The organism is Bacillus sp. MSP13 (genome assembly GCF_000815295.1).
In the GTDB taxonomy this organism is placed as follows: domain Bacteria; phylum Bacillota; class Bacilli; order Bacillales; family Bacillaceae; genus Bacillus; species Bacillus vallismortis.
Genome location: NZ_JXAQ01000011.1, coordinates 288,358 through 346,028, shown reverse-complemented (window position 1 = coordinate 346,028; position 57,671 = coordinate 288,358). Strand labels below are relative to the sequence as shown.

58 protein-coding genes, 2 pseudogenes and 2 riboswitches (2 of these 62 only partly in view) are annotated in these 57,671 nt (G+C 45.6%); of the genes and pseudogenes, 22 read left to right on the top strand and 38 right to left on the bottom strand.

The genetic code is table 11. The features are described from left to right. Together mdtR and mdtP are read left to right on the top strand one after the other, a co-directional pair. Positions 1–159, top strand: the 3' end of a protein-coding gene (gene mdtR / locus SC79_RS13910) for a MarR family transcriptional regulator MdtR (RefSeq protein WP_010330019.1). The gene continues 312 nt to the left of window position 1, outside the view; only the last 159 of its 471 coding nucleotides appear in the window; its start codon lies off the left edge, out of view; it ends in the stop codon at positions 157–159. Position 160: 1 nt separating this feature from the next. After that, a complete protein-coding gene (gene mdtP / locus SC79_RS13905; protein WP_039075559.1) occupies positions 161–1,777 on the top strand; it encodes a multidrug efflux MFS transporter MdtP in 1,617 nt (538 codons plus the stop codon). 36 nt (positions 1,778–1,813) lie between these two features. Here the strand turns inward: mdtP and SC79_RS13900 are convergent, their stop codons facing one another. Then, a complete protein-coding gene (locus tag SC79_RS13900) occupies positions 1,814–2,197 on the bottom strand; it encodes a tautomerase family protein (RefSeq protein WP_039075702.1) in 384 nt (127 codons plus the stop codon). Positions 2,198–2,215: 18 nt separating this feature from the next. Continuing rightward, positions 2,216–2,671 (bottom strand): annotated as a pseudogene (locus SC79_RS13895) (SDR family NAD(P)-dependent oxidoreductase); the annotation flags it as partial. A 54-nt stretch (positions 2,672–2,725) separates the two neighbouring features. Between SC79_RS13895 and SC79_RS13890 the strand changes: the two are divergent. Then, positions 2,726–3,613 (top strand): LysR family transcriptional regulator, encoded by an 888-nt coding sequence (locus SC79_RS13890; RefSeq protein ID WP_039075558.1) that lies wholly within the window; start codon positions 2,726–2,728, stop codon positions 3,611–3,613. A gap of 122 nt (positions 3,614–3,735) precedes the next feature. Here SC79_RS13890 and SC79_RS13885 read toward each other — a convergent pair whose 3' ends face one another. The 4 genes from SC79_RS13885 to SC79_RS13870 form a co-directional block, all read right to left on the bottom strand. After that, entirely contained in the window at positions 3,736–4,038 is a 303-nt protein-coding gene (locus SC79_RS13885) for a YusU family protein (RefSeq protein WP_082022709.1), read from the bottom strand. 29 nt (positions 4,039–4,067) lie between these two features. Further along, the gene (locus SC79_RS13880) at positions 4,068–4,895 is read right to left on the bottom strand and encodes an ABC transporter ATP-binding protein (RefSeq protein ID WP_082022707.1); all 828 of its coding nucleotides are present in this window, start codon (positions 4,893–4,895) and stop codon (positions 4,068–4,070) included. A 218-nt stretch (positions 4,896–5,113) separates the two neighbouring features. After that, entirely contained in the window at positions 5,114–5,551 is a 438-nt protein-coding gene (locus SC79_RS13875) for a YusW family protein (RefSeq protein ID WP_039075556.1), read from the bottom strand. A gap of 104 nt (positions 5,552–5,655) precedes the next feature. Then, positions 5,656–7,452, bottom strand: a complete 1,797-nt coding sequence (locus SC79_RS13870; RefSeq protein WP_039075555.1) for a M3 family oligoendopeptidase — start codon at positions 7,450–7,452, stop codon at positions 5,656–5,658. A gap of 131 nt (positions 7,453–7,583) precedes the next feature. Between SC79_RS13870 and SC79_RS13865 the strand changes: the two genes are divergently transcribed. After that, on the top strand, positions 7,584–8,426 hold the full coding sequence (locus SC79_RS13865; protein ID WP_039075554.1) for an oxidoreductase: 843 nt from the start codon (positions 7,584–7,586) through the stop codon (positions 8,424–8,426). 89 nt (positions 8,427–8,515) lie between these two features. Further along, positions 8,516–8,977 carry a metalloregulation DNA-binding stress protein MgrA gene (mrgA, locus tag SC79_RS13860; RefSeq protein WP_039075553.1) on the top strand — a complete coding sequence of 154 codons (462 nt, stop codon included), beginning with the start codon at positions 8,516–8,518 and terminating at the stop codon, positions 8,975–8,977. A gap of 42 nt (positions 8,978–9,019) precedes the next feature. Here the strand turns inward: mrgA and SC79_RS13855 are convergent, their stop codons facing one another. Then, positions 9,020–10,396, bottom strand: coding sequence for a S1C family serine protease (locus tag SC79_RS13855; protein ID WP_039075552.1), 1,377 nt, complete (start codon positions 10,394–10,396; stop codon positions 9,020–9,022). Positions 10,397–10,673: 277 nt separating this feature from the next. Here SC79_RS13855 and cssR point away from each other — a divergent pair, with 277 nt between their 5' ends. Continuing rightward, complete coding sequence (cssR, locus tag SC79_RS13850; protein ID WP_039075551.1) at positions 10,674–11,351, top strand: secretion stress-responsive two-component system response regulator CssR; 678 nt, start codon at positions 10,674–10,676, stop codon at positions 11,349–11,351. After that, positions 11,348–12,709, top strand: a complete 1,362-nt coding sequence (cssS, locus tag SC79_RS13845; RefSeq protein WP_039075550.1) for a secretion stress-responsive two-component system sensor histidine kinase CssS — start codon at positions 11,348–11,350, stop codon at positions 12,707–12,709. Before cssR ends, cssS begins: the two co-directional genes overlap by 4 nt. A 21-nt stretch (positions 12,710–12,730) precedes the next feature. Here cssS and spxO read toward each other — a convergent pair whose 3' ends face one another. Further along, entirely contained in the window at positions 12,731–12,895 is a 165-nt protein-coding gene (gene spxO, locus SC79_RS20130) for an anti-adapter protein SpxO (RefSeq protein WP_003221681.1), read from the bottom strand. Positions 12,896–13,063: 168 nt separating this feature from the next. On the opposite strand from spxO, the gene SC79_RS13840 reads away from it, so the two are divergent. Further along, entirely contained in the window at positions 13,064–13,939 is an 876-nt protein-coding gene (locus tag SC79_RS13840; protein WP_039075549.1) for a TetR/AcrR family transcriptional regulator, read from the top strand. Between the two features lie 40 nt (positions 13,940–13,979). Here SC79_RS13840 and fumC read toward each other — a convergent pair whose 3' ends face one another. After that, positions 13,980–15,368: a class II fumarate hydratase gene (gene fumC / locus SC79_RS13835; RefSeq protein WP_039075548.1), complete on the bottom strand. Its 1,389-nt coding sequence runs from the start codon at positions 15,366–15,368 to the stop codon at positions 13,980–13,982. Positions 15,369–15,435: 67 nt separating this feature from the next. Next, positions 15,436–15,621, bottom strand: coding sequence for a YvzF family protein (locus SC79_RS13830; RefSeq protein ID WP_010330035.1), 186 nt, complete (start codon positions 15,619–15,621; stop codon positions 15,436–15,438). 118 nt (positions 15,622–15,739) lie between these two features. Here SC79_RS13830 and SC79_RS13825 point away from each other — a divergent pair, with 118 nt between their 5' ends. Genes SC79_RS13825 through SC79_RS13815 form a run of 3 tightly spaced genes read left to right on the top strand, consistent with a single transcriptional unit; the run spans position 15,740 to position 19,372 of the window. Further along, a complete protein-coding gene (locus tag SC79_RS13825; RefSeq protein ID WP_039075547.1) occupies positions 15,740–17,188 on the top strand; it encodes a spore germination protein in 1,449 nt (482 codons plus the stop codon). After that, positions 17,157–18,254 (top strand): spore germination protein, encoded by a 1,098-nt coding sequence (locus tag SC79_RS13820; RefSeq protein ID WP_039075546.1) that lies wholly within the window; start codon positions 17,157–17,159, stop codon positions 18,252–18,254. Before SC79_RS13825 ends, SC79_RS13820 begins: the two co-directional genes overlap by 32 nt. Then, complete coding sequence (locus SC79_RS13815) at positions 18,251–19,372, top strand: Ger(x)C family spore germination protein (RefSeq protein WP_039075545.1); 1,122 nt, start codon at positions 18,251–18,253, stop codon at positions 19,370–19,372. The genes SC79_RS13820 and SC79_RS13815 overlap by 4 nt, the downstream gene beginning before the upstream one ends. A gap of 7 nt (positions 19,373–19,379) precedes the next feature. On the opposite strand, the gene liaR is transcribed toward SC79_RS13815, so the two are convergent. The 11 genes from liaR to SC79_RS13760 all read right to left on the bottom strand — a co-directional run bounded on the left by liaR (position 19,380) and on the right by SC79_RS13760 (position 29,651). Further along, positions 19,380–20,015: a two-component system response regulator LiaR gene (gene liaR / locus SC79_RS13810; protein ID WP_039075544.1), complete on the bottom strand. Its 636-nt coding sequence runs from the start codon at positions 20,013–20,015 to the stop codon at positions 19,380–19,382. Next, positions 19,993–21,075 carry a two-component system sensor histidine kinase LiaS gene (gene liaS / locus SC79_RS13805; protein WP_039075543.1) on the bottom strand — a complete coding sequence of 361 codons (1,083 nt, stop codon included), beginning with the start codon at positions 21,073–21,075 and terminating at the stop codon, positions 19,993–19,995. Before liaS ends, liaR begins: the two co-directional genes overlap by 23 nt. After that, complete coding sequence (liaF, locus tag SC79_RS13800) at positions 21,072–21,797, bottom strand: LiaRS two-component regulatory system accessory protein LiaF (RefSeq protein ID WP_039075542.1); 726 nt, start codon at positions 21,795–21,797, stop codon at positions 21,072–21,074. Before liaF ends, liaS begins: the two co-directional genes overlap by 4 nt. 32 nt (positions 21,798–21,829) lie before the next feature. After that, positions 21,830–22,702, bottom strand: a complete 873-nt coding sequence (gene liaG / locus SC79_RS13795) for a LiaG family protein (RefSeq protein ID WP_039075541.1) — start codon at positions 22,700–22,702, stop codon at positions 21,830–21,832. A gap of 100 nt (positions 22,703–22,802) precedes the next feature. Next, the gene (gene liaH, locus SC79_RS13790; RefSeq protein WP_039075540.1) at positions 22,803–23,483 is read right to left on the bottom strand and encodes a stress responsive protein LiaH; all 681 of its coding nucleotides are present in this window, start codon (positions 23,481–23,483) and stop codon (positions 22,803–22,805) included. Between the two features lie 26 nt (positions 23,484–23,509). Beyond that, entirely contained in the window at positions 23,510–23,890 is a 381-nt protein-coding gene (gene liaI, locus SC79_RS13785; protein ID WP_039075539.1) for a cell envelope stress-induced membrane anchor protein LiaI, read from the bottom strand. Between the two features lie 420 nt (positions 23,891–24,310). Further along, the gene (locus SC79_RS13780; protein ID WP_039075538.1) at positions 24,311–25,579 is read right to left on the bottom strand and encodes an MFS transporter; all 1,269 of its coding nucleotides are present in this window, start codon (positions 25,577–25,579) and stop codon (positions 24,311–24,313) included. A 169-nt stretch (positions 25,580–25,748) separates the two neighbouring features. Continuing rightward, a complete protein-coding gene (locus SC79_RS13775) occupies positions 25,749–26,330 on the bottom strand; it encodes a cob(I)yrinic acid a,c-diamide adenosyltransferase (protein ID WP_039075537.1) in 582 nt (193 codons plus the stop codon). Positions 26,331–26,351: 21 nt separating this feature from the next. Continuing rightward, positions 26,352–27,683: an ABC transporter ATP-binding protein gene (locus SC79_RS13770; RefSeq protein WP_082022735.1), complete on the bottom strand. Its 1,332-nt coding sequence runs from the start codon at positions 27,681–27,683 to the stop codon at positions 26,352–26,354. Continuing rightward, on the bottom strand, positions 27,683–28,744 hold the full coding sequence (locus tag SC79_RS13765) for a FecCD family ABC transporter permease (RefSeq protein WP_039075535.1): 1,062 nt from the start codon (positions 28,742–28,744) through the stop codon (positions 27,683–27,685). The genes SC79_RS13770 and SC79_RS13765 overlap by 1 nt, the downstream gene beginning before the upstream one ends. Continuing rightward, positions 28,707–29,651: an ABC transporter substrate-binding protein gene (locus tag SC79_RS13760; protein WP_039075534.1), complete on the bottom strand. Its 945-nt coding sequence runs from the start codon at positions 29,649–29,651 to the stop codon at positions 28,707–28,709. Before SC79_RS13760 ends, SC79_RS13765 begins: the two co-directional genes overlap by 38 nt. A 105-nt stretch (positions 29,652–29,756) precedes the next feature. Next, positions 29,757–29,895: riboswitch (cobalamin riboswitch) on the bottom strand. A 155-nt stretch (positions 29,896–30,050) separates the two neighbouring features. Here SC79_RS13760 and SC79_RS13755 point away from each other — a divergent pair. Further along, positions 30,051–30,842 carry an SDR family NAD(P)-dependent oxidoreductase gene (locus SC79_RS13755; RefSeq protein ID WP_039075533.1) on the top strand — a complete coding sequence of 264 codons (792 nt, stop codon included), beginning with the start codon at positions 30,051–30,053 and terminating at the stop codon, positions 30,840–30,842. Positions 30,843–31,082: 240 nt separating this feature from the next. Here the strand turns inward: SC79_RS13755 and SC79_RS13750 are convergent, their stop codons facing one another. From SC79_RS13750 to sigO, 5 genes are all read right to left on the bottom strand, one after another. Further along, on the bottom strand, positions 31,083–31,961 hold the full coding sequence (locus tag SC79_RS13750) for an SMP-30/gluconolactonase/LRE family protein (protein ID WP_039075532.1): 879 nt from the start codon (positions 31,959–31,961) through the stop codon (positions 31,083–31,085). Between the two features lie 68 nt (positions 31,962–32,029). Continuing rightward, positions 32,030–33,772: an ATP-binding response regulator gene (locus tag SC79_RS13745; protein ID WP_039075531.1), complete on the bottom strand. Its 1,743-nt coding sequence runs from the start codon at positions 33,770–33,772 to the stop codon at positions 32,030–32,032. Continuing rightward, positions 33,769–34,482, bottom strand: a complete 714-nt coding sequence (gene yvrH, locus SC79_RS13740) for a two-component system response regulator YvrH (RefSeq protein ID WP_082022705.1) — start codon at positions 34,480–34,482, stop codon at positions 33,769–33,771. The genes SC79_RS13745 and yvrH overlap by 4 nt, the downstream gene beginning before the upstream one ends. A 153-nt stretch (positions 34,483–34,635) precedes the next feature. Further along, a complete protein-coding gene (gene rsoA, locus SC79_RS13735; RefSeq protein WP_010330057.1) occupies positions 34,636–34,872 on the bottom strand; it encodes a sigma-O factor regulator RsoA in 237 nt (78 codons plus the stop codon). Continuing rightward, positions 34,869–35,405 (bottom strand): RNA polymerase sigma factor SigO, encoded by a 537-nt coding sequence (sigO, locus tag SC79_RS13730; RefSeq protein ID WP_082022734.1) that lies wholly within the window; start codon positions 35,403–35,405, stop codon positions 34,869–34,871. Before sigO ends, rsoA begins: the two co-directional genes overlap by 4 nt. A gap of 201 nt (positions 35,406–35,606) precedes the next feature. On the opposite strand from sigO, the gene SC79_RS20120 reads away from it, so the two are divergent. From SC79_RS20120 to SC79_RS13720, 3 genes are all read left to right on the top strand, one after another. Beyond that, positions 35,607–35,762 carry a YvrJ family protein gene (locus SC79_RS20120; protein WP_010330059.1) on the top strand — a complete coding sequence of 52 codons (156 nt, stop codon included), beginning with the start codon at positions 35,607–35,609 and terminating at the stop codon, positions 35,760–35,762. Positions 35,763–35,880: 118 nt separating this feature from the next. Then, positions 35,881–37,038 carry an oxalate decarboxylase gene (gene oxdC, locus SC79_RS13725; RefSeq protein WP_039075528.1) on the top strand — a complete coding sequence of 386 codons (1,158 nt, stop codon included), beginning with the start codon at positions 35,881–35,883 and terminating at the stop codon, positions 37,036–37,038. Positions 37,039–37,098: 60 nt separating this feature from the next. Next, positions 37,099–37,509 carry a regulatory YrvL family protein gene (locus SC79_RS13720; RefSeq protein ID WP_039075527.1) on the top strand — a complete coding sequence of 137 codons (411 nt, stop codon included), beginning with the start codon at positions 37,099–37,101 and terminating at the stop codon, positions 37,507–37,509. Positions 37,510–37,749: 240 nt separating this feature from the next. Here SC79_RS13720 and SC79_RS13715 read toward each other — a convergent pair whose 3' ends face one another. The 6 genes from SC79_RS13715 to SC79_RS13690 all read right to left on the bottom strand — a co-directional run bounded on the left by SC79_RS13715 (position 37,750) and on the right by SC79_RS13690 (position 43,887). Next, complete coding sequence (locus tag SC79_RS13715; protein WP_039075526.1) at positions 37,750–38,979, bottom strand: ABC transporter permease; 1,230 nt, start codon at positions 38,977–38,979, stop codon at positions 37,750–37,752. Then, the gene (locus SC79_RS13710; protein WP_039075525.1) at positions 38,972–39,661 is read right to left on the bottom strand and encodes an ABC transporter ATP-binding protein; all 690 of its coding nucleotides are present in this window, start codon (positions 39,659–39,661) and stop codon (positions 38,972–38,974) included. Before SC79_RS13710 ends, SC79_RS13715 begins: the two co-directional genes overlap by 8 nt. Beyond that, positions 39,645–40,835, bottom strand: a complete 1,191-nt coding sequence (locus tag SC79_RS13705) for an efflux RND transporter periplasmic adaptor subunit (protein ID WP_039075524.1) — start codon at positions 40,833–40,835, stop codon at positions 39,645–39,647. Before SC79_RS13705 ends, SC79_RS13710 begins: the two co-directional genes overlap by 17 nt. 170 nt (positions 40,836–41,005) lie before the next feature. After that, a complete protein-coding gene (locus tag SC79_RS13700; RefSeq protein WP_039075523.1) occupies positions 41,006–41,815 on the bottom strand; it encodes an ABC transporter ATP-binding protein in 810 nt (269 codons plus the stop codon). A gap of 15 nt (positions 41,816–41,830) precedes the next feature. Continuing rightward, entirely contained in the window at positions 41,831–42,841 is a 1,011-nt protein-coding gene (locus SC79_RS13695) for a FecCD family ABC transporter permease (protein ID WP_039075522.1), read from the bottom strand. Beyond that, on the bottom strand, positions 42,841–43,887 hold the full coding sequence (locus tag SC79_RS13690) for a FecCD family ABC transporter permease (protein WP_039075521.1): 1,047 nt from the start codon (positions 43,885–43,887) through the stop codon (positions 42,841–42,843). Before SC79_RS13690 ends, SC79_RS13695 begins: the two co-directional genes overlap by 1 nt. Positions 43,888–44,092: 205 nt before the next feature. On the opposite strand from SC79_RS13690, the gene SC79_RS13685 reads away from it, so the two are divergent. Both SC79_RS13685 and SC79_RS13680 read left to right on the top strand, forming a co-directional pair. Continuing rightward, positions 44,093–45,040: an iron-hydroxamate ABC transporter substrate-binding protein gene (locus SC79_RS13685; RefSeq protein ID WP_039075520.1), complete on the top strand. Its 948-nt coding sequence runs from the start codon at positions 44,093–44,095 to the stop codon at positions 45,038–45,040. Positions 45,041–45,095: 55 nt separating this feature from the next. After that, complete coding sequence (locus SC79_RS13680) at positions 45,096–45,365, top strand: hypothetical protein (protein ID WP_010330069.1); 270 nt, start codon at positions 45,096–45,098, stop codon at positions 45,363–45,365. A gap of 38 nt (positions 45,366–45,403) precedes the next feature. Here the strand turns inward: SC79_RS13680 and SC79_RS13675 are convergent, their stop codons facing one another. Both SC79_RS13675 and sspJ read right to left on the bottom strand, forming a co-directional pair. Continuing rightward, positions 45,404–46,804: an amino acid permease gene (locus SC79_RS13675; protein ID WP_039075519.1), complete on the bottom strand. Its 1,401-nt coding sequence runs from the start codon at positions 46,802–46,804 to the stop codon at positions 45,404–45,406. Between the two features lie 103 nt (positions 46,805–46,907). After that, positions 46,908–47,087, bottom strand: a riboswitch (Lysine riboswitch). A gap of 120 nt (positions 47,088–47,207) precedes the next feature. Continuing rightward, a complete protein-coding gene (gene sspJ / locus SC79_RS13670) occupies positions 47,208–47,348 on the bottom strand; it encodes a small acid-soluble spore protein SspJ (protein WP_010330072.1) in 141 nt (46 codons plus the stop codon). Positions 47,349–47,512: 164 nt separating this feature from the next. Here sspJ and SC79_RS13665 point away from each other — a divergent pair, with 164 nt between their 5' ends. Together SC79_RS13665 and SC79_RS13660 are read left to right on the top strand one after the other, a co-directional pair. Beyond that, positions 47,513–47,995: a metal-dependent hydrolase gene (locus tag SC79_RS13665; RefSeq protein ID WP_039075518.1), complete on the top strand. Its 483-nt coding sequence runs from the start codon at positions 47,513–47,515 to the stop codon at positions 47,993–47,995. A gap of 99 nt (positions 47,996–48,094) precedes the next feature. Beyond that, positions 48,095–49,948: an LTA synthase family protein gene (locus SC79_RS13660; protein WP_039075517.1), complete on the top strand. Its 1,854-nt coding sequence runs from the start codon at positions 48,095–48,097 to the stop codon at positions 49,946–49,948. A 229-nt stretch (positions 49,949–50,177) separates the two neighbouring features. Here SC79_RS13660 and SC79_RS13655 read toward each other — a convergent pair whose 3' ends face one another. Then, entirely contained in the window at positions 50,178–51,104 is a 927-nt protein-coding gene (locus tag SC79_RS13655) for a substrate-binding domain-containing protein (RefSeq protein WP_039075516.1), read from the bottom strand. A gap of 110 nt (positions 51,105–51,214) precedes the next feature. Between SC79_RS13655 and modA the strand changes: the two genes are divergently transcribed. Together modA and modB are read left to right on the top strand one after the other, a co-directional pair. Next, positions 51,215–51,997, top strand: a complete 783-nt coding sequence (gene modA, locus SC79_RS13650; RefSeq protein ID WP_039075515.1) for a molybdate ABC transporter substrate-binding protein — start codon at positions 51,215–51,217, stop codon at positions 51,995–51,997. Next, the gene (gene modB, locus SC79_RS13645) at positions 51,969–52,661 is read left to right on the top strand and encodes a molybdate ABC transporter permease subunit (RefSeq protein WP_156122674.1); all 693 of its coding nucleotides are present in this window, start codon (positions 51,969–51,971) and stop codon (positions 52,659–52,661) included. The genes modA and modB overlap by 29 nt, the downstream gene beginning before the upstream one ends. A gap of 29 nt (positions 52,662–52,690) precedes the next feature. On the opposite strand, the gene pgoN is transcribed toward modB, so the two are convergent. Then, a complete protein-coding gene (gene pgoN / locus SC79_RS13640) occupies positions 52,691–53,521 on the bottom strand; it encodes a glyoxal/methylglyoxal reductase (protein WP_039075513.1) in 831 nt (276 codons plus the stop codon). Between the two features lie 195 nt (positions 53,522–53,716). Between pgoN and yvgO the strand changes: the two are divergent. Next, positions 53,717–54,195: pseudogene (gene yvgO, locus SC79_RS20115) on the top strand (stress response protein YvgO). A 45-nt stretch (positions 54,196–54,240) separates the two neighbouring features. Here the strand turns inward: yvgO and SC79_RS13630 are convergent. Continuing rightward, entirely contained in the window at positions 54,241–56,256 is a 2,016-nt protein-coding gene (locus SC79_RS13630) for a Na+/H+ antiporter (RefSeq protein WP_039075511.1), read from the bottom strand. Positions 56,257–56,504: 248 nt separating this feature from the next. Further along, positions 56,505–57,671, bottom strand: the 3' portion of a protein-coding gene (cysI, locus tag SC79_RS13625; RefSeq protein ID WP_039075510.1) for an assimilatory sulfite reductase (NADPH) hemoprotein subunit. 549 nt of this gene lie beyond the right edge of the window; 1,167 of the gene's 1,716 nt are visible here — the last part of the coding sequence; its start codon lies beyond the right edge, outside the window; its stop codon occupies positions 56,505–56,507.

Here is a 57,671-nt window from a genome sequence, read left to right as displayed (position 1 = left end):
TTCGAGGAGATTTTGGCAGGCAGAAAAGCCATTATGGCCCGATACCTTTCCTTCTTAACGGAGGAGGAAATGCTTCAGGCGGCACGTATCACAGAAAAACTCGCACAGGCTGCGGCTGAAGCGGATGAAAAGCAAAACATGAAAAGAGGAAACGGATGACATGAGTAATGAAGGCAAACAATCAAAACGGACGTTATTAATCACAGGCTTAGTGATTGCCATGTTTTTTTCAGCTCTTGACGGTACCATTGTCGGAACGGCCATGCCGAAAATTGTCGGTGATCTGGGCGGTTTGAGCATGATGACCTGGCTGACAACGGCATACTTGCTAACCTCAACAACAGTCGTTCCGATTGCCGGTAAACTGGCCGATTTATTGGGACGGCGCATTGTCTATGTATCAGGTTTGATTATTTTTATGGCCGCTTCCGCTTTGTGCGGAATGGCCAACAATATGACAGAATTGATTATTTTCCGAGGGCTGCAGGGAATCGGCGGAGGCATTATGATGCCGATGGCGATGATTGTCATCGGTGACTTATTCACTGGAAAACAGCGTGCTAAATTCCAAGGGGTCTTTGGCGCGATTTACGGGCTGGCTTCAGTGATAGGGCCGCAAATCGGCGGCTGGATTGTAGACTCGCTCAACTGGAAATGGGTTTTCTATATTAACCTTCCAGTCGGAATTATTGCGGTTATTTTTATTGCCCGAGGATTGCAGGGCCGCCAGCAGACGGGTCCAATCAACTTCGATATCGCCGGGATTTTCACGATGATTGTCGGGGTTGTCAGCCTCCTGCTCGCCTTAAGCTTTGGCGGAAAAGATTATGCGTGGGGTTCGTGGCAGATTCTTGGCTTGTTTGCCCTCGCACTGATCGGCATTGTCAGCTTTATTATCGTGGAATCAAAAGCAAAAGAACCGATCCTGCCCATGTATCTCTTTAAAAACAGAACGTTTACATTTTTAAACTTGATCGGTTTCTTTATGAGTATCGGCATGTTTGGTGCGATTACGTTTGTCCCTTTCTTTATGCAGGGAATTGTCGGTGTAAGTGCGTCTGAATCAGGCACGATTATGACACCGATGATGATCTCTATGATTATCACAAGCATTATCGGCGGCCAGCTGGTTTATAAAATCGGCATTAAACCGCAAATCATAACAGGCATGCTGATTATGGCCGGGGGATTCCTGCTGTTAACGACTTTGGATCTTGATACAAGCAAGCTTATCGCTACATCGTATATGGCGATTATTGGTCTGGGAATGGGTCTGGTAATGCCGATTCTGACACTGGCTTTACAAGAAAGCTTTTCAAAGGAAGAGCTTGGGGTTGTCACCTCATCCAGCCAATTCTTCCGTTCTATCGGAGGAACATTCGGCATTACCATGCTGGGAGCTGTAATGAATGCGAGATCAGGAAACTTATTAACAGATAAACTTGTGCCGTATTTAGACTCACTTCCGGCACAGGCAAGCTCATTTGCCGACCAGCTAAAGAGTATGATTGATACTAATCCGCAAGGGCTGCTGCAATCACTGTTCAGTCCGGACGCATTGAAACAAATCCCTGCGGCTTTCTCATCACATATTATGCCGATTTTAAAAACATCCTTGATGGATTCGCTCCACAGCGTGTTTTATACAGGCTTGATCTTTATCGCAGTCGGAGCCGTTTTTACCTTGTTCTTGAAGCCAATCAAGCTATCGAACAAGAAAACAGATGAACAAGTAAAAGAAAAAGCGGCACAAGCCGTTGAATCACCTTCACATTAATAGAGCGCCCCGCGGGTACCCATCCGCGGGGTTTTCTTATTCGATCATCTGGGCCCTTCCATTTCCAAACGACCAATCCTCATCCTGGTTTCCGGCCAGCATGATAAACACATCTTCTTTTCTTATACCAAGCTTGGAATGAAGGCTGCTTGCGATTGAGCGGTAAAGCGCTTTTTTCTGTTCAGTGGTTCTTGAATCTTTCAACGTAAAATGAATGTATACCAGTTCATCAGTGCGCTCGACCCGCAGATAAGACGGATCATAAAAAAATTCGCTGTTATCATACTGCCTGATGACTTGAAAATAGTCATCTTCCGGCACATTGATTTCTTCGATCATCGATTGGTGGATGGTCCTGCTTAGGGTTTGAAGCCACGCTTCGCTTCTCCCCGCCCGCAAATGAATCTGTACAAATGGCATCTCCCGCATCTCACCTCTTTATAGCGTCTGTCCGCTGTCAACTGTGATGATTTGGCCTGTGAGTGATTCCTGTTCAACAAGCGAACAAATCAATTTGGCGACATCATCCGATTCAGCCATTCGCTGCAGCGGCAAAGTGCCGATCATGCTCTTCATTTTCTCTTCCCGGCCAGCCCACCATCTCGTTGCGACAGCCCCCGGTGCTACACCGTTCACTCTGATTTCAGGCGCCAAGGCGTGCGCCAAAGATTTCGTTAAACCGTGTACAGCCGATTTTGACACAGCGTAAGGTATAGATGAGCCCGACCCAGTTATCCCTGCGATGCTTCCGACATTTACGATTGCTCCAGCCTTGCTTTTTTTCATGAACGGGGCCACTGCCCGTGCGCAGAAAAACATCCCTTTCACATTGACAGCATACAGTTCATCCCAGACATCTTCTGTCGCAGCTTCAAGATCATCCATTGGAATATAAAGATACTTGTTATCATTCAAATTGATATCAACAAACGAACGGAGGCATTCAAAATGGAAAGCGGAGATTTACGTGTGTTTCAAATGGTAGCCCGTGAAGGTTCCATTACGAAAGCGGCCAAGCAGCTTGGCTATGTGCAATCGAATGTCACGGCCAGAGTTCAGCAATTGGAAGCTGAGCTTGGCACCATTCTGTTTTTGCGCCATAATCGGGGCATGACACTTTCTGCAAGCGGAAAACTGCTGCTGGACTATGCGAATAAAATTATCGGCCTGCTGGATGAAGCGTCAAAAGCACTCTCATCCTCTGTCGAACCAAGCGGGCCGCTTATGATCGGCTCCACACAGACAACCGCCGCGGTAAGGCTTCCGAAGCTTCTGGCTTCATATTATGAAGAATACCCTAACGTACAGCTGTCATTAACGACAGGGCATACACAATTTCTCCTCGATAAAGTTCTTCGTTACGAATTGGATGGCGCGTTTATCGGATGTGAATGCAATCATCCTGAGCTCGAATCCTATCCCGCATTTGAGGAAGAACCAGTGGTTGTTTCGGCGGCTTCCGTGTCTGATGCAGAAGAAGCCGCCACAAAGCCGATTCTCGTTTACAGCACAGGCTGTTCATATCGTGAGACACTTGAAAAATGGCTGCGTTCCGTCGGTGTCACACAGCCGGTCATGATGGAATTTGGCACGCTTGAAGCGATTATCGGCGGGGTTACAGCGGGTCTTGGCATCTCATTGCTGCCGAGAACGGTTGTGCAGAAACACGAGGCTGAAGGGGCGATTCGCTTGTACCCGTTGCCTAAAGCGCTTAGCCAGATGAAAACAGAATTTGTTGTCCGTAAAGATTCGTTTATCAGCAGTGCGCTGCGGACCTTTATGTATTCCTTTGCGCCAGATCAAACGGCAGCATTACAAAAAAGCAGTCTGCTGTAATGGGCAGACTGCTCAGCGTGTTGACAAACCCTCGCATTCGTTGTCAGGCCTGCGCGTCGGTGCTCACGAATATCTACATTCGCTGTGCTCCGATGCTCGCCCTTCCTAGACTTCAAAGGTTTTCAATCACGCTGAAAAGATTGTTTGTTTCGATGGGCTTCATTCAATTCCTTAATATGCTGAATGACATCTTTAATGCCCTGCTTCGCGTCAGGATATGTCGCATTCCAATGCTTAGCGAGCGGCGGCATGCTTTTGGCTATATGCGTGTACAAAATCCATTGCTTCACTTCTTCTTTTAGCTCATTGCTTGCTTCACCAAGCAGAAGCTCAGTATACTTCTCCAGCAATCCATCGAGCTGCTCCTGAAGTTTGTGATCCATTTTCCATCTTCCTTTCGAAAAAACAGCAAGGAGCTTTCTCAAATGAAAGCTCCTTTCGCTGGCATTATTGATTAACCATGTGATGTGAAAGCCGCTTCCTGGACAATGCATCTGCCCCTGCCGTGAGGAATGCAAAGAGGCGTACCGAACAGCGGGTCCTGTGTAACCTGGCAGTTCATAGAAAACACATTTTGCACAAGATCACAGGTGATAACCTCTTCCGGACGTCCTTCAGCATAAATCCGTTTATCTTTTATGGCTACAAGGTGATGCGCGTAGCGGCATGCCAAGTTTAAGTCATGAAGAACCATCACAATCGTCCGCTCTTCCTTTTCATTCAGCTCAAACAGCAAATCAAGAATTTCAATTTGGTGCGTCATGTCTAAATACGTCGTCGGCTCATCCAGAAGGATAATATCCGTATCCTGCGCAAGCGTCATCGCGATCCAAGCCCGCTGGCGCTGTCCTCCTGACAAAGAGTCGACGGCGCGGTCTGCCATGTCCTCAAGTTTGGTTGCTTTAAGCGCCCTCTCAACCGCTTCCTCATCCTCTTTTGACCACTGTTTCAGCCAATTTTGGTAAGGATACCTTCCTTGCTTCACCAGCTGATGCACCGTCAGCCCCTCTGGAGCCGAAGGGCCCTGCGGCAGGATTGCGAGCTCTTTTGCGACTTCCTTCGTCGGAAGCTTGGCAATCGCTCTTCCTTCCAGCAGAACTGAACCGCCTCTCGGTTTCATCAGACGCGCTAATGAACGTAAAAGTGTCGATTTTCCGCAGCCGTTGCTGCCAATAAATACGGTAATTTCACCTTTTGGAATGGTTAAATTCAACTCATCAATAATAACGGCATCCCCGTATCCTAAGCTCAGCGTTTCTGTAGAAATTGCACTCATACCCATAACCGCTCCTTTTTGCTGGCTTTTTAGCAGCACTATGTATTACACGTTTTCTATATATATGCGCGTGAAGTCAATTGTCATCAATGCAAGTGATTCAATATTCAGCCATTTTTATATGGCCATATATCCCTCATTGTAGCAGAAAACAGTGACTTTGAAAATCATTTTCAATTAGTATTTTGGACATATTTGGCGTTTATGGGTTTTTCATCACAAGATTATTTCTTAATTTCTCTGACTGAGCCGTCCTTCAGCTTTAGTTTTAAGTCGATATGATCATAATGGCTGTCCAGATTAAACGCTGCCAGCACACTGTGAATCACTTCAGATTCAGCCATTTGCTCTGTTACGGAAAGCTCGCTCAGAATCATTTTCATCTCATCTAAGGCTTCTTCCCCCTCCTGCTTGACACCGGAGAGCTTATCCTGGATTTCCGCTGTTTCCTGAGTCCCTTTTTTTGTATATATGCCTTCATACCGATTATGCTCACCATCTCCGTAGCTCACACGGAGCGAAAAATCGCTGTAAGGAACAGACTTCAGCTGGGTGACGGCTGTATTTTCTCCTTCTGCCTTTTGCTTGTCTTCGTTGAGACGGCAGCCAGCAATCAGAACCATTGCGAAGCAAATAGCCCCGGCTGCTCTGATCAAACGCATATGTCTCCCCCCTGTAGGATTCCATTTGTTTTAGGTATGTCCAGAGAATGGAATCCTCATTCAGAGATGGATTGAAAAAGCCGAGGCGTATAACGCCACGGCTTTTAAGATTCAGTCATTTCCAAAAAGGCTTCCACATCCCGCACGGCCAGCTTGATGGCATTCTCCCAGAAATCTCGCTTCGTAATGTCAGCGCCCAAATGCTTCATCGCCAAATCCTCCACGGTCATAGAAGCCGTATCCCGCAATAGCGCGGTATACTTCTCTTCAAACGCGTTTTTTTCTTCAAGCGCCAGTGCGTAAATGCCAAGAGAAAACAGGTAGCCGAACGTATAAGGAAAATTGTAAAACGGCACTCTCGTAATATGGAAGTGGAGCTTCGACGCCCAAAAGAGCGGATGGTACTCTCCTAACGAATTGCAGTATGCCTCTTTTTGCGCCTCTTCCATCAGTTCATTCAAACGATCGGCCGGGACGGCTCCCCGCTTTCGTTCTTCGTAAAATCTCGTTTCGAATAGGAACCTGGCGTGGATATTCATGAAGAACGCAACGCTTCTTTGTACTTTATCCTCGAGAAGGACAAGCTTTTCTTCCTTCGTCTCCGCCTGCTGAACAGTCGCGTCCGCCACAATCATCTCGGCAAACGTTGAAGCCGTTTCCGCGACGTTCATCGCGTAGGACCGGTTTAACGGCCTGACGTTGAGCATCGCTTCCTGATGGAACGCGTGCCCGAGCTCATGTGCAAGCGTTGATACATTTGAGGCACTTCCCGAAAATGTCATGAAAATCCGCGATTCCCCGCTGTCCGGAAAGCTCGTGCAAAAACCGCCGACTCTTTTTCCGCTCCTGTCTTCCGCCTCAATCCAGCGGTCCCGAAACGCTTTTTCTGTGAAAGCGGACAGCTTTTTGCCAAACGTGGAAAATTGGCTGACAATGACATTTGCGGCTTCATCATATGAATACACCTTTCCATCAGATCCGATTGGGGCCTCAACATCGTACCAGCTGAGCTTTTCAAGGCCGAGCATGGACGCTTTCCGGTTCAAAAACTGAACGAACGGCTGCTTGTTTTCAGTGATGACCTGCCACATCGTATCCAGTGTTTCTTTTTTCATCCTATTGATCTGCAGCGGCTCCTTCAGGACATTCTCCCAGCCGCGCGCTTTATAGGTTTCAAGCCGGAACCCCGCCAAATGATTGAGTGTGCTGCTGAATATATCCTGCTTGCTTTCCCACGCTTGATGCAAACGTTCATATATTGTTTTTCTGACAGCGCGGTCTTGATGCCCCATCACATTTTCCGCCTGACCGACAGACAATTGCTTATTCTCACCGTTTTCCTCATATGGTATGGTCATTTTCCCGACAACCATATTATATAAGTCACTCCAAGCGTGATATCCGTCCACCGCAAGGTTTCCAATCAGTTTTTCTTTACCCGGGCTGAGCTTTTCGGCAACCCTTTGTCTTCTTTCATTTAATATGTACGATACATCACGTAATCCCGGTTTTGTTAACAATTCATTCCACACATCTTGTTCAATGGCCACCAGTTTATGATCTAAGGTGACGAGGGACGATTGAAATTCTGCGTTAAGCCGATTCATGAGTGACTGATGCTCAGCAGCCTTTTGATCACTGATATTCTGGGCCTGAAGGCAAGCAACAAAAGCACCAGCCTGCTGAAGCTTGACAGAATTCTGTTCGAATAAATCTAGCAAAGCAATCATCGCTTCAGCGTCTTCAGGCGATTCAGGCACCTGAAACCCATCAGTCATCTCTTGAAATGCACGCAGACTTTGTGAAAGCTTTTCAATATATCCTTTAAATTCTGCTGATTGGCTCCCGCCCTTAAAAAACGAATCCAGATCCCATCTTTGGTCTATCCCTTGCAGCGCCATTATACAAAACCCCTTTCCTCTTTCGTTTTATTATAGAACAATTCTGAATTATTGTATAAAAATTTCTTTTATAGGGTCTATTTCCGTTCATGATTGTACAATAGCTGTAGCAGGTAAATAGGAGGTATACAATGAATAAAAAAATCGCGATCGTAACAGGAGCTTCAAAAGGCTTTGGCCAGCTGGCAGCCGTAAAGCTCGCCAAGACATTTTTTGTGATTGCCACAACAAGACAGCCTGAGAAAGCTGAACAGCTTCGGGAGTTGGCCGCAGCCCACCATGTAGCTGACTCTATCCACATTACCGTTCTCGACGTCACCGATGAACATTCGATAGCCTCATTCGGAAAAGCCATTAGCGCTTACGCTCCTATTGATCTTCTCGTCAACAACGCTGGAGCCGCTTATGGAGGATTTGTCGAGGATGTGCCGATGGACCATTTCAGACAACAATTTGAAACGAATGTCTTCGGAGTAATCCATGTGACAAAAACCGTTCTGCCTTACATAAGAAAGCATGGCGATGCAAAGATTATAAACGTGAGCAGCATCAGCGGCCTGACCGGATTTCCCGCGCTGTCGCCTTATGCATCATCCAAGCATGCATTGGAGGGTTTTTCTGAGAGCCTGCGTGTGGAGCTGCTTCCGTTCGGTATCCACACCGCTTTGGTCGAGCCCGGCTCATACAAAACGTCGATCTGGTCCACCTCTTTATCTCATTATATGTCGGTGCCTGCTGACGATTCAGCCTATCATCAATACTATAAAAAGATCCTTTCCTACGTTGAAAAAAACGCGGATGAAAGCGGAGATCCCCAAGAAGTTGCCGACCTTATTTATCAATTGGCAACAAAACAGCACATAAAGAAATTGCGATATCCGATCGGAAAAGGCGTCAAGCTCACCTTGTTATTCCGAGCGCTTTTTCCTTGGTCTGCATGGGAGTCTATCCTAAAGAAAAAACTATTCAGATGATCTAAATTATAATTATTATAATTTAGTATTGATTTTTAATTGATACGTGGTATAATTAAATTAACAGATCACAAGGAGGACGTTATCTTATGAAAACTGAAAACGCAAAAACAAACCAAACATTAGTTGAGAATTCAATGAACACACAATTATCAAACTGGTTTCTTTTATACTCTAAGCTCCACCGTTTCCATTGGTATGTGAAAGGGCCGCATTTCTTCACATTGCATGAGAAATTTGAAGAACTGTACGACCATGCGGCGGAAACAGTTGATACTATCGCTGAGCGACTGCTGGCAATCGGCGGTCAGCCTGTAGCCACCTTGAAGGAATATACTGAGCATGCATCTATCACTGACAGCGGAAACGAAACATCAGCGTCAGAAATGGTACAAACATTGGTAAACGACTACAAACAAATCAGCAGCGAATCTAAATTCGTAATCGGCCTGGCTGAAGAAAATCAAGACAATGCGACAGCGGACTTGTTTGTCGGATTAATTGATGAAGTTGAAAAACAAGTGTGGATGCTTTCCGCTTACTTAGGATAAAAAAAAGCTGAACCCTTTTCGGGTTCAGCTTTTTGATTACTCCTAACTTGAGCTGCTTTCTGTCTGCTTGGTCAGGGTCACATTCAAGGTTTCGGTTTTTCCGTTTCGAAGGACTTGTATGGTTGTTTTGTCTCCGACTTTCAAGTCCTTGTAAAGGATCTGACGGATATCCGCGCTGCTTTCCACGTCTTTCCCGTTTAGTTTGACAATGACATCCTCAGATTTGATACCGGCTTTGGCCGCTGGTGAATGTCCTTGAACTTCTTTTACATACACACCTTTGCCTAATTGATCTCCAAACAGGCCAAGCGTATTTTCCTGATAGGTTTGAGGAACTTGTGACATGTCAATCATTTGCACGCCTAAAAACGGACGTTCTACCTTTCCATTTTCAAGCAGCTGGTCAACAATCGGCTCGACATCATTGCTCGGGATCGCAAATCCAAGTGACTCTACGCCGCTCTCGCTCACCTTTAAGCTGTTGATGCCGATCACTTGGCCGCTCGCGTTGATTAACGGGCCTCCGCTGTTCCCCGGGTTGATCGCTGCGTCAGTTTGCAGCACGTTCATTTCCACCGTGCCTTGTGTGGTATCGACATCAATTGTCCGGTTCAGACCGCTGATGATGCCTTGTGTCACCGTACCGGAAAACTGCTGTCCGAGCGGATTTCCGATGGCGATGACTTTTTCGCCCGTGCGCAGCTGTGATGAGTCACCGAAGCTCGCGACTTTTTTGATGTTCTTGCCGCTGATCTCCAGAACAGCCAAATCGGTTATCGCATCGCTGCCGACAAGCTTGGCACTTTCCGTTTCTCCATTATATAACGTGACCGTCAGCTTATTCGCCCCTTCAACGACATGATTATTTGTAATGATATACGCTTTATCACCGTCTTTGTTGAAAATGACGCCTGATCCGGTTCCGCTTTCACTTTCTGAGCTGGAGCCGCCTCCCGTGCCGAAAGTGTTATTTTGCGAGGTTTGGATATTTGAGATTCCGACAATCGTCGGCTCTAAATCCTCTACCATATCAGCGACGTTTGAAGCGTTTGTGATCGGTGTCGTTGTAAAATGATCTGACTGTACCTGTTTATTCGCGGTAGCGGTCTCTGTCGTCTGATCTTGGTCTGACGGCAGATAAGGCGCGATGCCGAGCATCAGCCCGCCGCCGATAATCCCGCCCAAAATCGGGCTCAGCCATGCGGCTTTCCTTTTCTTTTCTTTTTTCACAGCCGTTTCTTTCTTCTCCATTTCTAAAGAGGAAGCCGTTTCTTTCCGTCCCGCTTCATACGAAACAGGCGCGTCAAGCAATTCCTGTTCAGGATGGCCAATCTGCTGCCGGTTTTCTGAATTCTGATGTTCTGTATGTGAAGATTCTGTTTGATGTTGGTCGTTTTGATCATCTCGTCGATAATCCATGTTCCTACACTCCTTTAACGGTTTTTCATTTATCGTTACATCTTCAACGCATGTACAAGTTCAATTGTCCCAATGATGAGGAGAAAAGCAAAGCACCAAAATACAATATGTTTGATCATCCTGCATCTTCCTCACTCTTTTTCTATTCCTTTCTTCCCTTATACACATCATAAACAAACATTGTGGGATAAAAATGAAAAGAATATGTGAAATTATGAAAATGGCCTGCCGTATGTTAAAACTAGTTTATAATGACGTTGAAAGGATGTGAAGAGCCTTGTCATACACCATTTATCTAGTTGAAGATGAGGATAACCTGAACGAACTGCTGACGAAGTATTTAGAAAATGAGGGCTGGAACATTACATCTTTTACGAAAGGTGAAGACGCCCGAAAGAAAATGACGCCGTCTCCCCACCTCTGGATTCTCGATATCATGCTGCCGGATACCGACGGCTATACATTAATAAAAGAAATCAAAGCGAAAGACCCTGACGTGCCGGTCATTTTTATTTCCGCCCGAGATGCAGATATTGACAGAGTCCTTGGTTTAGAGCTTGGCAGCAATGACTATATTTCAAAGCCATTCCTGCCGCGGGAGCTGATCATACGTGTCCAAAAGCTGCTTGAGCTCGTTTATAAGGAAGCTCCGCCTGTACAAAAACATGAAATCGCCGTCTCCTCGTATCGGATCGCTGAAGACGCCCGCGAGGTCTATGATGAAAACGGAAAGTTGATCAATTTGACAACGAAAGAATTTGATCTGCTGCTGTTATTTATCCATCATAAAGGACATCCATACTCGCGTGAGGATATTCTTGGAAAAGTATGGGGGCACGACTACTTTGGAACAGACCGGGTTGTTGATGACCTCGTCCGGAGACTGCGCAAAAAAATGCCTGAATTGAAGGTGGAGACGATTTACGGATTCGGCTACAGGATGATGACATCATGAAAAACAAGCCGCTTTCGTTTCAAATATGGGTTGTCATATCCGGCATCCTGTTAGGGATATCCATTTTGCTGCTTGTGTTATTTTCAAACACGCTGCGCGATTTCTTCACCAATGAAACGTATGCGACGATTGAAAATGAACAGCATGTTCTGACGGAGTACCGCCTGCCGGGTTCTATTGAAAGGCGCTATTACAGCGAGGAAGCCACAGCACCGACAACCGTCCGCTCCGTCCAGCACGTGCTCCTGCCTGAAAATGAAGCTGCCTCCTCAGATAAGGATGTAAGCATTTTGTCGGCTTCGTTCATCCATAAGGTGTACAAGCTGGCCAATAAACAAGCGGCCGAAAAGAAACGGTACAGCGCAGACGTCAATGGAGAGAAAGTGTTTTTTGTCATCAAAAAGGGGCTTTCCGTTAATGGTCAATCAGCTATGATGCTTTCTTACGCGCTTGATTCTTATCGGGACGATCTGGCCTATACGCTATTCAAACAGCTTCTGTTTATTATAGCTGTTGTCATTTTATTAAGCTGGATTCCGGCCATTTGGCTTGCGAGATATTTATCAAGGCCCCTCGTGTCATTTGAAAAGCACGTCAAACGGATTTCCGAACAAGATTGGGATGACCCAGTGAAAGTGGATCGGAAAGACGAGATCGGCAAGCTGGGCCATACCATCGAAGAGATGCGCCAAAAGCTTGTGCAAAAGGACGAAACGGAAAGAACTCTATTGCAAAATATCTCTCACGATTTAAAAACACCGGTTATGGTCATCAGAGGCTATACACAATCGATTAAGGACGGGATTTTTCCTAAAGGGGATCTTGAAAATACAGTAGATGTCATTGAAGGCGAAGCCCTTAAGCTGGAGAAAAAAATAAAGGATTTATTATATTTAACGAAGCTGGATTATTTAGCGAAGCAAAAAGTGCAGTACGATATGTTCAGTATCGTGGAAGTGACAGAAGACGTCATCGATAGACTGAAGTGGGCTCGGAAAGAGTTATCGTGGGAAACTGATGTAGAAAAAGACATTCTGATGCCAGGCGATCCGGAGCAATGGAATAAACTTCTCGAAAATATTTTAGAAAATCAAATCCGCTACGCTGAGAAAAAAATAGAAATCAGCATGAAACAAGATGATCGGAATATTGTGATCACCATTAAAAATGACGGCCCGCATATTGAAGATCAGATGCTCTCCAGCCTCTATGAGCCTTTTAATAAAGGGAAGAAAGGCGAATTCGGTATTGGTCTCAGCATCGTAAAACGAATTTTAACTCTTCATAAGGCGTCTATCTCCATTGAAAACGACAAAACGGGTGTAATATACCGAATAGCAGTGCCAAATAGACTGTAATTGTTTTTGCAGTCTATTTTTTTATGTGAAAGAGTAGCCGTTAAAATCTCTGTAATTTGTTTTGAGCGGCTGTTTACACTGATGAACCCATTTTTTCTCTGACAATGTCTGCTTCGGATATTTGACTTTCTCCACTTTAATTCCTCTGTTTCGCAAGCGGCTGATCATTTCGTCCAATTCTCTCATTTTAGATTCACCCTTTCGCTTGAGCTTTGACCGTTTGGTCATCTCAATTTATAATATAAATAATACATCATAAAAAAACAAGTTACAATAAGGTTAATTTTATAACAGAAGGTGTGACTATATGGTCATATCCTCATGAGGCCTCCGGGCTCCGAAAGGGTGGAACCATTGAAGGAAAAAGAAAAGCTGATTATTGAAACAGCCTTAAAACTATTTGCCCAAAAAGGATACAATGCAACATCAGTTCAAGAAATCGCAAAAGCATGCAAAATATCCAAAGGCGCTTTTTATATTTATTTTCCTTCGAAAGAAGCGCTTCTTCTGTCTATGCTGAACTACTATTACGATAAAACGTTTACCCGAATTTTAGATATTCAAACGAAAGGCGACAGCCCAAGAACGGCTTACCGCAACCAGCTGACCGTGCTCTATGAAAACATTCTGGAACACAAGGATTTTATCAGCATGCAAATGAAGGAAGGCTCTCTTCCTTACACAGAGGAAGTGGAGCAATACGCCAAAAAAATCCGCCAGTCCTCACTTCAATTTCATATCGACAGCCTGCTGAACATTTACGGAAAAAAGGCTGAACCGTATACTGCAGAGCTTTGTTTCTTAATAGAGGGCATCAGCCAGATTTACCTGGAATGCTTAATCCTGCTCGGCTACACTGTGAAGCCCGACCAATTAGCGGATATCATGATGAATAGAATTGATGACATGGTAAAAGGCATGTCTGAACGAAACGATAAACCTTTCATCACGTTGGAAGAAGCAAGCTCTTTATTTGGGCCTCTTACGCACGGACGGCCTGATCCGCTGACTGAATCGATTATGAAAAGCCTTCGTGACAAATTGAACAGCTTACACACAACCTCCTCTCTTGAATTATCGGAGAGCTTGGACATACTTGAAGCAGAAATGAAGAAAAAAACACCGAAGCTGGCGATCATTAAAGGCATGATCCATAATCTAACGGAGTGTGAAGCACTTGCCAAAGATGCGGAGCAGCTGAAATATCTGTTACATCAGCAATATATTTAGAAGAACGGCTGCTTCAACAGCAGCCGTTTTTTTCTGTCTATTACGCTTTTGGTTTTACCATATCTTCCGGCTTCACCATTTCGTTAAATTGCTCCTCTGTCAGCAATTCAAGCTTCAAAGCCGCTTCTTTCAGCGTCAATCCTTCTTTATGGGCAAGCTTGGCGATTTTCGCCGCGTTTTCATATCCGATATGCGGATTCAGCGCCGTCACAAGCATTAATGAATTGGACAGGTTTTCCTGAATGGTTTCTTTGTCAGGCTCAATGCCGACAGCACATTTATCATGGAAGGAAGTCATGCCGTCGCTCAGCAGCTGCACAGATTGCAGGAAGTTGTAAATAATCACAGGCTTAAACACGTTTAGCTCAAAGTTCCCCTGACTCGCCGCAAAGCCGATTGTCGCATCGTTCCCCATGATTTGGGCTGCAATCATTGTCAATGCTTCACTTTGTGTCGGGTTGACTTTACCAGGCATAATGGAGCTGCCCGGTTCATTTTCAGGGATGGCGATCTCCCCGATGCCGCAGCGAGGTCCGCTCGCAAGCCATCTGACATCGTTCGCGATTTTCATTAAGTCAGCCGCAAGCGCTTTTAACGCGCCGTGTGCATACGTGATTTCGTCATGGCTTGTCAGCGCGTGGAATTTATTCGGCGAGCTGGTGAACGCTTGGCCGGTCAGTTTTGAGATCTCTTCTGAGACAAGCTCTCCAAACTCTGGGTGAGCGTTAATTCCTGTTCCGACAGCCGTCCCGCCGATTGCAAGCGCACGCATTTTTTCTGTCGCTTCCAAAATCATTTCCTTTGAACGATCCAGCATGTAAACCCATCCGCTGATTTCCTGTCCAAGCGTCAGAGGCGTAGCATCCTGAAGGTGCGTGCGCCCGATTTTAACAATATCGTTGTAGGCTTTCGCTTTTTCATCCAATGTATGGCGAAGCTGGTCAAGCGCCGGCACAAGCTGCTCGTACACAGCCAAGACAGCGGCCACATGCATCGCAGTCGGGAATGTGTCGTTTGAGCTTTGGCTCCGGTTCACGTCATCATTTGGATGAATCGTTTGATCAGAGTTCTTTTCTTTTAATAGAGCAGTCGCGCGGTTGGCGACCACTTCATTCATGTTCATATTGCTTTGTGTGCCGCTTCCAGTCTGCCAAACGACTAGCGGGAAGTTATCATCGTATTTGCCTTTGAGCACATCATCACAAACCGCTGCAATCGCCTCCGCTTTTTCCGCATCCAAATTGCCAAGGCGTTGATTAGCGAGCGCTGTGCTTCGTTTTAATATTGCAAACGCCTTCACAACACGCATCGGCATTTTTTCAGAACCGATCTTGAAGTTCTCCTTGCTTCGCTGTGTTTGGGCGCCCCAAAATTTATCAGCAGGAACTTTCACTTCTCCCATGGTGTCGCGTTCAATTCTGTATTCCATTTATGTATCCCTCCATAACGGTTGCTTCACTAGATCATAATTCGCCAGTGACACAAAAAATCCTTTTTTATTTTTCTATCTTGGCTGATTTTAATTTTAATTCGAGATATACACGGGAATCCTTTGAATATTTGTACTTTGGATTCGTCCTGCCGTACTCCTTTGATGTATAGGAAACTTCGTAATTTTTTTCAAAAGATTTGATGAGCTGTTCGATTTCTTCTTGTTTTCCTGCAAGTCTTACCTGTGCCACTATTCATATCCTCCGCTTTCATAAAAAACTTCTGCCACGAAATACTGTAACACAGTATATCATTTTTTTAACAGGAAAAGATAACCTCTACTAAGGTTTTAGACAAGAGGTGACCTCGTTGGAACAAACAGAGTTTAAGGAATATATACACGATAATTTGGCATTGGTGCTTCCTAAATTAAAAGAAAACGATGATCTCGTAAAAAACAAAAAAATGCTCTCCAACGGGCTTGTTTTTTACTATCTGTATTTTAGTGAATTGAATGATCAGCATAAGGTTGCAGAATCGATAAAAATCTTAATTAAAGATGAGGAGACTCTCACACTTGACGAGGTCAAAAAACGACTTGACCAGCTAGATGCCAGACCCGTTAACACCGCGAAAAAAGCGGTTGAATCTATTTTAAGCGGCAATTGCGCTGTGTTTATCAACGGATTGGACAATGTCTATATTCTGTCTACAGGAAAGAAAAAAACGAGAAGTCTGGCAGAGCCGACAACTGAAAAAGTGGTTCGCGGCCCAAAAGTGGCGTTTGTAGAAGATCTCAATACAAATCTCGCGCTGATCAGACAACGAACCTCTCATCCGAAGTTAATCACCAAAAAAATCATGATCGGCGATAACAAGCTGAAACCTGCAGCCATTATGTACATAGAGGGAAAAGCAAAAAAGTCCGTCATAAAAGAAGTGAAAGCGCGGCTTAAAAATGTCCAGCTGGAGGATATCCAGGACAGCGGCACACTTGAGGAACTTATTGAAGATAATAAATATTCGCCGTTTCCGCAGATTCAAAATACGGAAAGGCCTGATAAGGTATCGTCGGCCCTGTTTAACGGCCGGGTGGCCATTTTGGTCGATAGTTCACCATTTGTCCTGCTGGTGCCGGTTTCTCTCGGCGTACTGATGCAATCACCGGATGACTACTACGAGCGCTGGATATCAGCATCCCTGATCCGGTTGCTGCGTTTTGCTTCTATCTTCATTACCTTGTTTTTGTCATCTATTTATATCGCGCTCGTGTCCTTCCATCAAGGGCTGCTGCCGACCGCGCTCGCCGTCACGATTTCGGCAAATAGGGAAAACGTGCCGTTCCCTCCGATATTTGAAGCTCTGCTAATGGAAGTAACCATCGAGCTGTTAAGGGAAGCCGGGCTCCGCCTTCCCAATCCGCTCGGCCAGACGATCGGCCTCGTAGGAGGTGTTGTTATCGGACAGGCGGCGGTAGAAGCGAGTCTCGTCAGTTCGATTATGGTGATCGTAGTCAGTGTCATTGCTCTTGCATCCTTTACCGTTCCTCAATATGGGATGGGCCTGTCTTTCCGTGTGCTGCGTTTTATTTCAATGTTTTGCGCCGCATTTCTTGGGCTGTACGGAATCATTTTATTTATGCTTGTCATTTATACACACCTAACGAGACAAACAAGCTTTGGATCTCCGTATTTTTCTCCAAACGGGTTCTTCAGTTTGAAAAATACGGATGATTCCATTATCCGTCTCCCAATTAAAAACAAACCAAAAGAGGCGAATAATCCAAATGAGCCAAAAACAGACTCCACTGAAACTTAATACTTTCCAGGGAATTTCGATTATCGCGAATACAATGCTAGGCGCCGGTCTATTAACATTGCCGAGAGCGCTGACGACTAAGGCCAACACCCCTGACGGCTGGATTACGCTCATTTTAGAGGGCGTTATATTCATTCTTTTCATTTATTTAAATACCCTCATTCAGAAAAAACATCAGTATTCTTCTCTGTTTGAATATTTGCGGGAAGGGCTAGGGAAATGGTTCGGCAGCATCATCAGCCTTTTGATCTGCTGTTATTTTATTGGGGTAGCCAGCTTTGAAAGCCGGGCGATGGCCGAAATGGTAAAATTTTTCCTGCTGGAGAGAACGCCGGTTCAGGTAATTATTTTGACATTTATCGCTTGCGGCATCTATTTAATCGTCGGGGGATTAAGTGATGTATCGCGATTATTCCCCTTTTATTTAACCGTTACGATTATTATTTTGCTGATTGTATTCGGGATCAGCTTTAAAATTTTCGACATCAATAATTTGCGGCCTGTTTTAGGTGAAGGATTTGGCCCCATTGCCAATTCACTTACTGTCGTCTCCATCTCGTTTTTAGGTGTGGAAATTATGCTGTTTCTTCCCGAACATATGAAAAAAAAGAAATATACATTCAGATATGCATCTTTCGGCTTTTTGATTCCTATTGTGTTATATATCATTACGTATATTATCGTTGTCGGGGCTTTGACCGCCCCTGAGGTGAAGACGCTGATCTGGCCGACCATTTCTCTCTTTCAGTCCTTTGAGCTCAAGGGCGTATTCATTGAGCGGTTTGAATCGTTTTTACTGATCGTCTGGATTATTCAATTTTTCACAACCTTTGTCATTTATGGCTATTTTGCCGCTAATGGGCTCAAGAAGACGTTTGGACTATCGACTAAAAAAAGCATGGTTCTTATTGGCGTCGCTGTCTATTACTTCTCGCTATGGCCTGGTGACACAAATGAAGTCATGATGTACAGCGATTATCTCGGGTACATTTTCGTCGGCCTGTTTGTGCTCCCTTTCATTCTCTTTTTCATCGTCGCTCTCAAAAGGAGGATTACAGCAAAATGAAGATCCGGATTTTAAGTATGGTCATGTGCGTTCTATTGCTGTCCGGGTGCTGGGACAGCCGGAACATCGAGGAATTAAGCTTGGTAATTGGTGTGGGCTTAGATAAGCCGGATGATAAAAATTTAGAACTGACACAGCAAATTCTCGTGCCGAAAAAGATCAGCACCAAGGAAGGCTCTCCACCTGATCCAACACAGCTTTCTGTTACAAAGGGTGAAACTGTCCATCAAATGATCAGAACATCGGCATTAAAGCATAACCCTACGTTTCCTCAGCATTTGCGAGTCATTCTTTTTTCCAAGGACGTCATTTCTGACAATATCGGTATGGACGCGCTGATTAACCAGTTTGTCAGAGACAACGGGACCCGGCGAAGCTCGTATGTCTTTGTGACCGATGGCCGCACGAAGGATATATTTAAGATGAGTGATGGAGGAGAGCCCGCATCTAATGTGATTTATGATCTGACAGGAAATAATAACGTGACCATTAGAATGATGAACCCTGTTACATTAGGGGAAGTGTCGGAGCATTTGACTTCTGATGATTCGTTTCTCATCCCGCATGTCGGTGAGGAAAATGGCAAGCTTGCGATTAACGGGGCTTCCATCATTAAAAACAAATTTTGGGTGCGAAATTTAACACCGGGAGAAATTCAAAATATTAACTTATTTACAGGCACAGTCGAGGGCGGTGTGATCGACTTGAAGCACAAAGGCAATTTTTTTTCTTATGAAGTGTATTCAAGTAATCGCAAGATCAAAACAATCTACAAAAACGGAAAGTTCAAATTTATCGTGACACGCAATATTGAAGGGCGTTTATCCGAGGACTGGAACCCCAATGAAGATTCGTTTAAGGATTCATATATAAAGGAGATTGAAAAGGCAGTCGCCAAACGATTAAATCAAACCGTAACATCGTTTATTACAGGCAAGCTTCAAAAAGAGATCAAAGCAGACGTAACCGGTCTGGGAAACGAGGTCAGAATTCATTATCCTCAAAAGTGGAAAGAAATAGCGAGAAAATGGGATGATGAATATTTCAGCAATGCGGAAATCGACTATCGCGTTAATGTCATTATCAGAGACTTTGGGACAAAAGGCGCTACCAAATAGCATTCGCCTATTTGACTAGATTGTTTCGGTGGGCGTACACCGCGGCCTGCGTCCGGTCACTGACATCCAGCTTTGATAGTAGATTGGTGATATGGGTTTTGACTGTTTTAATGGTGATAAACAGTTCTTCGCCGATTTCTTTGTTTGTCTTTCCTTCTGCGATCAGGCGGAGAATTTCGAGCTCCCGTTTTGTCAGTGATTCATGCGGGAGCGCGTGTTGACCTGAGTGGCGCAGCCGGGACAATACTTTTCCCGCCACTTTTGATTCCAGCTTGGGCTCTCCCTTGCTTGCCGCGCGGATCGCATCGGCGATATCCGCCGCTTTTGAAGTTTTCAATAAATAGCTGAGCGCGCCCGCTTCAATGACCGGATACACTTTGTCATCATCTATAAAGCTTGTGAGTACAATAATTTTTGGATCAGGAAGCTGCCGGCAAATTCGCTTTGTGGCTTCAATTCCATCCATGCCCTCCATGACAAGATCCATTAAAATGACATCAGGCGACAGTTCGGCAGCAATCCGCACGCCTTCGCGGCCGTCAGACGCTTCACCGATGACTTCAATATCAGGCTGCGCCTCTAAAAAAGCCGCGAGCCCCATTCTGACCATTTCATGATCATCAATCAATAATACTCGAATCACGTTCGTTCTCTCCTTTTTCTTCCGGGAAAATCGGAACCTTCACTTCGATTTGTGTACCTTTTCCTTCTACTGAAATGACTTCGGCTACCCCGCCGATTTCGCTTGCGCGCTCTTTCATAGAGTTCAAGCCATATGAGGATGCTTTCACCTGATCCATTGTAAAGCCTTTTCCATTATCAATGACCTTCAGCCGGAGCTGATTGTTCTTTACGCCCAGAATGACGGATACCTTTGAGGCTTTTGAATGTCTGAATACATTTGAAAGGGCCTCCTGAACGATCCTGAACAAATGGTCTTCCATCCCCTTGGATATCGGCGTGTCCTGAATATCCCACTCAATTTCCAGCGGCTGTTTCTTCCGGAACTCGTCCAAAAGCTCCGTAAGCCCCTCTTTCAATCCTTTTCCTTCCAGGGTAACAGGCCTTAAATGAAGCAGCAGCGCCCTCATTTCATTTTGGGCTTCCCCTGCCATATGCTCGACCAGCTTGATCCGTTTGACCGTTTTATCGTCAGCATCCTTGACGTGTTCCAATACAGCCGATGTCATCATCGATATCGCAAAGAGCTGCTGGCTGACCGCATCATGAAGATCTCTTGCCAATCGCTGGCGTTCTTCTGAAATCACCGATTTCTTCATTTGCGCCTGCCATTCCGCGCGTTCATTGGAAAGTTTCTGCAAGGAAGCGACTTGAAGCTCCACGCGCTTCGCCATTTCATTCAGCTGATCGGCGGCCAGGCCGATTTCATCATCTCCAAGCGGCGGTATTCGATAAGCGAAATTGCCGTTTTCAAAGGTTAAAATCGATTCGACTAATGTATCAACCCTTGTTTTCAGCCTGTTGCCGTACATATACCCCGAGGCAAAACCAACCGTCACGCTTATCAGCAGCAATATCAGGATAAACGGAATTCCAAACCAGCTTGACGACAGCAAAACAAGCGGATCGAGCCGATAATATACCATCATAAAGGAGATCATGCAGGCAAAAAGGAGCAAACTGATTCCCGTTGTCATGCGGATGGCGCGCCACTGGAGGCTGGCAAGCTGTTTTTTTCTCATACGTACTTCACATCCACATCACCGATAAATAAGGAGACGGATACCTTCACTCGGCGCTTTGATTCGCTGAAATCAGGTGACACGGCATATACCTTCGTGCTTAAACCGCTTTTCTTCGAGCCGATCAGATTAATATCACCGATAAAAACGGCCGAGCTGACAGCCACTTCAAGGTCTGACGGCACATAAACATCAACGTTTCCAATGACGCCGCTAATGACGATTGTACTTTCTCCTTCGGGAATCATCGCTTTAGACAAGTCGATTTTGATATCTCCGATAAAACCGGAGATATTGAGATCATTCAGGTCAAACGGCTGCTTCATCATTTGCAGCTCCCCGATAAAAAAGCTGCGCATGTCGGGATGTTTCTCATCTTTTGGCGGCTCGTGCCGTTCTTTTTTAGTGAGATCGACCCGTTTCTCATTCGGTTCAAATATCGGTTTTCCTTTGATAAGCCTATAGCCGGCGTAAATCAGAAAGGCGGCAAACGCATAGCCGAATAAATTAAAGGTGATGCTGAAGAGGTTTTTCAAAAATAAGAATGCGGCAAAGATGTACATGACGGAACCAAGCCAATCACGGGAATATTTTTTCAAGAAATAGCCGGCAATCAGAAAAAAGAGCGGCCAAAACAGCAGATCGCCTATTCCGATAATTTGCAAAAACATGCTGATGCCGAATAAAGCAATGATCAATCCGAGAAGCTGTTTTTTTGTCATTCCTGGTGTCCGCCTCCTTTCTTCTGCCTGTGCTACCGTATCGTTAGATCCCCGCTGTCCGTTTTGATATCGATTGGATGCTGGCCGCTTCCTTGCGAGCCTGTGATGTGATGTTCTTCTTTATGTGCTGTATCAGCAAATGAATACGGCGAACTGACGTCACCACTCGATGATTTCGCGTTGACTGTAAAGCTGCCGCTTTCGGGAAGGCTCAGACCAGCGTCACCGCTTGTCAGCGTGACAGATACAGGACCCGATACCTTTTTCAGTGCGGCATCCAGGTCTCCGGAAGTCAGCTTCACATCAAGAGAGCCGGAGACATCAGCCAGATTGACGTCTCCGGAAGCTGAGTCAATGCGGGCTGTGTTGGAGACCGTATTTGACATGGTGACATCACCGGATGATCCCTTTACTTTCATCTCTTGAGAGCGGACATTCGTCACGCTCATATTTCCGCTCGCAGATGCCGCGTTCAGCCCGGAAAGCGCCAGACGCTGATTCCCGTCCACTGATATGTCCCCGCTTGAAGTTCGCACCATCAGATCCCCTTTATAATCATAAGGAAGCCGGACGACAAGAAAAGAACGGTTAAATCCACTCAAAAACTGAAACTCTTTTTCCTTTGCGTCCAGCTCCAGTTTCCTTCTGCTTTCAGTGACAAATAATTTTCCGGAGTCTCCTGAAATGCCTGCCGATATGTCATTTCGTTCTTCCGCTATGATTTGGACATCCTTGGTGTCCGACTCAATGACCACGCTATCGATGTCCCGCGGCGATGCGCTGGCTGAATCGGCTTCAGTGCCGCTTATGAATCCCAAACCTGCAGCAAACACGTCTTTTACGATGACGCCAAAAAACACAAGAATACCGGCAGTGATTAACAGTTTGCCCAACATTTTTTTCATTCGATTTCATCCTTCTCATTCATTCTATTATAAAGGAAAAGCCTGTGAATTGATACGTGCGGAAGGGAAGGACTTGACCGCGAATCCTTCCCCGTCCTGTTTATTCATTTGCTGCTTGTGATGTCTGATCTGATTTTTTCAGTGAGAGCGCCCTCATATGTTCAATCTCCGCCTCCACTTCGTCTGCAAATTCTTTGCGCGTGAGTTCTGTGCCGGCTTCAGCTGACTTTGAATCATTCGCGCGAATCTCCATTTCCTCAATGCGGTTTTCAATGCGCAAAAATTCACGATACGCGCTTTCGCTGTCCATTTTGTCAAATGTCGTATTCATATGCTCTTTTGCTTTTGCCGCATTGGCCCGGGCAATCAGCGCCTGTTTTTTATCCTTTACGTCCTGCAGCTTAGTTTCGAGCGCAGCCAGCTGTTCTTTCAGGTCAGCAAGCTGACTGTTCGCTTGTTCATACGATGCTTTATGCTCAGCCGCCTTCCCTTCTAAATATTTCATTTCAGTCAGCGCCTTTTTCGCCAGGTCTTCTTCACCTGCGTCAAATGCGAGCTGCGCCTGTTTTTTGCGTTTGCCAGCCACTTCAGCTGCTTCTTCATATTTTTTCTTAAATTGATAGGTAATCGTGTGCTGTTTTACAATGGTTTGTTTTGCTTTTGCAATGTCACTTTCCATATCACGGACATATTGATTCAGCATCACCTTCGGGTTCTCCAGTTTATCAAGCCCTTCATGAACTGACGCAACAAACATATCTCTCATTCTTTTGAATACCATACCTAATTCCTCCTTATACACTGATATTATTTTTTCTTCAAAAATTCTTCCCACTCGGCATCAAAGTGAGATTGGTAGGCAGCCGAAGACGGTTCAGGATCAAAAGATGATGCATCGTTATCAGCTGATCCGTTTTTCATCAGCTTCCAGCCGTAATACACCATTGCTGCCGCCAGTGCGAGCCCGACAATAAATGGAAGTGAACAAATGAGCATGACCGCTCCGATACCGCCCACGATGATTCCTGTGATGGCTTTTCCTGCTGCAAATCTTTTGATTCCTGCGTATGTCATCAAGGCGCCGATGGCAAGCGGGATGATAAAGCCGAAGCTTCCTCCTCCAAAAAAGACGGAGATCCCAAATACAATGAATAAGAATCCGCCGATCGTTTTCATATTTATCTTCATGCAGATCCTCCTTTCGTTTTCCTTGTCTTCATCTTAAACAAATTGGCATTTGCGCAAAACGAATCAGAGATTGATTTTGATATAAGACCGGAGTCGTATTTTGTGCCGGACCCACAGACATAAAAAATACGCCATGCGCGAGGCATGGCGTTCAGATTGTTGACAAAATCCTAAAACGGTTTTCGTTTTAGATTTTGTCATCTTTTCAGCGTGATTGAAAACCCTTGAAGTCTAGGAAGGACGAGCATTGGAGCAGACTTTCACAGGATGTGATGACGGCGGCGTTTAGGCAGGACGCCTAAGCATTTAGCCGCCGTTCCTTTCGTCATTCGTGAGCACCAACGCGCAGGACTGACAACGAATGCGAGGGTTTGTCGACACGCTGAACGCCATGCGCGAGGCATGGCGTTTCAAAATCCTTTATAGATGAACACTTGCTTCTCTTTCTTTGACCAAATCGGCCTGTTCTGCTTTGGCCAGCTTTGTAAACAGCAATATGCCGATACCCGCGATAATTTCGACAATTCCTCCGGCAGCAATCACAGGTCCTGAACCAAAAGCGTTTGCGGCGTACCCGCAAATGACAGCTCCGGCAGGAATCGAAATATTTGAGATCATATGTATAACGGCGTAGACTTGCGGCTGATCCTCACTGTCCACAGATGTCTGGATAATCGTGTACTCAGGAACATTAACAGCACTGACTGCGGCGCCAAAGGTAAACGCAGCGAGAAAAACGAGCGGCAAAAAGGTATTCATCCCGGTAATAGAGAATGCAATCCCTTCCACAATGCCGGCAGTTACAAATAGCAGGCCGTACCTGTTTACTTTGACTTTCGCCAGCACAAACCCCAATAAAAACGCGCCTGCGGCGGTGGTGGCCTTTAAAAGTGAGTAAACGATCGGCTGGCCGTTTAAATCTTCCGCCACGTAAACGGCTGAGAGAGCTTCCCAAGGGGCAGCCGCAAAATTCATAAAGATACAGTAAATCGCGAGCGGATATAAAATCTGATGTTTTCTGACGAGCGTAAAACCGCGTTTCAGCCTGCCGATATATGTGCCTCTCTGCGCAACGGCAGCAGACTCAGACTGAGATTTAACCGCAGTGTACTTAATAAAAAGGACGAGAAAGCCAGAAACCAAATAAAGCACAAGTGCGATCAGCATCGTATAAGCAGGGCTGACAAATGTCAGAATAGCGCCGCATAACGTGACAGCTCCGAGCCGGACAACCTGAGCGGAGGACTGCAGCACAGCATTTGCTTTTTGGATGCCCTGTTCATTTACAATTTGGGGAATTAAAGCTATGGAGGCGGGATTGTAGGCAGCCCCTGTAGCAGAATGCACAATCATTAGCGTCATGACAAACCACAGCGGAGAAAAACCCGCAAAATGACAAAGAGGAATAATCAAGACAATCGCAGCCCTTGTCAGATCTGAAAAGTACATCCAAAATTTCAGCGTATTCTGCTTCATGAAAGGACCCGTCACAGGCGCCAGCACAGCTTCCGGCAAAAAGGTGACAGCAATCAATAATGCAGTTCCGATCGCGCCTTTGCCGCCATAAATTAAGAACCATAATATCGAATTAAATGCGAACATATCGCCGGATATCTTGACTATTCTTGAGAAAAAAAGATAATTAAAATTTCTCTTCCAGATGCTATCACTTTCAATTAAATTCACCATCCATCAGAGCCCCCCCACTGCCTATTTTTTACATCTATTTTTAACAATATCTCATTTTTCCATTTTTGAGTCAATAATTCATAAGGTTCATTTTTTGTCGTAATATGGGAGATTGACAGAATGAAAAAAACCGGCATGTATCGAACACGCCGGCTTCCGTTTTTTCTCTTTATGATTCGCTGCTGTTTCGATCCCGAAACACAATAGCGCTTCTTTCATATTCCACATCGGCTATGCCGCTTCTCACATTCACAACCCGTGCAGCCGCAAAGAAATAATCGGAAAGACGATTGAGATAACGCAGCACTGTTTCATGAATCTCCTCCGATTTCATCAGCGCCGCCACTCGGCGTTCCGCCCGCCTCGTAATGGTGCGCGCCGCATGGAGAAGCGCAGCGCCCTTCGTTCCGCCCGGGAGAATAAATTTCTTTAGTTCCGGCGCTTCTGCAGTATAGGCATCAATGCGCGTTTCTAAAAAGAAAACGGATTCTTCCGTTAATGTATAGTCTTTTCTTTCTGTGACGATTGCCAGATCGCCACCGCAGTCAAACAGCTCATGCTGGATGGTGAGCAGCTCGGCTGTCAAATCCTCAAAGCCGGGCTGTCCGGATAGCTCTGCCAAAGCAAGCCCGACAAAGCTGTTCAGTTCGTCGATCGTGCCATAGCTCTCGACACGCAGGCTGTCCTTGCCGGTTCTGCCTCCGACTAAGCTTGTTTGGCCCTGATCGCCTGTTTTTGTGTATAATTTCATGCTTACGTCTCCTTTACAGACTTATTCAAGCAGCTTTGACGCTTCTTTTACACATTCAGCTATGCCGACCTGTATCAATTGATTCAGCCGTTGATGATCTGTGTTTTTAAATGGCTGAGTTTGTGTCGCAGCGATGAGAATATCCCCCTCTGCCCGTCTGTCTCCCAACACTTTCACACGTTCTGCTTCAGCAGCCATAAGAGCTTTGACGAAGAATTGATCTGCCGCATAGCCATTGATCAAAATCCAGATCGAAAAGCCAGTCATGACGCAAATACATACGGATAACTCCCCATCCTCATACGTTCGATACACCAAACGGTCAAGCCTTCCCGAAGAAGCCATCGCACAGGTTTCCGGCAGATGAAAACCGTTTTCCGTTAGGAAGGCTGTAAGCCCTCCGATAGGATCTGCCTGAACGGGAAGCCGTTTATGGATCAGCGTTCTGCTCCATGAAAACCCTCCACCGACAGGCGCGGAGGACAGGGTACGAAGCGGAATTTCCGTTTGCACCAGAACGGCATCGCGCCTCGCTTGCAGCAAAGCCTCAAATGGGATAGACAACTGCTTCACCCTGTCTTGTTCAGGCTGAATCGCAATCATCGGTGTAGGTGAGCTGTGATGGACCAAAGCGGTGACATCTGTATCGTACACCGCCTTGATGTGAGGTTCTGTGACAGCATACTCCGGTTTTTGCTTAGGTCCGGCTGTACCGTTTTTCATAAACAAGAGCTCATCACAGTACAGGCTTGCGGTGTTCAAATCATGAAAAACGCTGACAGCCGTCAATCCGTTTTCTTTTGTCAGGCGTTTGATGAGATCCAGCAGGTCTTTTTGATAAGCCAGATCGAGAAAATTTGTCGGCTCGTCCAGAAATAAAATACGCGGCTGCTGCGCCAAAGCTTGGGCCAAATACACCCGCTGCTGTTCTCCTCCGCTTAAATCACGAATCGATTGTTGCGCAAAAGCGGCCACTCCTGTTTGCTCCATTGCTTCCTGTACAATGGCTTGATCTTTTTCAGTCTGCTGTTTGAACAGCCCTGTCTGGAATGGGTATCTGCCAAAGGCTACCGTTTCTTGAACGGTAAAGGTAAAGGCTTGATCCGTTTTTTGCGGCAGGACGGCCATAATTTGCGCCAGTTCCTTTGGTTTATAGTCCGACAGCGGTTTGCCAGCCAAATAAACGCTGCCTTCCTTGGCCGGCAGCGTGCCTGTCAGCAAGTGCAGAAGCGTCGTTTTTCCGCTTCCATTAGGGCCGAGAATACCGAGAAATTCGCCCTGATCTACTGTTAAGCTGACATTGTTGATCAGCCGCCTGTCTCCGTATCCTCCCGACAGCCTTTCTGCTCTCATCATAAGCTTTTCCCTCCGCGATGCTGCCGAATTAAAATAAGGGCAAAAACAGGCGCCCCCGCCAGGGACGTAATGATCCCGATCGGCAGTTCAACCGGCTCAATGATCGTTCTGGAAAGCAGATCGGCTAAAACGAGAAAACCAGCTCCGAGCAAGGCGGACAGCGGCAGTAAATGCCGATGGTCCGTTCCCCACAAAAGCCTTGTAATATGAGGAATGACAAGACCGACAAATCCGATCGTGCCTGATACAGCCACGGCGCTTCCCGTCAAAAGAGAGCCAGCTATTAAAATCTGCATTTTTTTCTGCTGAACGCTGACTCCGAGAAGCTTTGCTTTGTCTTCTCCATATGTCATCACGTTCAGCTCTCTTCCGTTTATGATCAGTAAAATCGTTCCCAAAAGAAAAAACGGGAGGAACAGAACAACATAGCTCCAGCCCCTCATCGAAACGCTGCCAAGCAGCCAATGCACAATCGGCAGCAGGTTGTCTCCTGTCAGGGCAATGATAAGAGAAATAAACGCGCCCATAAAAGAATTGATGATGACACCGGTCAAAATGAGGGTGGAAACAGACATCGAAGCATGAACGAGGCGGCTGAAGGAAAGAACCGCCGCCATCGTGACAAGTGCCGAGGCTACACTCACAAGCGGGAGTGTAAACCCTCCGATGACAGGAAGCTGCAAGCCGAAGAACAGGGTCACAACCGCTCCGACTGAAGCACCGGATGATACACCGAGCGTGTATGGGTCGGCAAGCGGATTTTTCAACAGCCCCTGAAAAGCAGCCCCCGCGATAGAAAGAGCCGCCCCCACAAGGGCGGCCAGCACAACTCTAGGAAATCTGATATTCATCATAATATTGGTGTACATCGGATCATCAGGGCCGATAGAGCCGCCGAAGCCTTCATGCCACAAGACACGAAGGATAGCGGAAATAGGAATTTGCAGGCTGCCGCAAGAAATGCCTAACATGATGCTCACAGCTAAAAATGAAAAACTGATGATATATGCGGCAAAACGGTTATTCCTTAAACGTATCCGGGTAAATGCTTTCCGCAAGTTCTTCGACCCCTTCGATCAGACGGGGACCGGAACGTGTCACGAGATCAGGGTCTACATCATACACGCGATGATGTTTCACAGCATTGATTTCGCTCCAGCCATCACGTTTTTCCACTGCTTTCGCTTCCACTCCGTCTGTTGTCACGATAGCATCCGGATTGAGTTTTACGATCGCCTCGTCTGTCATTTGCACCCAGCCTGTTTGGTCTGCCGCTGCGTTTTTAGCATGGATGACATTCAGCATTTCATGCATAAACGTGTCTTTCCCTGTTGTGTAAATGTCGGGAGCAGGAGAAACCTCGATAAATACGCTTTTCTCCTCATCTTTTGAAATGGTTTTCGCTTTTTCTTGAATATCCTGCAAATCCGATTTCATGCTTTTTACGAGCTGATCGGCCTGTTTCTCAGCCCCGGAAGCTTCTCCGATCATTTCGATTGATTTGTAGACCTCGGAAAATGATTGCGCATCATTGACAGTCAGCACGGTGATGCCCGCGTCCTTCAGCTGTTTGATGGCATCCGCTGACGCTGACATGGAAGACTCGTGGGCAAGAACGAGATCCGGCTTAAGAGCAATGACTTTCTCAACGTTTACATTCATATCTCCGACCTTCTCGACCTTTTGGACTTCTTTCGGATATGTATCGTTTTTGGTGACACCGACCACTTTTTCACCGAGACCGAGAGCGTATGTGATTTCTGTGTTGCTCGGCATTAATGAAACAATCTTTTCCGGCTCCTTTTTGATGGTCACATCTTGATTTGACGCATCATCAATGGTGACAGGGAACGCTTCTGTCTGTTGCTTTGCCTTGGAATCCTTCTGATCTGCCGTATTCCCGCAGCCTGCCATCATAACGGCAGCCAACAGAAGCGCAGTCCATATTCCAGCTAATTTTTTCATGATCTTTCCTCCTAAGTGAACTAAAAAAAGCATCCCTACGATGGTAAAGATGCTGTAAACAACACAAAAAAACCTATTGTTTACACATCATCTGTCCTCGCAGACTTCGTGCTGATCAAACAGGCAGGTATCCTGGCTCTTGGCGTATGGCCAATTACAGTGGCGGGACCGCACCGGCTTTTACCGGTTTCCCTATTAAGCCGGCTGTTGTTCACGGACCGGCACCCATTCGACATTCGTATCCTTTTTTCGGAGTAATTATACTATATGACTGACAGGCTTGTATATGCGTCCTGAATGACTTTTCCCCCGGTATGTGTATGGAAGCAAAATCCTCGTAAACACTAAATTTATTCTTGTATACTGAATACCATCATCTATTAAAAGGAATGATTTCTTATGGATTTACAACTAAAAGACAAACTCGTCTTCATCACCGGCTCGACTTCCGGCATCGGGAAAGCAACGGCAAAAAGCTTTCTGCAAGAGGGTGCCGCAGTGATTGTCAACGGACGCAAACAGGAGACTGTCAATCGCACGGTCGAAGAGCTAACTGAATACGGAACGGTGCACGGTGCGGCTGCCGATTTGTCAAAAATAGATGAAGCAGCGGCACTTATTGAAAAAGTTAATGAAATCGGTGATATCGATATCCTTGTCAACAACCTTGGTTTCTTCGAGGTAAAAGACTTTGCCGATGTGACAGATGAAGAGTGGAATCAATATTTTGAAGTGAATGTGATGAGCGCGGTGCGGACAAGCCGCCACTTCCTTCCAAAAATGCTTGCCAAAAACAGCGGCCGCATTTTAAATATCGCAAGTGAAGCAGGCGTCAAACCGCTTCCAACAATGATTCCATACTCCATGACAAAAACGGCGCTGATCAGCCTTTCAAGAGGCATGGCTGAAATGACAAAAGGCACGAATGTAACGGTCAACTCAGTGCTTCCGGGACCTACTTGGACAGAGGGCGTGGCATCCTACATGGAAGGCGCCGCACAAGCTGCCGGGCAGGATACAGATACATTCATCAAAGACTATTTTAACGTCAATGAGCCGACTTCTCTTATTCAGCGATACGCGACAGCAGAAGAAGTCGCCAACACAATCGTCTTCCTCGCATCAGGCGCCGCATCCGCCATTAACGGCACGGCACAGCGTGTAGAAGGCGGCATTATCCGTTCTCTGTAATATGCAAAAAACGCATCCGTGTTTCGGATGCGTTTCAGCGTGTCGACAAACCCTCGCATTCGTTGTCAGGCCTGCGCGTTGGTGCTCACGAATTGCTACATTCGCTGTGCTCCAATGCTCGCCCTTCCTAGACTTCAAGGGTTTTCAATCACGCTGAAAAGATGACAAAGTCATAAAACGAAAACCGTTTTATGACTTTGTCAATAATCTGAAACGCATCCGTGTTTCGGATGCATTTTTTTATACATCTCCAGCGAAGGAAACCGGCTGGTATCCGCCTGTTTCCAGTTTTGCTGAAAACAGTCCTCCCGCGTGAGGCTGCTTGTATCTTTCCGTCTCTGTCATTTTTTCTGTCGCCGTTGTGATGTAAAGGGTTTTTAAGTCTCTGCCGCCGAACGCGCAGCATGTGACGTATTTGGCCGGCACGCTGATTGAATCGATTTCTTTCTGCTGAAACGGGTCAATGTGAACAACGCGGCTTCCGCCAAACAGTGCCACCCACAGCATGCCGTTTTTGTCGATTGTCATGCCGTCCGGCAATCCGTCCGTTTGACCAAACCGATAGACGGATTCTGGGTTTGAGATATCTCCGCTTTCAGGGTCGTAGCTGTAGCGCACAACCTCCTGCGTCGGCGTGTCGATGTAATACATCAAATTCCGCTCGCGGTCCCAATCCAAACCGTTCGAGATTGAGACTTGGCCTTTGATTTTGACAAGACTGCCATCTGGATCCAATCGGTATAGCGAGGCCTGTTTTTGTTCGCCTTCCATGCTCATCGTCCCCGCCCAAAGCCTTCCGTACGGATCACATTTCGCGTCATTAAAACGCAGGCTCTCACGCATGTCCTTCGGCTGTTTGATTTTCTCCAAGCTGTCATCCTGAAGATCGTATAGGTAAAACCCATCCTTCATCGTCATCATCAGTTCGTCCTTTGAATATTTCGCAAGCGCCGTCACAAAGGAGTTGAACTTGATTGACCGGTTGATTTTTTCTTCAGGGTCGAAGATGTGGAGCTCACTCCCTAAGATATCAACCCAATATAAACGTCCGTTTTCTTCATCCCATAATGGGCCTTCACCAATGACTGCCCGAGTGTCTGCTTCCAATACTGCATCCATGTTTTACACCTCTTTAGCTTCAGTCTATATATTCTTATTCCCGGCTAAGACGCGGCCAAACCACATGTTTATTGCTTTTCGAAAAGGATGGTAATGACCGTTCCCATATTCATTCTGCTGTTCACATGAATCGTCCCATTATGCAGATGGACAAGCTCCTTGGCAATGGCGAGTCCGAGGCCCGTTCCGGCAGATGAATCTTTTGTGTTCGTCCCCCTGTAATAACGGTTAAACAAATGGGTGATCGTTTCTTCATCCATTCCCTTCCCATTGTCCTTCACTTTCAAGGAAATATGATTTTTCGTTTGTTCGAGAAGAACCTGAATCTCTGTTCCTTTGTCGTTGTGCTTTACCGCATTCCCAAGAAGGTTTTCTAATATACGCCTGAACCACGCTTCATCCAGCGCAAATTCAATATGCTCTTCTTTGGACACAAAGGAGATATCATACCCTTCAGAAAACGGATTTTTCTTGAAATCTTCAATGACATTTTTAAAAAACGGGATCAGGCTTGTCAGATTTCTCTTGATAGGAAGGGCATCATTTTTCAGCCGATACGTTAAATTTAAATCTTCAATCAGCTTGGACATGTATTCAGATTTTTCTCTGACAACCTGTCCCATTTCTTTCACTTCTTCCGGCGACCAGTCATATTGCTTAGATTCAAGCATCATGCTGTAGCCGTAAATGCTGCTGAGCGGCGTTTTTAAATCGTGCGACAAACCGGCAATCCATTCTTCTCTTGTCGCCTGGATTTTTTCTCTATTTCGCTTATCCCGTCTCAGCGTTTCAGTCAGCTGATCCATCGATTCAAAAATCTCACCGAAGAAGCGGTACGGCTGTTTGATTTTCCCCTTTTTGTTTTTGCTGACAGGAAGGCCTTTTCGGTTTTTCGGCTCCTCGAGCTTTCCTTTTGATAGATTGACCAGCCATTTAATGGTGTGAAAAATCGGCAGCCCGAAGCGGAACATATACCAAACCGTCATCCAAATGATATACAGGAACAGAACAGCCATAATCAGGAACATCGCCTTTAAAACAACCTTCAGAAATGATTTGTTAAACTCCTGATCGGTGACATAGACAGGGTTTGGCACCGTAGCGACCATCCATCTGTCTTTATCGAGGATCTTAACGGAAATTTCCCGCTTATAGTTCCACGGTTTAGAGCTGTATTTGAGCAGCTCCAGCTGGTTCATCATTTTTCTTTCGCTTTTTGTGCCGTTGACGCTGTCCAGAATGTTTCCATTGCTGTCCAATAGGTAAATGGCCCCTTTTTCCTTCTTGATATAGTCGATGGTACTTGATTGATAATGTGCTGGAGCGTCTATTTCTTGTTCACGCTTTCCAATGGAAGTCAGCAGCTGTTCGCTTTTTAGTTTCCAGCCCGATAATAAAAGATAGGACTTGTCTTCAATATTGATGGCCCAATAATTCACCTTATAATGATTGAGCTTTTTGGTTTTATAAATCGATAAAAGCTCTTTCTTGGCATGGGTTTTGGGCACGTCTTTCGGCACACTGTAGGAATAAACGGTCTTTCCTTTGGAATCAATGATTTGCATCCAGCCGTCCTGTTTATCGACAGATTTCTTCAGAAAATTATCCACTTCCCATGTCCCGTCTTCATTTACATCGAGATATGCCTCAAGTGTGTCGGTCGTTGCCTTCGTCAGTCCTGAATTGGATTCCGCGTCGCTAAATCGCGAATCTAAATAGAAAAACGAAGCAACCAGCATAACCGTGAGCAGCAGGATTACAATCAGCATCTGCCCGAAAAAATGGAACAAAAACTTCCATCTTAACCTCATGACCGCTTGCCTTCAGGATTCGGGATAAAACGGTATCCGAGACCGCGAACCGTTACAATATACTCCGGATTGCTCGGATCACGCTCAATTTTTTCCCTGAGCTTGCGGATATGAACCATGACGGTGTTGTTGTCGCCGTAGGAAGGGTAGCCCCACACTTTTTCATAAATTTGATCCTTCGAAAGCACCACATTAGGGTGTTCACAAAAATACTGCAAAAGCTGCAAAAGCTGGGCTGAACAAGCGACGGCTGCACCGCCTACAATCAGCTCGGCATTTTGCGGAGAAAATGTAAAATAATCATATGTATAGGTTTGGTTTGAATTCGTTTCTTTCGACTGATATGTGCGCTTAAGATGCGCTCTGATCCGCGCCGCTAATTCCAGCGGATTAAATGGTTTTGTGATATAGTCATCAGCCCCAACCGCAAAGCCCGACAATTTGTCCGCGTCGGATGATCTTGCCGTCAGGAAAAAAATCGGAGCCTCTGAATACTCTCTGATCATTGTGCAGGCTTCAAAACCGGACATTCCGCCCATCATGACATCCAGCACGATCAAATCTACCTTATTGGCCTTCACAACCGGAATCGCTTCCTCTGCGCTTGCCGCATCCAGTAAATTTCGATAACCTTCTTTTTCGAGAACGCGTTTGATCATATCCACAATCGCTTTCTCATCGTCTACGATTAAAATTGATGCATTTTCCACTTTTATGTTCCTTTCTGTCACTGTTTTTTTCATCTTATCATTATATCGATTATTTTTGGTACATTTTTGAATACAGTCGTCTTGCCTTGGCAGGACAAATAAAAAACGGGAACGTGGCAGTTCCCGTTTTTCGTATGTTCAGATGATAAATGATTATGAGTTCTCGTCTACCATATACAAAATAAACTCCCAAAACCCCGGAACGTCCTGACACAAAAGCATATCAGCCTTTTCAAACATCTTAATCCTCAGCTCTTGCTCTAAATCTTCTCTTTCTTGAAAGGACGTATTGCTGAGTTTTTTTCTGATCATCGGTGAAAAGCATGCAATCAGATGTTCAATGTCATACATGTCGTCTTTTTGTTTCTTTTGATCAAACTGGCCGTTCACAGCTTACTTTCCCCCTTTTTTTGCGCCGCTAGCTGCTTTCTGATATTCTCAAGCCCCTTTTTATGAATGTTAGAGATGTTTTGCCGGGACTCCCCTAGCGAATCTGCAATCTCCTGCATCGTGGCACCGTGAAGATAGACTTTCGTCAGCACGCTTTTTTGTTTGTCAGTCAGCTTCTGGATCGCTTGGTAGAGCTGATAATCCTGGACGTGCTGGCTCAGATCATCCTGCAGGTCTAAAAACGCTTCAAACGCATCGCTTCCCGTTTCAGAAGGAAGCCGTTCCCCCGCTTCCGGATGATCGACCGTCAGCGGATACCGTTTTTGGTTTTTACGCACCCGCTTATCAAAATCAATAGAAAAGATGCGAATCATTGAATTCATATACTTGACGATGCGGATTTCCTTATAAAATTGCTTGAATTGCTCGTCCAGTGATTTTGCATCTTTCTCGTTCGGGCTTTCCATGACGTTTTTGAACAAACGGTAATGCTGAGGATTGCTCAAAAAATGCTTCACGATGGGATGCTTCATTATCTCCTTACATTTTGATCGCAAAAGACCTTGATAGTCCATCAAACCGCCTCCCTATAAATTAAATGAAAGAAAGCAAAAAAAAGTAAACTACTACTTTCTGACTAGCGCTTGCCTTCATTACGCCAGCCGCAGTTTACGTTTTCATGGATTTCTTTCACTTACATACATGACTGCAAAAAAAGAAGGGAGGTATTTTCCATGGATCAGGTTTTTATAGAAGAAGTCGTAAAACAGATCGGCAATCTAGGGTTTCCTGCGCTGATTGCAATGTACCTGCTGACCCGATTTGAGAAAAAGTTCGATCAGCTTATCGAACTGATGACAGAACTGAAAGATCAGAAAGCAAAAAAATAATTTTTAATCGAAGTTGACTTTTCACTGTTTTTTTTCACTTAACAAGACAGAAGGGAAAACGAAAGGCCTTTCACCTTCTCTTGCAGTATCACATTTCAATTTTAAGGAGGAAACATTCATGAAAAAACAAAACGACATTCCGCAGCCAATCAGAGGAGACAAAGGAGCAACAGTAAAAATCCCGCGTAATATTGAAAGAGACCGCCAAAATCCTGATATGCTTGTTCCGCCGGAAACCGATCACGGCACCGTCAGCAATATGAAGTTTTCATTCTCTGATACTCACAACCGATTAGAAAAAGGCGGATATGCCCGTGAAGTTACCGTACGTGAGCTGCCGATTTCAGAAAACCTTGCTTCTGTCAATATGCGGCTGAAACCAGGTGCCATTCGCGAGCTGCATTGGCATAAAGAAGCCGAGTGGGCTTATATGATTTACGGACGTGCAAGAGTTACCATTGTGGATGAACAGGGCCGCAGCTTTATTGATGATGTAGGCGAAGGAGATCTTTGGTACTTCCCGTCAGGCCTGCCGCACTCCATTCAAGCGCTGGATGAAGGAGCCGAGTTCCTGCTCGTGTTTGACGATGGCTCATTCTCTGAAAACAGCACGTTCCAGCTGACAGATTGGCTTGCCCACACGCCTAAAGAAGTCATTGCTGCAAACTTTGGCGTCACACAAGAAGAGATTGCCAATTTGCCGGGCAAAGAGAAATATATATTTGAAGAACCAGTCCCAGGATGTTTGAAAGATGACATTGTAGAAGGGCCGAACGGCGAAGCGCCTTATCCGTTTACTTACCGCCTTCTTGAACAGAAACCAATTGAATCAGAGGGAGGAAAAGTATACATTGCAGATTCTACAAACTTCAAAGTGTCTAAAACGATCGCATCCGCGCTCGTAACAGTGGAACCAGGCGCCATTCGCGAGCTGCATTGGCATCCGAATACGCACGAGTGGCAATACTACATCTCCGGCCAAGCAAGAATGACCGTTTTTGCATCTGACGGCCATGCGAGAACGTTTGACTACCAAGCCGGTGATGTTGGGTATGTTCCGTTTGCAATGGGGCATTACGTTGAAAACACTGGAGATGAACCGCTAGTCTTTTTAGAGATCTTCAAAGACGACCACTATGCCGATGTATCTTTAAACCAATGGCTTGCAATGCTTCCTGAGACACTTGTTCAACAGCATCTTGAATTAGGCAAAGACTTTACCGATATCCTTTCAAAAGAAAAACATCCGGTTGTGAAAAAGAAATGCAATAAATAAAAAACTGCCAGCCTGCAGAGAGCGTTCGTTCTCTGCAGGCCTTTATAAGGAGATAAACCCGTGAAACATCAAATGTCTTCAAAACGATTATTGCGGCTCTCTATAAAATACTGTTTGGCCGCGGCGGCAGTGGTGTTGACCTATTTTACCGTCATCTATATATTGTTTTCCATAGCAGGAACGAGCTACCGCTCAGCGGCTCATGTCCTGCTTTTTACCGTGTTATTTCTTGTCCTCGGCCTATTCTTAGAACCATTGGAACGCCTGATGATACATAGCTTTACATTTTTCAAGACAGACAAACGCTTAATCATTCTTCTTGCCGGCATCGTACAGCTGCTGTTTTTGTGGATGACGGCCCATACGACAGACCAATTGATGAGTGACATTTGGCTGTCCACTACAGAAGAAATGATCGTCGCAGCCGTTTTTCTAATTTTAGACAAATGCAACTCAGCTCTTCCAAGCTAAAAAAAGAACGCATTCCAAATGGATGCGTTCTTTCAGATTGTTGACAAAATCCTAAAACGGTTTTCGTTTTAGGATTTTGTCATCTTTTCAGCGTGATTGAAAACCCTTGAAGTCTAGGAAGGACGAGCATTGGAGCACAGCGAATGTAGCAATTCGTGAGCACCAACGCGCAGGACTGACAACGAATGCGAGGGTTTGTCGACACGCTGAAAGAACGCATTCCAAATGGATGCGTTCTTTTTATTCATAGCGTAGCGCGTCTACAGGCTGAAGCTTCGATGCCTTGATGGACGGAAGCAAACCGAAAATAATGCCGACTGCCATTGAAAAGATGAGTGCTCCGACCACAGCTGGAACGGAGACGATAAAAGGCATTGGAAAAACGACAGTCAGCAGCTTAGCGATGCCGAAGCCCGCCAGCACACCGAGTATTCCGCCAATGCTTGTCAGCACGACCGCCTCGGTTAAAAATTGAAATAAAATCACACGCCGCTTAGCACCTAGCGCTTTTTTAATTCCGATTTCCCTCGTGCGCTCCGTAACGGAAACGAGCATGATATTCATAACCCCAATGCCGCCGACCAATAGTGAGATACTGGCGATTCCGCCAAGCAGCAGTGCAAATGACTGATTAAAGGACTCCACTTCCTGTGCGATCTCCTGAAGATCCATCACACTATACTCTGCTTTTGCCAACTCAGCATCTGACAGTCCTTGGTTTAAAAGATCAGCAGCCATTACGCCGGCTTCTTGGATATGTTCAGAAGAATCGGCCTGCACAGCGATTTGTGTCGGCGCGTCAAATCCTTCGATAAGCGGCCACACCTTTTTCGGCACGTACATAACCGGGTTCGCGTAATCACCTTCAAACATGCTTTCCTGCTGATTTTTTTCTGTAAAAACACCTGCAACCTTAAACGGCACACTATTCATCTCAATCTTTTTATGCAGAGCGTCTCCGTCTGGAAACAGTTCCTCTCTGGCGGCTTCATTGATCATCACCACTTGGTGTGTGCTGTTCAATTCATTTTCCGCCAGCTTCCTCCCTTCGGTTATACGGACTGGGAACATATCAAAGTAGTCACCGTCAACTCCGTACACTTGGGGGTACGAAACGTTTGTCAAATGAAACACGCTCGAACCTTCAGACAAGTAATATAAGGATAATCCTTTGACCATAGGATCAGATGTAATCGCCTTTACTGTTTCGTCAGTGACAGGCGGCGCGGACGTGTACGAAACCTGATAGCCGACGCTCTCCTCTTCTCCGCCCGACGGCTGGTAGACAACATTGATCGCGTTATTTCCCATGCCGATCATGCTTTGCTTTAATTGTTCGCTTTGGCCCTTCAGCATCGACACAATCGCAATAATTGCCGCTATGCCGATAATGACACCGAGCATGGTCAGAATGGATCTTAATTTATGAGAGAAAATGGATTGAAAGGAGATTCGAATATGCTCAAGCATGGCTGATATCCCCTCTCTCATCTAATATCAATTCTCCGTCTCTGATAAAAACGGTTCTGTCAGCTTTTTTGGCAACATCCGGGTCGTGGGTAATCATAATAATGGTCTTGCCTTCCCGATGCAATTCAGAAAACAGCGACAAAATTTGTTCGCTTGATTTGGTATCTAGCGCCCCGGTCGGTTCATCAGCCAAAATAAATCTCGGCTGATTGACTAAGGCTCTCGCGATCGCCACCCGTTGCTTTTGCCCGCCTGACAGCTTCGGAGGCTTGTAGGAGACCCTGTTTTTTAGTCCGACCTTTTCCAGCGCTTCATAGGCTCTCTGCCTTCTCTCTTTTTTCTTCACTTTATTGTAGATCATCGGCAGCTCGACATTTTGCAGCGCGGTGAGACGCGGCAGCAGATGAAAGGTTTGAAACACAAACCCGATTGATTCGTTGCGGATTTCGGCTAAGGCACCGTCTTTCCCTTTCAAAATATCGATCTGGTCAAGCGTATAGGTTCCAGAGGTTGGCCTGTCCAAACAGCCGATGATATTCATTAACGTTGACTTTCCAGAACCCGAAGGCCCCATAATCGCCAGAAATTCGCCGGCTTGGACCGTCAGATTAATATGTTTCAAGATCGGAACTTCTTCTTTTCCCAGCTTGTACGATTTTGAAATATTATTCAGTGTCAGCATTGACTGTAACCTGCTTTCCTTCCTTGACCGCGGGATCAGGATAGATCACATAATCGTCCGGCGTCAGGCCGCTCTTAATCTCCACCATGTCATTTTCATCAGTGTCCCCGATTTCAACAGGCTGCTTGACCGCTTTCTGATTCTCATCCGCTTTCCACACGTACGGTTCGCCATCATCCTGAATGACCATGTCGGACGGCAGCTTAATCGCGTCCGCATCAGCCTCATCGCTCATCACCTCGATGTTGACATGATAGCCGACTTCGAGACCTTTATGGCTGTCTAATAAAATGGTGAATGGATAGTTAGAGGATTGAGGGTTCATTTCTTCTTCAGCATAACTTTCTTCCTCACCCTCGCCTGTTCCCGCTGGAAGCTTGCCGATCGAGGTGACCTTTCCTTTCCACTCGCCTTCACCGCCTGTTTTCAGCGTGACTTTGACTTTGCTGCCTTTTTTCATTGTGTCCATTAACAGCTCGTTGATTTGGCTTTTGACTAGATATTTGCCCGTGGAAACAATCTGGATATACGGTCCTCCTGCCTGATCGCCCGTTGCCCCGTCAGCAATATCCTGATTGACGATTTGAACGATCCCGTCATGCTTGCTTGTTATGACATTGGAGCCTTTGTTTTTCGTAAGGGCTGACAGCTCTTTTTGATGCTGCTTCAACTCAAGCTGGCTTGTTTTTAAATCGAAGTTGGCCTGGTCAAGCTCATCTTGCAGCTGTGATTTCTCTTCTTTTCCGGCTGTTTTCAGCTGTTTTTCCGTTTCCGTTATTGATTTTTGCAAACGGCTGATTTGCAGGTTAGTCATTTCGATTTGCAAATTGGCTTGCTCCACTTCGTCAGAGTGATCCTCGCCCTCATACTCAAAAAGTTTATCGCCCTTTTTGACCTGATCGCCTTCTTTGACGTATGTTTTTTTTATGCTGCCTTTTTCTGAATCAATATAGACTTTCTGCTGTTTCTCAGGTTCAACCTTTCCGGAAAACGTTTGGCCTGATTCTGAGTCTCCCCCCATGTATACCGCTACCGATTCAGCATAGGGCTCTGATGATACGGCCATTTGGTTCATGTGGGTAAAAACGTAAACACCGCCGGCGCCGATCCCTGCCAATACAAGCACACCGGCACATATCGCACCGGCAATAAGCCATTTTTTCTTCTTGGACACAACGATCTCCTCTTTCTGTAAACTATGTAATATTTTCGAAACATTCTAACCAATATTATCTATTAATTCAAAAAGACTTGCAATCTTTTTATGAAAATGAAGCAATCAAATGAAAAATTGTATGTTCAGGGCCGAAAATAAAAACTCCCGGCTCTGAACCGGGAGTTTTCTTACACAGAAACAAGTGTTTTTTCCTTTTTAATCAGGTCATAGGTCAAGCATACAGGTTTATTAGTGCGGGGATCAGTGACGATTTCAGCATCAATTTGAAATACCTGCTTCAAAATGTCCGGTGTCATGACCTCCAGTGCTGTGCCTTCCTTGATGACCGCGCCTTTTTTGAGCGCGATCATATAATGAGAAAAACGGGCTGCGTGGTTCAGGTCATGAATGACCATTAGAATCGTCCGTCCCTGTTCTTTGTTGAGTCTGTCAAGCAGCTGAAGAATTTCTAGCTGGTGTGCGAGATCAAGATACGTTGTCGGTTCATCCAGCAGCAGCAGTTCCGTCCCTTGCGCAAGGGCCATGGCAATCCAGACGCGCTGACGCTGTCCGCCTGACAGGGCCTCAATCGGCCGTTCAGCGTATTCAGCCATTCCTGTTTCTTCTAGCGCCCATTTGATAATCCGGCGATCTTCATCATGTAATCGGCCAAATCCTGATTGATGCGGAAACCTGCCGTACGACACCAATTCATACACCGTTAAACCGCTTGGCGCTTCAGGTGTCTGCGGCAGAATCGCCATATCTTTCGCAATGTCCTTTGTAGGCATTTTATGAATCACTTTACCGTTTAAATAGACGGCACCTGTATGTGAACGCATAATTCTGGACATTGTTTTTAATATCGTTGATTTCCCGCAGCCGTTCGGGCCGATTAAGGTAGTGATTTTCCCTTTAGGAACCGATATATTTAAATCTTCTACAATCACCCTGTCGCCATAACCGATTCCAAGCTGTTCCGTTGATAATGAATTCATATTCGGCCCCCTCCTCTAATTCGTTTTCATCAATAAATAAATAAAATAAGGCGCGCCTAACACGGAGATAACAAGGCCGACCGGAATTTCTGACGGTGCCAATACATTTCTCGCCAGCGTGTCAGCGAGCAAAAACAGAAATGCGCCGATGAAGGCCGAGACCGGTATCAGCGTCTGGTGACGGGGACCGGTAAGCCTTCTCGCCACGTGGGGCGCGATCAATCCGAGAAACGCGATCCCCCCTGCTGCTGCCACGCATGAAGCGGCAAGAGTGACCGCTGCCAGAAGGAGAATCCGTCTTTCCCTTTCAACAGCAGTGCCCAGTCCGGTCGCTAATTGATCTCCGAGCTGCAAAATGTTCAAATAGCGTGCCTTATATAAAGTAAACGGAAGCAAGATCACAATCCAAGGAAGGATCGCCCAGATCATATTCCAGTTCGCCCCCCAGATCGAGCCGGAAATCCAAACCGCGGCTTGCATAAAATCATGAGGGTCCATCTTGAGCTGAAAAATCAGCAGCAGAGCGTTAAATCCGGCATTCACGCCAATACCGACTAAAATCAGCCGAATCGGTGTCACACCTTTTTTCCAAGCCAGAAGATAAATGAGAAACGCGGCGAGGAATGCGCCCGCCAAAGCACTGAACGGAAGCATAAATGTTCCGAAAAAGCTGAGATTTGAAGCTGATTCTTGAAAAAAGTATATAAAAAGCACAACAGCAAGCGAGCCGCCGGCGTTAATGCCGAGAATGCCGGGCTCAGCCAGATCATTTTGAGACACGCTTTGCAAAATGGCGCCGGCAACAGCGATTCCTGCCCCAACGAGCAATGAAAGGATGATCCGCGGCAGCCTGAACTCAAATAAGACAAGTTGATCACGCGCCATTCCTTGGCCGAAAAAAACTTGGAGCGTTTTAAGCGGTGCAATTTTGATGACACCCAAATTCAAGCTGATAAAAAAGACCATTACGATCAGCAGAAAGGTCACAGCCATCACAACGAGCGGTTTTTTCTTTTTCGTTTTCATTACAGCCCTCTCCTTTCCCGGCGTGCCAAGTAAAAGAAAAAGGGAACACCGATGAGAGAGGTCAGCGCGCCGACAGGTGTTTCAAAGGGCGCGTTTACAAGTCTTGCCGCAATGTCAGCAAACACGAGCAAAACGGCGCCAAGCACCGCCGAGCAAGGAATGATCCATCGATAATCCACACCGACCAAAAAGCGGGTAATATGCGGTATAATCAGCCCGATGAATGCGATGGTGCCGGCAATAGAAACAGCAGCTCCCGTCAAAATTACAACGACAAGCATGCCAACCACCTTCACCGCCGATGTATATTGTCCAAGCCCTTTCGCCAGCTCGTCACCGAGACTTAACACTGTCACAGACCGGGCGATGATAAACGCCAGCGTTAAACCGGCTGCCCCCGCGAGAAGCAAGAGATGGACACCTGACCATGTCACGCCAGCTACCCCGCCAGCATACCAAAAACTGATATCTTGAGCGACATCAAAGCGGATGGCAACGGCAGTTGAAATGCCTGTAAAAAAATAAGAAACTGCTGATCCTGCCAGCGCAAGCTTTACCGGCGTAAGTCCGCCCCTTGAAAACATGCCAATCCCCATTACCGTAGATGCCCCGAGCCCCGCTCCTGCAAAGGACCATAACACAAGCCCCATCATAGAAAGTCCGGGAAAAAAAGCAAATGCAATCGAAACGGCAAACGCAGAGCCTGATGTCACGCCCATAATCGAAGGTTCTGCCAAAGGGTTCCTCGTCATCCCCTGCATGATCGCGCCCGACACCGCTAACAAAGCGCCGACAAGCGCAGCGGCAACCGTTCTCGGCAGCCGAAGGTCGTGTATGATTTGATGGGAAGTCTCTTTCGGCTGAAAATGAAAAATGGCGTCCCACACCGTGCGCAAATGAATATCGGCCGCACCGAGGGATATGGATAAAAGCGCGCCAAGACATAATAAGCCTATCCCTGCAATAAGGACAATAACCGCGCCAAAAGACCTGGACGTCCATTGGTTTTCTTCTGATATCATCTGTATATTTTTCCTTTGACTCAACAGCCGAACTTCCTTTCTAATACTGATAATGATTATCAATTATTGTTCCAGTATATCAATTTTTCTGCTAATGGAATAGAGCGTTCTGAATAAAATGAGCATAGGATTGCAAAAAATACCGTGTCCAACTGGCTCTTGCAATGGTATAATCACATTTGATAATGATTCTCTTTATCATCTATTTTCTGGAAAGAAGGTATGAGATATGAACCATATATACAAGAAACTCGGAGCCGCGTGTTTTGCCTTGCTATTGATTGCGGCACTGGCAGCCTGCGGGAATCACTCTGAAAGCAAAGGATCTTCCTCTGATTCAAACGCCGGAGAAACCGTTACATATAAGGCTGAAAACGGCAATGTGAAGATTCCTAAGCATCCTAAACGGGTGGTTGTCATGGCTGACGGCTACTACGGCTACTTCAAGACACTCGGCATCAACGTCGTCGGTGCGCCTGAGAACGTATTTAAAAACCCTTACTATAAAGGGAAAACCGACGGTGTCACAAACATCGGAGACGGTACTTCCGTTGAAAAAGTCATTGATTTGAATCCTGACTTGATTATCGTTTGGACAACGCAAGGCGCTGATATTAAAAAACTTGAAAAAATCGCGCCGACCGTCGCGGTAACATACGACAAGCTCGACAATATTGAGCAACTGAAAGAGTTCGCAAAAATGACGGGAACTGAAGATAAAGCAGAAAAATGGCTGGCTGAGTGGGATAACAAAGTTGCTGCGGCTAAAACAAAAATCAAAAAAGCCGTGGGTGACAAAACAGTCTCCATTATGCAATCGAACGGAAAAGATATCTACGTATTCGGAAAAGATTTCGGAAGAGGCGGAAGCATCATTTACAAAGATCTCGGTTTGCAAGCTACAAAGCTGACAAAGGAAAAAGCCATTGATCAAGGCCCGGGATATACAAGTATTTCATTAGAGAGGCTCCCTGACTTCGCCGGAGATTATATTTTCGCAGGTCCATGGCAAGCAGGCGGCGATGATGGCGGCGTATTTGAAAGCTCCATTTGGAAAAATCTAAACGCCGTTAAACATGGCCATGTCTTTAAGATGGACCCGATAGGCTTCTACTTCTCTGACCCGATCTCATTAGAAGGACAGCTGACATTTATTACGGAAAGCTTAACAAAATAACAAAAGAGCCGCCTGCCCGCGGCTCTTTTGCCACATCTATAAGGAGCGGCTCATTTTGAACCACATCGGATATTTTCTTTCGCAATTCATATTTAGCCTCATCATCATCGCGATCAGTTTTTTTAACGGTCTCTATATCGGAAAACCCTTTTCTAGTGTGCTTCTTGTATTTATCTTAGTGCTCGTTCTGTTTGATTTGCTGGAAAGGCTGAAAAAACGTTTTTTGCATATTCGATTATCAGTCAAAATTTTTCTCTCAATTTCTGCTTTCCTGTCAGCAGTTTTAACAATCGGATTACTAACGGGAGAAATGATGATTTTATAACAAAAGACACCTGACAAAGCGAATCAGGTGTCTTTTGTTTATGCTTTCTGAAACTTTTTAACAACAAATGGATAAACGATCAATCCGACAAAGAATAAACCGATGCCGAGAATAAATGTCGTTAAATCCGCTGTGCCTGTTATGATGACAAACAATGAGTACGCGCACGCTAATATCGCGATCAATCCGTCTTTGACACGGGAGCCTCTCAGCTGGTCATACGTTTCACCTTTGATGACAAGCTTCAAGCTGTAAATCGCTGATACTAAATACGGGATTAAATAGGCAAGCGTTGCCGCTGTCGTTAAAAACGTAAATGCGTCACTTATTGTCCGGGAAATAACCGAGAAAATGAAGACTTGTGACATGACATTTGTAATGATAAGTGCGATAACCGGACTTCCCTTTTTGTTCGTTTTCGCAAAGAATGCCGGAAAATCCCCCGCTTTAGCCGCTTGATATGGAACCTCAGAGCCGAGCAAAATCCAGCCGAGCATCGTTCCGAATAAACAAAGGATGGCCAAAAGTGCCATAATCACGCTTCCCGCGTTTCCAACAATCGCATACAGCACATCAACAAACGGTTTTTCAGAACCGACAAGCTTATCATGCGGCAGAACACCCATGGTAATCAAAGTCACAATAATATAAATGCTCAATGCAATCACCAATCCGGTAATTGTCGCGCGTTTCACCTCACGCTGAGAGCGCGCACGGCCTGACAGAATAACCGCTGATTCAATGCCGACAAACGCCCACAGTGTAGAAATCGCGGCGTTATGCACCTGCCCGCCAATTCCAATGCTTGTGCCGTTTTCTCCTTGAACCGGGAAATAAAATTGATCGAATAATGCCGTTTGAAATACAAACAATCCGGCAACGATAAAGAAGACAAAACCTAATACTTTAGAAAGCGTCGTGACAAAGTTCAATTTACTTGCACCGTTAATGCTTGTAACGAGAATCGTGTGCGTGCCCCATAACAAGATCGTACATACAGCAAACGTCAGCAATTGGCCAAGAGTCACCTCTTGCCCGCCGATCGAAAACATTTCACGTTTATCAACCAGGATCGGGAAGAACGAAGTCAAGTAACCTGCGAGACTTGTGATAATCGCCACGTTACTGATCCAGCTCGCCACCCAGTAGCCCCATACCATTGTGAAACCGGCCGCGTTCCCTTTTTTCGGATCAGAGAACAGCGCCCTTGCATAACTCTGCGGTCCCGCTTTCAGTTCAGGCTTGCGGATGGACAAGTGTCCGAAGACAAGTGCAATCATCAGCACGCCGGCACCTGTCAAAAGCCAAGCGGACGTGGCGCCAAACGGACTCGCGATTGAAGCAAGCGAGCTCGGCAAGGAGAAAATTCCCGATCCTACCATATTTCCAACGACAAACGCCGTTAATAACCAAAAACCCCATTTTTTCGTCTGTTCCATTCCAGTACCTCCATGATTCTTTGTACGGACCAGACCCCGAGATCATGTAAACGCAAAAAAAGCCTGAACAAAAGTCCATGCTTAAAGAAACACACACCCTTGATCTCCGGATAGCCCTCCGCGAAAAAGCACGCGGCAGTCCTGCACTTATTCAGATACAGTCCCAGCATAGAGAAGGATCGGCTTTCTCCACACTTCGGCGCTGATGCCTTTTACACATGTTAAACAGCTCCTGTCAGCCTGGCATGTGCTACTCATCATCCGCGCAACCTCTACCTCACTGAGAAAGAGTGAGGATTTAATGATTCAGTTACTTACTCCCAGAAGGTTATCAAAGAAAGGATGATCTGTCAAAGGGAACAGATGGAAATACGGATAGAGCCCTAGCCCTATCCGCATATGATTACCGATTATTTTTCTTTTTTTGCACTGCTTCTTGAAGCGGATCATCTTTTAAGGCTGAACCCGCATCTTCAAGAGCTCCCTGAATGACGTTTTTTTCTTTTTCAGAACGTTTTCCTTTATCTTTATTAAAGAAATCCATTCGAATCACCTCTTTTAGAAAATAGGTACATGATTAAGATGCCTTTTTCTCAAAAAATTATACGGGAAATGTTTTATCGTCCAAAGTCCTGTTGATCAAACATACATTCTCTTGCTATATTTGTATTTCAGAGATTTTTGCAAAAGATAAAGGAGAAGCGGAAAATGACAGGAAAAACACACATCATGGGAGGCATCGCTTCTTGTACGGCAGCGGCTTATTATTATGGATTTGATCCTGCGCTTATGGCAGCGTCCGGCGCGGTTGGGGCATTGATTCCCGATATCTGCCACACGCAAAGCAAAATCGGGAGAAGATTTCCTATCCTTGCGAAAGTCGTCAGCTCCGTTTTTGGCCATCGGACGTTTACGCACAGCCTGCTGTTTCTGCTCATCATGTTTTTTATCACGGCCACATATATTCCAGATCAAAACATATCAACCGGACTGATGATCGGAATGGCGAGCCACTTGATCCTTGACGCTTGGACGGTGAACGGAATTAAACTGCTATTCCCATCAACGATTCGCGTGAGGCTCCCATTATATATGAAGACAGGCAGTTTTTCTGAGCAGCTTGTATTAGCCGGCCTGACAATTGCTTCATGTTACTACTTTTATATGCTGTTTCATGGACACATGATTTAAACGTGAGTGCTGACGCTTGTTCTAACGGGCTGTTTTTAGTAGATTTTACATAAGAAGCATTTCATGCAGATAACCAAGAAAACGTGAGGAGCCATATTAATGAAAGGAACCTTTTTTCATAATCAGCGGTTTTTATGTATATCAATCGTATTCATGTGGATGAAAACGTATGCAATTTATAAACTCGGCTTTCATTTGCAGATTGATTCCCTATTGGAGGAGCTAATACTGCTGATCAATCCGCTCAGCTTTATCCTTCCTTTATTCGGGATTGGCCTGCTCCTGAAAGATATCAAGCAGCGGGTCTTTTTGCTGATTGCCAATTTGGTTCTGACTGCCATCTTGATCTCCAATACGATTTTTTACGGCTTTTATATCGATTTTATTACCATCCCGGTTTTGTTTCAGGCCAGTAACATGAGCGATATGGGCAGCAGTGTAAAAGAACTGTTCAACCCTTTGTTTATCGCTCTGTTTGCGGATATGGTTTGTTTGCTGCTGCTTGCCCGAAAAGAGAAGAAACCGCAGACAAAAGCAGCCCCCCGCACGATTAAACGGTACTATGCCGCTTCCTGCGGCATGATTCTCTGCACTCTGACACTGGCAGAAGTACAGCAGCCGAAGCTTTTGTCACATTCCTTTGACCGGGAAATGCTCGTCAAAAGCATCGGGCTGTTTCAATTCCATATATACGATACGGTTTCTCAAACTGTCAATGTAAGCGCGAAGGCATTTGCCAATGAAGACAGCATGACTGCGATTAAAAACTATACAGAGGCTGATTACAGCAAGCCTGACCAAAGCAAATTCGGGCTGGCGAAGGGGCGCAACGTCATTTTTGTAACGCTTGAATCGACCCAAAGCTTTGTTTTGAATGAAAAGGTAAATGGAAAAGAAATCACCCCGTTTATGAATGATTTCATCAAAAAAAGCTATTCCTTTGATCATTTCTATCAGCAAACAGAACAAGGCAAAACATCCGATTCAGAATTCATCGTCGCTAATTCGCTGTATCCTTCCCTTAGCGGCGCCGTCTTTTTCACAAAAAGCGACCATCAATTTCACACGATGTACAAATCGCTGAAACAACATGATTATTACTCAGCTGTTTTTCACGCCAACCATAAAACATTTTGGAACCGAGATGTAATGTACGAGACATTTGGGATTGACCGCTTTTTTGATGTTGATGATTTCCATGTCACTTCTGGGACATCGACAAGCTGGGGCCTGAAGGATAAGGAATTTTTAGAACAGTCAGCCGGCAAGCTCAATAGTCTGCCGCAGCCGTTTTACAGCAATTTCATCACGCTGACGAATCATTTTCCGTTTGAGATTAATGAAAAGGATCAGCTGATAGATGAATTTGATTCCAGCAGTGACCTGTTAAACCGCTATGTGACCACGGTGCGCTATGAAGATGAGGCGTTGAAGCACTTTATCAAAAAACTGAAGGATGAAGGTTTATACGAAAATTCGATGATTGTATTCATGGGAGATCATTATGGCATTTCTGAAGCCCATAATGAGGCGATGGCAGCGTTTTTAGGGAAAGATGAAATTACGCCGTATGACAACGTTCAGCTCCAGCGGGTGCCATTTATCATACATATCCCGGGAATCACAGATCAAAAGCCGGAAACCATCCATGATGCCGGAGGACAGGTCGACGTCAGGCCGACACTGATGCATCTTCTCGGCATTGAGACAAAGGGCGATATCCAATTCGGCAATGATTTGCTTTCAAACGACCGAACGCCATTCACCGTACTGCGAAACGGCAGTTTTATTACGAACGACTATATCTATACGAAAAACACGTGCTACAGCCAACAAACAGGGGAAGTGCTGGAAGACCAGGACGCATGCCTCCCTTATAAAGAGAAGGCAACTGAAGAGCTGTCTCTCTCTGATAAAATTTTAAACGGTGACCTGCTCAGATTTTCTGAATGACAAAATCCCTCTTTACAGAGGGATTTGCAGATTGTTGACAAAGTCATAAAACGGGTTTCGTTTTATGACTTTGTCATCTTTTCAGCGTGATTGAAAACCCTTGAAGTCTAGGAAGGACGAGCATTGGAGCACAGCGAACGTAGCTATTCGTGAGCACCAACGCGCAGGACTGACAACGAATGCGAGGGTTTGTCGACACGCTGAAAATCCCTCTTTACAGAGGGATTTTTCACGTTTCAAACATCACTTTTCCAGTCAGATTCGTTTGATAGCCGTTTAAATGAGATAGACTCGCTTTGTAGTCCTCAGAGTTCAAGATCTCCTTCACAGCTTTCACCAGCTGCTCCTGTTTTTTCAAAACGACGATATCATATTGTTCGTCGATGAGCGGGATAAAATCCACACTGCCCATATGTGCCGCGTGCTGCGCTCCGATTCCCGCGTCAGCCTGTCCGCTTGAGACTTGTGAAGCGACTGCGTAATGATCGGTCACGATATCGCCGTATCCCTTTATGTCAGCCGGATTCACACCAAGTAAGCCAAGCTGTTCATCAAGCAGCACTCTGGCGCCCGAACCCTTTTCCCTGTTGATCATCCGAATATCTGCCCTTCTTAGGTCATCCCAGCCTTGAATGTTTTTTGGATTCCCTTTTTGCACATACAGTCCGGCTTTGCGGAGAACGGCGTTGATCAGGCAAAACGGTTCGCCTGACAAGATCCGTTTTGCATAAGGCGCATTATATTGCCCCGTTTCCGCATCATACAAATGCAGGCTGACAATGTCACACTTGCCTTGATACATATCAATCAGGCTGTTTAAGCTCCCTTTGTATTTCCTAAGCGGCGTCTCCTGAATCACATTCTCCAAATGTTTGCTGAGCAGATCCATCGAAATGTCCTGTCCGCTGATCATGACATTCTTTCTGCCATCCGGTTCCGCCTCCTGCATCTGTTTCGGCTCTTCGGCAACGGCAATGGGCTGAGACATTCTCATATTCGTTTTATATTGCTTTAAATCTTCTTCGTCAACACGCATCTGCCTTCCGACACGGTAAGCAGGAAGCACGCCTTTTTTAATCAAATCATAAACGGTCAGCTTTGATACCTTTAGCAGACCTGCAACTTCTTCTATTGTATAGGAAGAGGTTTCATTCATTATCATCACCTCCCTATTTTATTATACCTTTTCAACGAATGTATAAAAACCCACATAAACCAAACATAATCAGTTATAATTAGATATAACTAATTATAAGGGGTGTAATCATGTTTAAGAAGTATTTCATGTTAACAGCAGCCTTAACGGCTATTCTGCTTTCAGCAGGCTGCACCGCAAACCAGTCTTCAACGGATAGCGGGGAAAACGTAACGTTAACCATTTCAGCTGCTGCCAGTGCACAGGATGCGCTTGAGGAAATCCAACAGAACTATGAAAAAGAACATCAACACATCACAATCCAAAATAACTATGGCTCATCAGGCGCCTTGCAAAAACAGATTTCTCAAGGAGCAGGGGCAGATCTGTTCTTCTCAGCTGCTGAGGATAAATTTCAAAAGCTGGTGGATGACGGCGATATCGCCAAAAAAGACAGCACTGATTTAGTTGGCAATGAAATCGTGCTGGTCGTGCCGAAAAACGGAGATTCGCCTGTGACAAGCTTCAGCAATCTGGCTGATTCAGAAAAAATCGCCCTTGGAACGCCGGAATCCGTGCCGGCAGGAGCTTACGGGAAAGAATCACTGACAAAGCTGTCTCTATGGGACAAAGTAAAGGATAAGATCGTTTACGGAAAAGACGTCCGCCAAGTTCTTTCTTATGTTGAAACCGGCAATGTGGACGCAGGCATTGTTTATAAAACAGATGCCCTGATCTCAAAAAAAGTCAACATCACTGACGAGGCAAAAGCAGATACCCACAGCCCGATTGTCTATCCGCTAGGAATCGTAAAAGATACAAAACACCGTAAGGAAGCGAAGGAATTTTACGATTACCTGCAATCCGATGAAGCAATGAAAGTTTTTGAGAAATATGGTTTTACTGCTAAGTAACATAAGCGCTTCAGCGTTTTTCACACCTATTGTGCTTTCCTTTCAGGTCGCGGCAGTTGCCGGAATTGCTGTCATTATTCTCGGAACACTGGCTGGGTCATGGATGTCGCGGGCAACATTTTTCGGAAAAACGGCGCTCGAAACTTTGTTTATGCTTCCGCTCGTTCTTCCGCCTACTGTTGTCGGTTTTATCTTGATCGTCATTTTCGGAAAGCACAGTTTTATCGGACAGGCCATCGAGTGGGTCTTTCATCAGCCTGTCATCTTCACCTGGTGGGCCGCTGTAATCGCCTCGGCTGTTGTGGCCTTTCCGCTTATGTATCAATCCGCCAAAACCGGATTTGCTGACATTGATCGCGATATACAAGGTGCTGCAATGGTAGACGGTGCCAGCAGATGGAAGATATTTATCCATATTTCCATCCCGCTCGCCTATCCCTCATTGCTGACCGGAAGCATCCTCAGCCTTGCACGGGCGCTCGGAGAGTTTGGCGCAACACTCATGTTTGCAGGAAACATCCCCGGTGTTACGCAAACATTGCCAACAGCTATTTATGTCGCATTGGATTCCGGCAACAATACCCTTGCTTGGGCGTGGGTCGTCTGTATTGTCGTCATTTCCTTTTTGATGCTGTTTTTTATTCAGCAGAAAAAAACACACTAAAAAACTCCCCAATAACGGGGAGTTTTTGATTAAAACAGAAGCTCATCGGGATTTGGGCCGACACGCTCATCTTTGTTTAACGCGTCGATTTTATTCATGTCTTCCTGGGACAATTCAAAATCAAAGATATCAGCATTTTCGATAATGCGGTGTTCTTTGATAGATTTCGGAATCGTGACAACCTCGTGCTGCAGATCCCAGCGCAAAATCACTTGAGCCACAGATTTATTGTGTTTTTCAGCAATCTCTGCAAGCACTTCGTTATCCAAAAGCTGTCCCTGCATGAGCGGAGACCATGCTTCCAGCTGGATGCCTTGATGTTTACAATAGTCTCTTAATTCTTTTTGCGTCAAACGCGGGTGAAATTCCACTTGGTTTACCATCGGTTTGATTTCAGCGTCTTTCAGCAATTCTTCTAAATGATGAACTTGGAAATTGCTGACGCCGATCGCGCGGATTTTTCCGTCCTTGTACAGCTTTTCAAGCGCGCGCCACGTATCTTTATATTTATCCTTGCCAGGCCAGTGGATTAAATATAGATCTAAGTAATCTAACTGAAGTCTTTCCAGGCTTTTTTCAAAGGCAGCAAGCGTTGTTTCGTAGCCTTGGTCTTCATTCCATACTTTTGATGTAATGAAGAGCTCTTCTCTTGCCACACCGGATTCTTTAATTCCAATGCCAACGCCTTCTTCATTTTTGTAGACAGCTGCTGTATCAATGCTGCGGTAACCGTTTTTAATCGCCGCTTTCACAGATTCAGTCGCTTCACTTCCGTTTTCTACTTTAAAAACACCTAGACCGAACCAAGGCATTTCAACTCCGTTATGTAACTTTACAGTATCATTTAAACTTGTTGCCACTTGAACATCCACCCTTTCATTGAAATATAAGCGTCTATATTATCTCACACTCATCCGAGCCGATACCAATAATACGCTTAAAATCCTCTTTCTGCTTCTTTTCTCACATCAAGGGCAGCCGCACACTATTTTTTCCTATTTGAATGAGGTGGGAATCCATTATTGTAAACACATATAAAAAACAAAGGAAACAACTTGAAACGTATTCGTATCCCAATGACACTCGCGCTCGGTGCCGCTTTGACAATTGCCCCTTTGTCCTTTTCTTCAGCTGAAGAAAAAACCCGCTCCGAAGACCACGACGGCCGGAACATCTGCCGCTGAGATCGGTTTGCATGTAAACCTTGATGTGCTTGGCATTGCCAATCAGATTGCTGACGCTATTAAATCCGCACAGAACCGGGATGGATTTGTGAAAAACCTTATGGAGACTTCCTTCTACGCTTCCGGCCAGAAATACAACGTTATGATATGTAATTTGAGCCAGGAATATGAAGATCACTTAAACGGTGTGCAATTTTTACGGTTCAGCCGTTTACGACGGCATGACGTACGGCATTTGGGTATTTGAAGATGGAATCTTTACAAACAAAGGTGATGGCCGCTGGATCAACTGGGTCTTTAGAGGCTGGTTTGATCGGGATGGCAGCACTGTCGAATTCCATCGTCCTTAATATAGAAAAAGGCTGACGCTCTAGCGCCAGCTTTTTTTGCTTCATCTATTCGCCGCCTTCAAGCATGGCGGCTTCCACATCATTAATGTATTGGCGAAGCTCGTGGGAGATATCCCGGGAAATTTCCCGCTTCTCGAAGAGTGTTTGAATTTCATTTCTGATCGCCTGCACAGCCTTCAACTTCACTTCCAGCTTCTGAGCTTCAAATTGGGCGCTAGATTTCAGGTCATGATGGCTGTGTTCCAGCCTGAAAATTAACTGTTTATAAAACGCAATGACAGATAAAAGCACTTCTTTATGTTCTTCCGTCTTCTGTTTTTCAAGATATGCAATTGCTGCTTTCGCCGTTTTCACTCTCGTTGCCTGTATCAGTCCCGCTTCATTTAAAATCGACATCTCCGGCTTTTTATGTTCACCAAAGAAAATCCAATACATCAGCCGCTTGAGCCTTGTTTTTGATAACCCGACTTTAAATGGGTTGCCATACAAAATTTCTAATTCATTAAACCGTTCTTGCAGCACGTTTGCCGTTTCTTCCGGAATGTCTCCCCGCTCTCGCATTTCCATCAACGCCTCTTGCTCAGCGATAATGGCTTGCGCCCTGAGTTTTCGCTCTAGCTTTTTAATACGATTGGATGATGTATACTGCTGAAAACGAAGATTTTTCATCTTTTCATTGTATTCCCCTATTACCGCCAGAGAGGCTGTTTTGTTTGTATCATTCATGTCCGCTTTTATCGTTTGGAGAGCTATTTTAATTAATTTGCGTCTCGCCGTCAGCCATTTTTCATTTCGTTTCTCATCCTCTGCTTCTTTTTCCGTTAGAAGAGGCAGGACAACGGCAGCAATGACTAAAGTGCATAAGATGACGCCGGCCGCTAAAAAGAGAATCAGATTTCTTTCCGGAAACCGTGTGCCATCCTCCAGAAAATAGGGAATAGAGAAAGAACCCGCAAGCGTTACAGCTCCGCGCACCCCGGAAATCGAAAGCAACAGTGTCGAACGAAGACCCGGTTTATAAATGTTTTGATCCATATTAAAGAACCACTTCCCATTCCAGAAGAACAGCACCCACAGAAATCTTAGCAGCATTAGCGTAAATGTGATCACCAGAATATAGCTAATCACCTGCATGTTGCTCACTGCGGTGTCATTAAAGATGACAGAAATGACGTCCGGAATCTGTGCCCCGAGGATAACGAAGACCAGGCCGTTCAAAATAAATAAAATAATGTTCCATGTACTCGAGGAGACGATTTGCAGTTTGGCCATCGTTGACGATTCCAGCCGATCCTGTTCAACCGCATGGATGATTCCACCCGCCACAACAGCTAAAATACCGGAAACGCCGATTTCTTCCGCTGCCAAATAAATCACAAACGGCGTCAGAATTTGAATCAGCATATGCATTGTGACATCCTGCATGCCGAGACGGCGCAAAAAGAGGCGAAAGCGGATAATCAAGAATGAAATGACAACTCCGCACAGCAAGCCCCCGAGAGAAATAAAGACAAAGCTGACAGCCGCTTGCGCTAATGAAAATGTACCGGTCACTGCTGCCGCAATCGCAAACTTAAAGGCCACCAGACCTGATGCATCATTCATCAGCCCCTCCCCTTCAAGCAGGCGAAGAATCCCTTTTGGCATTTTCACTCTTCCTGATAATGCGCTGACAGCGACGACATCAGTCGGTGAAAGAATGGCCGCAAGTCCAAAAGCCGCTGCCAGCGGAATAGCAGGAATCATCCAGTGAATCGTGTATCCGCCTACAATCACAGTCGCAAATACAAGGCCGAGTGCAAGCAATAAAATCGGAGCGCGTAAATTCCAAAGCTCCGCCCGCGGCGTTCTCTTTCCATCATTAAATAGGAGAGGCGCGATAAACAGAACAAAAAACAATTCGGTGTTTAACTCAAAATGAAGCCCCTGTTGAAATGAGGCCGCAAGAATCCCCAGCGCCACTTGAATCAGAGGCACGGGAATAAACGGAATAAACCGGTTCACGATATTGGATATCGCAATAATCGTTAATAAAACGAGAACAACTAAAAATATGTCCAAAGACATGACCTCCTTCGTCTGCTGTGTTCCATAGATCGTCGGTGAATGCTTGTCTAAAAAGAGGCTGAATCTCGGACAGTCTACATCCGAGAGGTAATACCGCAGGAGTTCTCTCCACTTCTCTTCTTTTATAGTACCCTTTTCAGAATATAATTTCTCACGATATGCTCATAGTGAACTTTTTTGCAGCAGGGCAAAACACAACCAAAAAGAGACAGGGGGCCATCCCTGTCTCTCGTCTTTCTTTATCAATGATGAAAATTCGTGCCGTCCGTTGTTGCTTTAATGATGCCGGCGCGAATGACAAAGTCACCGAAGTGCTCGCCTTCCTCGCGTTCTTTCGCATAACGGGAAAGAAGGTTGCGCAGCTCGCTTAAAATGTCTGCTTCACCGATGTTTTCACGGTACATTTTGCTTAAACGGCTCCCGTCAAATGCGGCGCCAAGATACATATTGTATTTGCCCGGCGCCTTTCCGATAAATCCGATCTCACCGAGTGCATGGCGTGCACACCCATTCGGGCACCCTGTCATGCGAATGGTGATTTCCTGATCACGAAGGCCGTTTTCGTCAATGATCTCTTCAACCTTATCTAAAAGGGTCGGCAAATAACGTTCTGCTTCAGCCATTGCCAATCCGCAGGTCGGAAGCGCCACGCATGCCATAGAGCCGCGGCGGAGCGCTGAATGATGCTTGCCGTCAGTGAGTCCGTATTGCGCAATTAATGCACTGATTTCATCTTTTTGATCGCTTGAAACATTCGCGATAATCAAGTTCTGATTAGATGTCAGACGAAACTCGCCTGTATGAACTTTGGCGATTTCCCGCAAGCCTGTCATCAGCTTATAATCATCGTAATCCGTTATTCGGCCGCCTTCGACAAACAGCGTAAAATGCCATTTATCCTCAATGCCTTCCACCCAGCCGTAGCGGTCGCCGTTATGATCGAAATGATACGGCTTTGCTTCTTCCAGACTCCAGCCGAGACGATTTTCCAATTCTTCTTTTACCGTTTCTAAACCGAGGCGGTCAACGGTGTACTTGAACCGCGCATTTTTGCGGACAGAACGGTTTCCGTAATCACGCTGAATCGTAATCGTTTTTTCAGCAACGTCATACATTTGCTCAGGACGGCAGAAGCCGATCACCTTGGCTAATTGCGGATATGTTGCTGTGTCGCCATGCGTCATTCCCATACCGCCGCCGATTGCCACGTTAAAACCGATCAGTTCGCCATCTTCGACAATCGCAATGAATCCGAGATCTTGTGAAAAGACGTCAATATCATTGGACGGCGGAACGGCAATACCGATTTTAAATTTCCGCGGCAGATAGAGCGGGCCGTACATTGGCTCGACTTCTTCCTCAGGCGTGCCGGCCACTCTCTCCTCGTCCAGCCAAATTTCATGATAGGC

Excerpts from the sequence above, each read along its gene's own strand:
- sspJ (WP_010330072.1), bottom strand. The coding sequence starts at position 47,348 with ATGGATTTCTTTAATAAAGATAAAGGAAAACGTTCTGAAAAAGAAAAA.
- modA (WP_039075515.1), top strand. The coding sequence starts at position 51,215 with ATGTTTAAGAAGTATTTCATGTTAACAGCAGCCTTAACGGCTATTCTG.
- SC79_RS13775 (WP_039075537.1), bottom strand. The coding sequence starts at position 26,330 with ATGAAATTATACACAAAAACAGGCGATCAGGGCCAAACAAGCTTAGTC.
- sigO (WP_082022734.1), bottom strand. The coding sequence starts at position 35,405 with ATGAAGCATCCCATCGTGAAGCATTTTTTGAGCAATCCTCAGCATTAC.
- SC79_RS13655 (WP_039075516.1), bottom strand. The coding sequence starts at position 51,104 with ATGAATGAAACCTCTTCCTATACAATAGAAGAAGTTGCAGGTCTGCTA.
- SC79_RS13745 (WP_039075531.1), bottom strand. The coding sequence starts at position 33,772 with ATGAGGTTAAGATGGAAGTTTTTGTTCCATTTTTTCGGGCAGATGCTG.
- cssS (WP_039075550.1), top strand. The coding sequence starts at position 11,348 with ATGAAAAACAAGCCGCTTTCGTTTCAAATATGGGTTGTCATATCCGGC.
- SC79_RS13715 (WP_039075526.1), bottom strand. The coding sequence starts at position 38,979 with ATGCTTGAGCATATTCGAATCTCCTTTCAATCCATTTTCTCTCATAAA.
- SC79_RS13890 (WP_039075558.1), top strand. The coding sequence starts at position 2,726 with ATGGAAAGCGGAGATTTACGTGTGTTTCAAATGGTAGCCCGTGAAGGT.
- liaF (WP_039075542.1), bottom strand. The coding sequence starts at position 21,797 with ATGACAAAAAAACAGCTTCTCGGATTGATCATTGCTTTATTCGGCATC.
- SC79_RS13685 (WP_039075520.1), top strand. The coding sequence starts at position 44,093 with ATGAACCATATATACAAGAAACTCGGAGCCGCGTGTTTTGCCTTGCTA.
- SC79_RS13695 (WP_039075522.1), bottom strand. The coding sequence starts at position 42,841 with ATGAAAACGAAAAAGAAAAAACCGCTCGTTGTGATGGCTGTGACCTTT.
- SC79_RS13770 (WP_082022735.1), bottom strand. The coding sequence starts at position 27,683 with ATGAGAGCAGAAAGGCTGTCGGGAGGATACGGAGACAGGCGGCTGATC.
- SC79_RS13755 (WP_039075533.1), top strand. The coding sequence starts at position 30,051 with ATGGATTTACAACTAAAAGACAAACTCGTCTTCATCACCGGCTCGACT.
- mdtP (WP_039075559.1), top strand. The coding sequence starts at position 161 with ATGAGTAATGAAGGCAAACAATCAAAACGGACGTTATTAATCACAGGC.
- SC79_RS13780 (WP_039075538.1), bottom strand. The coding sequence starts at position 25,579 with ATGGTGAATTTAATTGAAAGTGATAGCATCTGGAAGAGAAATTTTAAT.
- SC79_RS13710 (WP_039075525.1), bottom strand. The coding sequence starts at position 39,661 with ATGCTGACACTGAATAATATTTCAAAATCGTACAAGCTGGGAAAAGAA.
- oxdC (WP_039075528.1), top strand. The coding sequence starts at position 35,881 with ATGAAAAAACAAAACGACATTCCGCAGCCAATCAGAGGAGACAAAGGA.
- SC79_RS13660 (WP_039075517.1), top strand. The coding sequence starts at position 48,095 with ATGAAAGGAACCTTTTTTCATAATCAGCGGTTTTTATGTATATCAATC.
- spxO (WP_003221681.1), bottom strand. The coding sequence starts at position 12,895 with ATGAGAGAATTGGACGAAATGATCAGCCGCTTGCGAAACAGAGGAATT.
- SC79_RS13900 (WP_039075702.1), bottom strand. The coding sequence starts at position 2,197 with ATGCCATTTGTACAGATTCATTTGCGGGCGGGGAGAAGCGAAGCGTGG.
- liaI (WP_039075539.1), bottom strand. The coding sequence starts at position 23,890 with ATGAAGATAAATATGAAAACGATCGGCGGATTCTTATTCATTGTATTT.
- SC79_RS13700 (WP_039075523.1), bottom strand. The coding sequence starts at position 41,815 with ATGAATTCATTATCAACGGAACAGCTTGGAATCGGTTATGGCGACAGG.
- liaG (WP_039075541.1), bottom strand. The coding sequence starts at position 22,702 with ATGAAAAAAATGTTGGGCAAACTGTTAATCACTGCCGGTATTCTTGTG.
- SC79_RS13815 (WP_039075545.1), top strand. The coding sequence starts at position 18,251 with ATGAAGATCCGGATTTTAAGTATGGTCATGTGCGTTCTATTGCTGTCC.
- SC79_RS20120 (WP_010330059.1), top strand. The coding sequence starts at position 35,607 with ATGGATCAGGTTTTTATAGAAGAAGTCGTAAAACAGATCGGCAATCTA.
- SC79_RS13865 (WP_039075554.1), top strand. The coding sequence starts at position 7,584 with ATGAATAAAAAAATCGCGATCGTAACAGGAGCTTCAAAAGGCTTTGGC.
- SC79_RS13750 (WP_039075532.1), bottom strand. The coding sequence starts at position 31,961 with ATGGATGCAGTATTGGAAGCAGACACTCGGGCAGTCATTGGTGAAGGC.
- SC79_RS13665 (WP_039075518.1), top strand. The coding sequence starts at position 47,513 with ATGACAGGAAAAACACACATCATGGGAGGCATCGCTTCTTGTACGGCA.
- liaH (WP_039075540.1), bottom strand. The coding sequence starts at position 23,483 with ATGGTATTCAAAAGAATGAGAGATATGTTTGTTGCGTCAGTTCATGAA.
- SC79_RS13875 (WP_039075556.1), bottom strand. The coding sequence starts at position 5,551 with ATGCGTTTGATCAGAGCAGCCGGGGCTATTTGCTTCGCAATGGTTCTG.
- liaS (WP_039075543.1), bottom strand. The coding sequence starts at position 21,075 with ATGAGAAAAAAACAGCTTGCCAGCCTCCAGTGGCGCGCCATCCGCATG.
- SC79_RS13880 (WP_082022707.1), bottom strand. The coding sequence starts at position 4,895 with ATGGGTATGAGTGCAATTTCTACAGAAACGCTGAGCTTAGGATACGGG.
- mrgA (WP_039075553.1), top strand. The coding sequence starts at position 8,516 with ATGAAAACTGAAAACGCAAAAACAAACCAAACATTAGTTGAGAATTCA.
- fumC (WP_039075548.1), bottom strand. The coding sequence starts at position 15,368 with ATGGAATACAGAATTGAACGCGACACCATGGGAGAAGTGAAAGTTCCT.
- SC79_RS13855 (WP_039075552.1), bottom strand. The coding sequence starts at position 10,396 with ATGGATTATCGACGAGATGATCAAAACGACCAACATCAAACAGAATCT.
- SC79_RS13820 (WP_039075546.1), top strand. The coding sequence starts at position 17,157 with ATGAGCCAAAAACAGACTCCACTGAAACTTAATACTTTCCAGGGAATT.
- SC79_RS13870 (WP_039075555.1), bottom strand. The coding sequence starts at position 7,452 with ATGGCGCTGCAAGGGATAGACCAAAGATGGGATCTGGATTCGTTTTTT.
- SC79_RS13760 (WP_039075534.1), bottom strand. The coding sequence starts at position 29,651 with ATGAAAAAATTAGCTGGAATATGGACTGCGCTTCTGTTGGCTGCCGTT.
- SC79_RS13675 (WP_039075519.1), bottom strand. The coding sequence starts at position 46,804 with ATGGAACAGACGAAAAAATGGGGTTTTTGGTTATTAACGGCGTTTGTC.